This window comes from Mesorhizobium bavaricum, from assembly GCF_056781655.1.
The window spans coordinates 1,852,078-1,906,938 of sequence record NZ_CM165566.1 but is presented as its reverse complement, the minus strand read 5'-3'; the positions used below and the strand labels follow the sequence as shown (position 1 = coordinate 1,906,938).

57 protein-coding genes and 1 riboswitch (2 of these 58 cut by a window edge) are annotated in these 54,861 nt (G+C 63.2%); of the genes, 24 read left to right on the top strand and 33 right to left on the bottom strand.

The genetic code is table 11. From position 1 onward, the window contains the following. From AC1RZR_RS09335 to ugpB, 5 genes are all read right to left on the bottom strand, one after another. A protein-coding gene (locus AC1RZR_RS09335; RefSeq protein WP_477269681.1) for an inositol monophosphatase family protein crosses the window boundary here: on the bottom strand, nt 1–651 show its 5' portion. The gene continues 126 nt to the left of window position 1, outside the view; only the first 651 of its 777 coding nucleotides appear in the window; its start codon is at nt 649–651; its stop codon lies beyond the left edge, outside the window. A 199-nt stretch (nt 652–850) separates the two neighbouring features. After that, on the bottom strand, nt 851–1,909 hold the full coding sequence (locus AC1RZR_RS09330) for a sn-glycerol-3-phosphate import ATP-binding protein UgpC (RefSeq protein ID WP_481828325.1): 1,059 nt from the start codon (nt 1,907–1,909) through the stop codon (nt 851–853). Nucleotides 1,910–1,916: 7 nt separating this feature from the next. After that, nucleotides 1,917–2,765 (bottom strand): sn-glycerol-3-phosphate ABC transporter permease UgpE, encoded by an 849-nt coding sequence (gene ugpE, locus AC1RZR_RS09325; protein WP_379103374.1) that lies wholly within the window; start codon nt 2,763–2,765, stop codon nt 1,917–1,919. Between the two features lie 9 nt (nt 2,766–2,774). Continuing rightward, on the bottom strand, nt 2,775–3,659 hold the full coding sequence (gene ugpA, locus AC1RZR_RS09320) for a sn-glycerol-3-phosphate ABC transporter permease UgpA (RefSeq protein WP_481829045.1): 885 nt from the start codon (nt 3,657–3,659) through the stop codon (nt 2,775–2,777). Between the two features lie 74 nt (nt 3,660–3,733). Next, nucleotides 3,734–5,044 carry a sn-glycerol-3-phosphate ABC transporter substrate-binding protein UgpB gene (gene ugpB, locus AC1RZR_RS09315; RefSeq protein ID WP_481828324.1) on the bottom strand — a complete coding sequence of 437 codons (1,311 nt, stop codon included), beginning with the start codon at nt 5,042–5,044 and terminating at the stop codon, nt 3,734–3,736. 406 nt (nt 5,045–5,450) lie between these two features. On the opposite strand from ugpB, the gene AC1RZR_RS09310 reads away from it, so the two are divergent. Continuing rightward, entirely contained in the window at nt 5,451–7,889 is a 2,439-nt protein-coding gene (locus AC1RZR_RS09310; RefSeq protein WP_481828323.1) for a putative bifunctional diguanylate cyclase/phosphodiesterase, read from the top strand. 47 nt (nt 7,890–7,936) lie between these two features. Here AC1RZR_RS09310 and tlpA read toward each other — a convergent pair whose 3' ends face one another. Continuing rightward, nucleotides 7,937–8,626 carry a thiol:disulfide interchange protein TlpA gene (gene tlpA, locus AC1RZR_RS09305; RefSeq protein ID WP_481828322.1) on the bottom strand — a complete coding sequence of 230 codons (690 nt, stop codon included), beginning with the start codon at nt 8,624–8,626 and terminating at the stop codon, nt 7,937–7,939. Between the two features lie 35 nt (nt 8,627–8,661). Here tlpA and argH point away from each other — a divergent pair, with 35 nt between their 5' ends. From argH to lysA, 3 genes are all read left to right on the top strand, one after another. Next, nucleotides 8,662–10,062 carry an argininosuccinate lyase gene (argH, locus tag AC1RZR_RS09300; protein ID WP_481828321.1) on the top strand — a complete coding sequence of 467 codons (1,401 nt, stop codon included), beginning with the start codon at nt 8,662–8,664 and terminating at the stop codon, nt 10,060–10,062. A 70-nt stretch (nt 10,063–10,132) separates the two neighbouring features. Then, nucleotides 10,133–10,339 carry a hypothetical protein gene (locus AC1RZR_RS09295; RefSeq protein ID WP_477269671.1) on the top strand — a complete coding sequence of 69 codons (207 nt, stop codon included), beginning with the start codon at nt 10,133–10,135 and terminating at the stop codon, nt 10,337–10,339. A 70-nt stretch (nt 10,340–10,409) separates the two neighbouring features. Continuing rightward, on the top strand, nt 10,410–11,678 hold the full coding sequence (gene lysA, locus AC1RZR_RS09290; RefSeq protein ID WP_481828320.1) for a diaminopimelate decarboxylase: 1,269 nt from the start codon (nt 10,410–10,412) through the stop codon (nt 11,676–11,678). A 35-nt stretch (nt 11,679–11,713) separates the two neighbouring features. Here lysA and AC1RZR_RS09285 read toward each other — a convergent pair whose 3' ends face one another. Further along, complete coding sequence (locus AC1RZR_RS09285; protein ID WP_379023866.1) at nt 11,714–12,016, bottom strand: ArsR/SmtB family transcription factor; 303 nt, start codon at nt 12,014–12,016, stop codon at nt 11,714–11,716. Nucleotides 12,017–12,065: 49 nt separating this feature from the next. Here AC1RZR_RS09285 and AC1RZR_RS09280 point away from each other — a divergent pair, with 49 nt between their 5' ends. From AC1RZR_RS09280 to AC1RZR_RS09270, 3 genes are all read left to right on the top strand, one after another. Beyond that, a complete protein-coding gene (locus AC1RZR_RS09280) occupies nt 12,066–13,007 on the top strand; it encodes a threonine/serine dehydratase (RefSeq protein WP_481828319.1) in 942 nt (313 codons plus the stop codon). 118 nt (nt 13,008–13,125) lie between these two features. Continuing rightward, nucleotides 13,126–15,717: a TIGR02302 family protein gene (locus tag AC1RZR_RS09275; RefSeq protein WP_481828318.1), complete on the top strand. Its 2,592-nt coding sequence runs from the start codon at nt 13,126–13,128 to the stop codon at nt 15,715–15,717. A 55-nt stretch (nt 15,718–15,772) separates the two neighbouring features. Continuing rightward, nucleotides 15,773–16,144 carry a glyoxalase superfamily protein gene (locus AC1RZR_RS09270; protein ID WP_477269662.1) on the top strand — a complete coding sequence of 124 codons (372 nt, stop codon included), beginning with the start codon at nt 15,773–15,775 and terminating at the stop codon, nt 16,142–16,144. A gap of 59 nt (nt 16,145–16,203) precedes the next feature. On the opposite strand, the gene AC1RZR_RS09265 is transcribed toward AC1RZR_RS09270, so the two are convergent. Continuing rightward, nucleotides 16,204–17,067, bottom strand: coding sequence for a LysR family transcriptional regulator (locus tag AC1RZR_RS09265; protein WP_481828317.1), 864 nt, complete (start codon nt 17,065–17,067; stop codon nt 16,204–16,206). 200 nt (nt 17,068–17,267) lie between these two features. Here AC1RZR_RS09265 and AC1RZR_RS09260 point away from each other — a divergent pair, with 200 nt between their 5' ends. Next, nucleotides 17,268–18,215 (top strand): DMT family transporter, encoded by a 948-nt coding sequence (locus tag AC1RZR_RS09260; protein WP_481828316.1) that lies wholly within the window; start codon nt 17,268–17,270, stop codon nt 18,213–18,215. Here the strand turns inward: AC1RZR_RS09260 and AC1RZR_RS09255 are convergent, their stop codons facing one another. The 3 genes from AC1RZR_RS09255 to AC1RZR_RS09245 form a co-directional block, all read right to left on the bottom strand. After that, nucleotides 18,216–18,587, bottom strand: a complete 372-nt coding sequence (locus AC1RZR_RS09255) for a response regulator (protein WP_481828315.1) — start codon at nt 18,585–18,587, stop codon at nt 18,216–18,218. Nucleotides 18,588–18,770: 183 nt separating this feature from the next. Next, nucleotides 18,771–19,313, bottom strand: a complete 543-nt coding sequence (hpt, locus tag AC1RZR_RS09250; protein ID WP_379103400.1) for a hypoxanthine phosphoribosyltransferase — start codon at nt 19,311–19,313, stop codon at nt 18,771–18,773. Between the two features lie 24 nt (nt 19,314–19,337). Further along, a complete protein-coding gene (locus AC1RZR_RS09245; protein WP_477269653.1) occupies nt 19,338–19,982 on the bottom strand; it encodes a hypothetical protein in 645 nt (214 codons plus the stop codon). Between the two features lie 192 nt (nt 19,983–20,174). Between AC1RZR_RS09245 and ftsE the strand changes: the two genes are divergently transcribed. The 3 genes from ftsE (at nt 20,175) to AC1RZR_RS09230 (ending at nt 22,672) form a co-directional block, all read left to right on the top strand. Beyond that, entirely contained in the window at nt 20,175–20,834 is a 660-nt protein-coding gene (ftsE, locus tag AC1RZR_RS09240) for a cell division ATP-binding protein FtsE (protein ID WP_010911739.1), read from the top strand. After that, a complete protein-coding gene (locus tag AC1RZR_RS09235; protein ID WP_477269651.1) occupies nt 20,827–21,813 on the top strand; it encodes a cell division protein FtsX in 987 nt (328 codons plus the stop codon). The genes ftsE and AC1RZR_RS09235 overlap by 8 nt, the downstream gene beginning before the upstream one ends. 133 nt (nt 21,814–21,946) lie before the next feature. Then, nucleotides 21,947–22,672 (top strand): YdcF family protein, encoded by a 726-nt coding sequence (locus AC1RZR_RS09230; RefSeq protein WP_477269649.1) that lies wholly within the window; start codon nt 21,947–21,949, stop codon nt 22,670–22,672. A 4-nt stretch (nt 22,673–22,676) separates the two neighbouring features. Here the strand turns inward: AC1RZR_RS09230 and AC1RZR_RS09225 are convergent, their stop codons facing one another. Both AC1RZR_RS09225 and AC1RZR_RS09220 read right to left on the bottom strand, forming a co-directional pair. Further along, nucleotides 22,677–23,327 (bottom strand): pyridoxamine 5'-phosphate oxidase family protein, encoded by a 651-nt coding sequence (locus AC1RZR_RS09225; protein WP_481828314.1) that lies wholly within the window; start codon nt 23,325–23,327, stop codon nt 22,677–22,679. A 24-nt stretch (nt 23,328–23,351) separates the two neighbouring features. Next, complete coding sequence (locus AC1RZR_RS09220; RefSeq protein ID WP_111544521.1) at nt 23,352–23,822, bottom strand: nuclear transport factor 2 family protein; 471 nt, start codon at nt 23,820–23,822, stop codon at nt 23,352–23,354. Between the two features lie 119 nt (nt 23,823–23,941). On the opposite strand from AC1RZR_RS09220, the gene AC1RZR_RS09215 reads away from it, so the two are divergent. Together AC1RZR_RS09215 and AC1RZR_RS09210 are read left to right on the top strand one after the other, a co-directional pair. Continuing rightward, complete coding sequence (locus tag AC1RZR_RS09215) at nt 23,942–24,844, top strand: LysR family transcriptional regulator (RefSeq protein ID WP_481828313.1); 903 nt, start codon at nt 23,942–23,944, stop codon at nt 24,842–24,844. A 122-nt stretch (nt 24,845–24,966) separates the two neighbouring features. After that, nucleotides 24,967–25,755 (top strand): lysophospholipid acyltransferase family protein, encoded by a 789-nt coding sequence (locus AC1RZR_RS09210; protein ID WP_481828312.1) that lies wholly within the window; start codon nt 24,967–24,969, stop codon nt 25,753–25,755. Nucleotides 25,756–25,774: 19 nt separating this feature from the next. Here AC1RZR_RS09210 and AC1RZR_RS09205 read toward each other — a convergent pair whose 3' ends face one another. The 3 genes from AC1RZR_RS09205 to AC1RZR_RS09195 form a co-directional block, all read right to left on the bottom strand. Then, complete coding sequence (locus AC1RZR_RS09205) at nt 25,775–26,392, bottom strand: LysE family translocator (protein WP_481828311.1); 618 nt, start codon at nt 26,390–26,392, stop codon at nt 25,775–25,777. 92 nt (nt 26,393–26,484) lie between these two features. After that, nucleotides 26,485–27,432, bottom strand: coding sequence for an aldo/keto reductase (locus AC1RZR_RS09200; RefSeq protein ID WP_481828310.1), 948 nt, complete (start codon nt 27,430–27,432; stop codon nt 26,485–26,487). A 195-nt stretch (nt 27,433–27,627) separates the two neighbouring features. Next, on the bottom strand, nt 27,628–28,587 hold the full coding sequence (locus AC1RZR_RS09195; protein WP_481828309.1) for a GlxA family transcriptional regulator: 960 nt from the start codon (nt 28,585–28,587) through the stop codon (nt 27,628–27,630). Nucleotides 28,588–28,741: 154 nt separating this feature from the next. Between AC1RZR_RS09195 and AC1RZR_RS09190 the strand changes: the two genes are divergently transcribed. Then, complete coding sequence (locus tag AC1RZR_RS09190) at nt 28,742–29,722, top strand: quinone oxidoreductase family protein (protein ID WP_481828308.1); 981 nt, start codon at nt 28,742–28,744, stop codon at nt 29,720–29,722. Nucleotides 29,723–29,739: 17 nt separating this feature from the next. On the opposite strand, the gene AC1RZR_RS09185 is transcribed toward AC1RZR_RS09190, so the two are convergent. Beyond that, nucleotides 29,740–30,258: a gamma-glutamylcyclotransferase gene (locus tag AC1RZR_RS09185; RefSeq protein WP_481828307.1), complete on the bottom strand. Its 519-nt coding sequence runs from the start codon at nt 30,256–30,258 to the stop codon at nt 29,740–29,742. 133 nt (nt 30,259–30,391) lie between these two features. Between AC1RZR_RS09185 and AC1RZR_RS09180 the strand changes: the two genes are divergently transcribed. Continuing rightward, nucleotides 30,392–31,390, top strand: coding sequence for a DUF2125 domain-containing protein (locus AC1RZR_RS09180; protein ID WP_481828306.1), 999 nt, complete (start codon nt 30,392–30,394; stop codon nt 31,388–31,390). Between the two features lie 86 nt (nt 31,391–31,476). Continuing rightward, on the top strand, nt 31,477–32,403 hold the full coding sequence (locus AC1RZR_RS09175) for a sugar kinase (RefSeq protein WP_481828305.1): 927 nt from the start codon (nt 31,477–31,479) through the stop codon (nt 32,401–32,403). 14 nt (nt 32,404–32,417) lie between these two features. Here the strand turns inward: AC1RZR_RS09175 and AC1RZR_RS09170 are convergent, their stop codons facing one another. Together AC1RZR_RS09170 and hisC are read right to left on the bottom strand one after the other, a co-directional pair. After that, a complete protein-coding gene (locus tag AC1RZR_RS09170) occupies nt 32,418–33,353 on the bottom strand; it encodes a prephenate/arogenate dehydrogenase family protein (protein WP_481828304.1) in 936 nt (311 codons plus the stop codon). A 6-nt stretch (nt 33,354–33,359) separates the two neighbouring features. Continuing rightward, nucleotides 33,360–34,469, bottom strand: a complete 1,110-nt coding sequence (hisC, locus tag AC1RZR_RS09165) for a histidinol-phosphate transaminase (RefSeq protein ID WP_481828303.1) — start codon at nt 34,467–34,469, stop codon at nt 33,360–33,362. Nucleotides 34,470–34,604: 135 nt separating this feature from the next. After that, a riboswitch (SAM riboswitch) is annotated at nt 34,605–34,682 on the top strand. Between the two features lie 113 nt (nt 34,683–34,795). Between hisC and metX the strand changes: the two genes are divergently transcribed. Together metX and metW are read left to right on the top strand one after the other, a co-directional pair. Further along, entirely contained in the window at nt 34,796–35,965 is a 1,170-nt protein-coding gene (gene metX, locus AC1RZR_RS09160) for a homoserine O-acetyltransferase MetX (RefSeq protein ID WP_481828302.1), read from the top strand. Between the two features lie 58 nt (nt 35,966–36,023). Next, complete coding sequence (gene metW, locus AC1RZR_RS09155; RefSeq protein ID WP_379018470.1) at nt 36,024–36,638, top strand: methionine biosynthesis protein MetW; 615 nt, start codon at nt 36,024–36,026, stop codon at nt 36,636–36,638. Between the two features lie 37 nt (nt 36,639–36,675). On the opposite strand, the gene AC1RZR_RS09150 is transcribed toward metW, so the two are convergent. Then, a complete protein-coding gene (locus AC1RZR_RS09150) occupies nt 36,676–36,996 on the bottom strand; it encodes a DUF1330 domain-containing protein (protein WP_481828301.1) in 321 nt (106 codons plus the stop codon). A gap of 372 nt (nt 36,997–37,368) precedes the next feature. Here AC1RZR_RS09150 and AC1RZR_RS09145 point away from each other — a divergent pair, with 372 nt between their 5' ends. Continuing rightward, entirely contained in the window at nt 37,369–38,304 is a 936-nt protein-coding gene (locus AC1RZR_RS09145) for a glycosyltransferase family 2 protein (RefSeq protein ID WP_477269617.1), read from the top strand. A 21-nt stretch (nt 38,305–38,325) separates the two neighbouring features. Here the strand turns inward: AC1RZR_RS09145 and AC1RZR_RS09140 are convergent, their stop codons facing one another. The 3 genes from AC1RZR_RS09140 to AC1RZR_RS09130 form a co-directional block, all read right to left on the bottom strand. After that, nucleotides 38,326–39,129: a DUF1194 domain-containing protein gene (locus AC1RZR_RS09140; protein ID WP_481828300.1), complete on the bottom strand. Its 804-nt coding sequence runs from the start codon at nt 39,127–39,129 to the stop codon at nt 38,326–38,328. 86 nt (nt 39,130–39,215) lie between these two features. Continuing rightward, nucleotides 39,216–41,042 (bottom strand): ABC transporter ATP-binding protein/permease, encoded by a 1,827-nt coding sequence (locus AC1RZR_RS09135; protein ID WP_481828299.1) that lies wholly within the window; start codon nt 41,040–41,042, stop codon nt 39,216–39,218. A gap of 133 nt (nt 41,043–41,175) precedes the next feature. Beyond that, nucleotides 41,176–41,964, bottom strand: coding sequence for a class I SAM-dependent methyltransferase (locus AC1RZR_RS09130; RefSeq protein WP_481828298.1), 789 nt, complete (start codon nt 41,962–41,964; stop codon nt 41,176–41,178). A gap of 138 nt (nt 41,965–42,102) precedes the next feature. On the opposite strand from AC1RZR_RS09130, the gene gloB reads away from it, so the two are divergent. Next, entirely contained in the window at nt 42,103–42,870 is a 768-nt protein-coding gene (gene gloB / locus AC1RZR_RS09125; RefSeq protein WP_481828297.1) for a hydroxyacylglutathione hydrolase, read from the top strand. Nucleotides 42,871–42,886: 16 nt separating this feature from the next. Next, complete coding sequence (locus AC1RZR_RS09120) at nt 42,887–43,315, top strand: cupin domain-containing protein (RefSeq protein ID WP_481828296.1); 429 nt, start codon at nt 42,887–42,889, stop codon at nt 43,313–43,315. Here AC1RZR_RS09120 and AC1RZR_RS09115 read toward each other — a convergent pair. The 3 genes from AC1RZR_RS09115 to AC1RZR_RS09105 are packed head-to-tail and all read right to left on the bottom strand — an operon-like array spanning nt 43,312 to nt 45,708. Beyond that, nucleotides 43,312–43,986, bottom strand: coding sequence for a lysoplasmalogenase (locus tag AC1RZR_RS09115; RefSeq protein WP_481828295.1), 675 nt, complete (start codon nt 43,984–43,986; stop codon nt 43,312–43,314). The two genes, AC1RZR_RS09120 and AC1RZR_RS09115, sit on opposite strands and share 4 nt — an antisense overlap. After that, complete coding sequence (yddG, locus tag AC1RZR_RS09110) at nt 43,983–44,876, bottom strand: aromatic amino acid exporter YddG (RefSeq protein ID WP_481828294.1); 894 nt, start codon at nt 44,874–44,876, stop codon at nt 43,983–43,985. The genes AC1RZR_RS09115 and yddG overlap by 4 nt, the downstream gene beginning before the upstream one ends. Nucleotides 44,877–44,919: 43 nt before the next feature. Next, on the bottom strand, nt 44,920–45,708 hold the full coding sequence (locus AC1RZR_RS09105) for a DUF3108 domain-containing protein (protein WP_481828293.1): 789 nt from the start codon (nt 45,706–45,708) through the stop codon (nt 44,920–44,922). Nucleotides 45,709–45,965: 257 nt separating this feature from the next. Between AC1RZR_RS09105 and rpmB the strand changes: the two genes are divergently transcribed. From rpmB to AC1RZR_RS09090, 3 genes are all read left to right on the top strand, one after another. Continuing rightward, the gene (gene rpmB / locus AC1RZR_RS09100; RefSeq protein ID WP_477269598.1) at nt 45,966–46,262 is read left to right on the top strand and encodes a 50S ribosomal protein L28; all 297 of its coding nucleotides are present in this window, start codon (nt 45,966–45,968) and stop codon (nt 46,260–46,262) included. Nucleotides 46,263–46,401: 139 nt separating this feature from the next. Then, entirely contained in the window at nt 46,402–47,082 is a 681-nt protein-coding gene (locus tag AC1RZR_RS09095) for a queuosine precursor transporter (protein ID WP_481828292.1), read from the top strand. Nucleotides 47,083–47,123: 41 nt separating this feature from the next. Next, entirely contained in the window at nt 47,124–47,804 is a 681-nt protein-coding gene (locus tag AC1RZR_RS09090; protein ID WP_481828291.1) for a spermidine synthase family protein, read from the top strand. Nucleotides 47,805–47,827: 23 nt separating this feature from the next. Here the strand turns inward: AC1RZR_RS09090 and AC1RZR_RS09085 are convergent, their stop codons facing one another. The 7 genes from AC1RZR_RS09085 to AC1RZR_RS09055 form a co-directional block, all read right to left on the bottom strand. Continuing rightward, on the bottom strand, nt 47,828–48,313 hold the full coding sequence (locus tag AC1RZR_RS09085) for an SRPBCC family protein (RefSeq protein ID WP_481828290.1): 486 nt from the start codon (nt 48,311–48,313) through the stop codon (nt 47,828–47,830). Then, nucleotides 48,310–48,678, bottom strand: a complete 369-nt coding sequence (locus AC1RZR_RS09080; RefSeq protein ID WP_481829044.1) for an ArsR/SmtB family transcription factor — start codon at nt 48,676–48,678, stop codon at nt 48,310–48,312. The genes AC1RZR_RS09085 and AC1RZR_RS09080 overlap by 4 nt, the downstream gene beginning before the upstream one ends. Before the next feature lie 480 nt (nt 48,679–49,158). After that, a complete protein-coding gene (locus AC1RZR_RS09075) occupies nt 49,159–50,148 on the bottom strand; it encodes an adenylate/guanylate cyclase domain-containing protein (protein ID WP_481828289.1) in 990 nt (329 codons plus the stop codon). 249 nt (nt 50,149–50,397) lie between these two features. Then, the gene (locus AC1RZR_RS09070; RefSeq protein WP_481828288.1) at nt 50,398–51,426 is read right to left on the bottom strand and encodes an esterase-like activity of phytase family protein; all 1,029 of its coding nucleotides are present in this window, start codon (nt 51,424–51,426) and stop codon (nt 50,398–50,400) included. Beyond that, the gene (gene cobT, locus AC1RZR_RS09065) at nt 51,423–53,321 is read right to left on the bottom strand and encodes a cobaltochelatase subunit CobT (RefSeq protein ID WP_481828287.1); all 1,899 of its coding nucleotides are present in this window, start codon (nt 53,319–53,321) and stop codon (nt 51,423–51,425) included. Before cobT ends, AC1RZR_RS09070 begins: the two co-directional genes overlap by 4 nt. Before the next feature lie 11 nt (nt 53,322–53,332). Then, on the bottom strand, nt 53,333–54,319 hold the full coding sequence (gene cobS / locus AC1RZR_RS09060; RefSeq protein ID WP_379103471.1) for a cobaltochelatase subunit CobS: 987 nt from the start codon (nt 54,317–54,319) through the stop codon (nt 53,333–53,335). A 123-nt stretch (nt 54,320–54,442) separates the two neighbouring features. Further along, nucleotides 54,443–54,861, bottom strand: the 3' portion of a protein-coding gene (locus tag AC1RZR_RS09055) for a J domain-containing protein (protein WP_477269580.1). 211 nt of this gene lie beyond the right edge of the window; only the last 419 of its 630 coding nucleotides appear in the window; its start codon lies off the right edge, out of view; the stop codon is at nt 54,443–54,445.

The following is a 54,861-nucleotide window of genomic DNA, read 5'->3' as shown; positions in this document are numbered from 1 at the left end:
TTCTTCCACCAAGAGCATGCCGGCCAGGCAATCCCACGCGTTCATGTGCTCTTCGACATAGCCGAGCAACCTGCCGGCAGCGACATAGGCGAGCATCAGCGCACCCGAAGCGTTGCGGAAAAACACGCCGCCTTCGGCAATCAGGGAGCGGATGAGCATAACGATATTTTGCATCTCGGCGCGGTTGGAGACGCCGGTGCCGACGGACCCTTCGGTCAGGCTGGTGACGACACTTGCCCTGATTGGCTTGCCGTTGAGAAACGCACCACTGCCCTTGCGGCAATGGAAGGTCTCGCCGGTAGAGGGCTCGTGGATGACGCCGACGACGGTATCACCATCTTTGGCGCAGGCGATGACCACGCACCAGGCTGGAATGCCACGCACGAAATTCGCCGTGCCGTCGATCGGATCGATCACCCAGACATGCCCGGTCGACCCGATGACCGAGGCATGTTCCTCGCCGACAATGCCATCGTCCGGATAGGCAGCTTTCATCGCGGCGCGGATGAACAGCTCGACCTCACGGTCGGCCTGCGAAACCATGTCCTGATGGCCCTTGCTCTCGATGGTAAGGCTGTCGAGATCGCGAAAATATTTCAGGCCGATCTCGCCGGCGCGCTGCGCGAGATCGATGGCGAAATGTTCACGCACTCTGGTTTCGGGCGGCATATAGTCCCTGGCATAGATAAAGGCTAAAGATGGTCCAGGAAGAGAAGCTTAGCGGTCAAAACGAGGGTCTGCAAATGACTCGTGGGCCTGTTTGCCGGGCCACCTGTCAGGCGCCTCCCTCTCTCGCTGCGGCCGTTGCGAAGGGGGGTGCTCGTATTTTGGCCGCCGATTGTCGTCCGGGCTACAAGCGTCTTCCTGTCCCGTCGAACCAGTGAAGTTTCTCAGCCTTGGCCACGACGCGCAACTGGTCGCCGGGCTTGGCTGTTGCACGGCCGGCAACACGCACGACGATGCGGTTGCCGCCTGCCGCACAGTGAAGGAAGCTTTCGGCTCCCACCGGTTCCACCGCCTCGACCATGGCCGGCAGGATGAGCGCGCCGGACGTTGCCTCGGCACCGAAGGTGACGTCGGCATCCTCGGGGCGGAAGCCGAGCGTGACGGCGTTCGCAGGCGCAAAGTCAATCGTCTTGCCATCAGTCAGTGCCGGGCCAGCCGGCCCTTGCGAAAGGGGCAGAAGATTCATCGGCGGCGCGCCAATGAAGGAGGCGACGAAGGTCGAGGCCGGCTTCTCGTAAATGTCGAGTGGCGCGCCCGTCTGCTCGACCAATCCGCCATTCATGACGACGAGGATATCGGCCAAGGTCATCGCCTCCAGTTGGTCGTGGGTGACATAGACCGAGGTGACACCGAGCGAGCGCTGCAAATTCTTGATTTCGACCCGCATCTGGCCGCGCAATTTGGCATCGAGGTTGGAGAGCGGCTCGTCGAACAGGAAGACTTTCGGATTGCGCACGATGGCGCGGCCCATGGCGACACGCTGGCGCTGACCGCCGGAAAGCTCGCGCGGGCGCCGGTCAAGCAGCGCGGAAAGCTCCAGCACCCTGGCAGTCGAGCGAACCCTGCTGTCGATCTCGTCCTTGGGCGTACCGCGATTGCGCAGCCCGTAGGCCATGTTGTCGTAGACCTTCATATGCGGATAGAGCGCATAGTTCTGGAACACCATAGCGATGTCGCGCTCGGTCGGGCCGATCGTGTTGACGATCTTGCCGTCGATAGCGACAGTGCCGGAAGAAATGGTCTCCAACCCGGCGATTATCCTCAAAAGCGTGGACTTGCCGCAGCCGGATGGCCCAACCAGCACGCAGAGCTCCTTGTCGGGAATGCCGATGGAGACGCCCTTCACGGCCTCGACGCCGCCGGGATAGACCTTCTTCACATCCTTCAGATCAACGGTCGCCATTGGCTTCTCACTTTTCGGAATCGACCAGTCCGCGCACGAACCAGCGCTGCATCAGCACCACGACCAGGATCGGTGGCACGATGGCCAGCATCGCGGTGACCATGACCAGATGCCACTGGGTGTCGGCATCGGCGAAGGACACCATCTTCCTCAGCGCGATGACGATGGTGTTCATGTCGTTGCTGTTGGTGACGAGCAGCGGCCACAGATATTGCGTCCAGCCATAGATGAAGAGGATGACGAACAGCGCCGCGATGTTGGTGCGCGACAGCGGCAACAGGATATCGAAGAAGAACCGCCATGGCCCGGCGCCGTCGACACGCGCCGCCTCGACCAGTTCGCCCGGAATGGTCATGAAGAACTGACGGAACAACAGCGTTGCGGTGGCCGAGGCGATCAGCGGGATGATCAGGCCGGCATAGGTGTCGATCATACCGAGATCGACCATCACCTTGTAGGTCGGCAGGATGCGCACCTCAACGGGAAGCATCAGGGTGATGAAGATCAGCCAGAAGAAGACCATCCGCAGCGGAAAACGGAAGAACACAATCGCATAGGCCGACAGGATCGAGATGAAAATCTTCCCCACCGCGATGCCGAGCGCCATGATCGTGGTGTTGAGCAGCAATCGACCGACGCTGACGCCGCCGATGCGGCCGACACCGCCGAACAGTGCCTCGCTGTAATTGTTCCAGAACTGGTCGCCGGGCAAGAGCGGCAATGGCGGCTTGAGGATGGTTTGCAGCGTCTGCGTGGAGGCGACGAAGGTGTAGTAGATCGGGAAAGCGACGATCAGTATGCCGAGGATGAGCACCGCGTGGGCGATGACGGTGCGGAGCGGGGACTGGCCGATCATTGCTCGCCCTCAGCCATAGTGGACTTTGCGTTCCACATAGCGGAACTGGATGGCCGTGAGCGAGATGACGATGACCATCAGGATGACCGACTGCGCCGCCGAATCGCCCAGGATCAGATTGACGAAACCGTCATTGTAGACCTTGTAGACCAGCGTCTCGGTCGTCTTTCCCGGCCCGCCGCCGGTGACTGCATGGACGATGCCGAAGGTGTCGAACAGGGCATAGACGGTGTTTACGACCAGCAGGAAAAAGGTCGTCGGCGCAAGCAGCGGGAAGACGATGGTCCAGAAGCGCTTGGTCTCCCCGGCACCGTCCATGGCCGCCGCCTCGATCAGCGTCTTCGGCACCGCTTGCAGTCCGGCGACGAAGAACAGGAAATTGTAGCTGATCTGCTTCCAGGCAGCTGCAGACACCAGCAGGATCATGGCGTGGTTGCCGTTGAGCAACGGGTCCCAGTCGATACCAAGGCCTCTCAAGGCGTAGGCCAGCGAACCGATCGATGGGTTGAACAGGAACAGCCACAACATGCCGGCAATCGCCGGCGCCACCGCATACGGCCAGATCATCAGCGTGCGATAGAGTCCTTTGCCCCGCACCACCTTCTCGGCCATGACGGCAACCAGCAGTGCCACCCCCATGGCGACGATCGCGGTCGCCAGCGAAAACACCACCGTGACCTTGATCGAATTGAGGTAGGCCGGGTCGGCCAGCACCTTTCGGAAATTGGCAAGCCCGACGAACTTGCTCTTCAGTCCGAACGGGTCTTCTCTGAGCATCGATTGGTAGAGCGCCTGACCGGTCGGCCAGTAGAAAAAGATCAGCGTAATGGCGAGTTGCGGCGCCACCAGCAGGTAAGGCAGGGTCTTGTTGGGAAAGGCGACGCGTGGAGACAGGGTGATTTCCCTCGCTATTCAGGAAATCGTCCACGCGAGTCTGCGTGGACGAGATTTAACTGAGACAAATCGCTTCAGTTCCCGATCGCTTCCTGGATCGCCTTGTTGCCGCGTGCCACCGCGTTGTCGAGCGCCTGCTGGGCAGTCTGCTGACCGGCCAGCATCTTCTCGAACTCCTCGTTCTCGATGTCGCGCACCTGCGGCAGGTTGACAAGGCGCACGCCCTTCGAATTCTCAGTCGGCGCCTTGCCCAGCATCTGCAGGATCGGCGTCTCACGACCCGGGTTCTTGTCATAGAAGCCGGACTTCTTGGTGGCCTCATAGGCAGCGAGCGTCACCGGCAGATAACCCGACTTCTGATGCAGATATTCCTGCACTTCGGTCTTGGACAGGTAGGCGAAGAATGTTGCAACGCCCTTGTATTCCTCGTCCGATTTGTTGCCGAACACCCACAGGCTGGCGCCGCCCGGCGTGGTGTTCTGGGGTGCGCCCTTGGCGTCGCTATCATAGGGAAGCTGGCCGATGCCATAGTTCATGCCTGACTTGGCAATGTCACCAAGGCCACCCGACGATTCGGTGAAGATGCCGCATTCGCCGGCAAGAAAGATCTGCTTGGCTTCGGAGGTGCGGCCGCCATATTTGAAAGTGCCGTCCTTGGCCAGGTCGGCGATCGCTTGGAAATGGTTGACGAAGATCGGCGCATTGATCTTGAGATCGACGTCGGTGCCGGCAAGTCCGTTCTGGTTGGTGCCATAGGAAACGTCGTTCCAAGCAGCGAAGGCCTCAAGGTGGATCCAGGTCAACCAGGTCGAGGTATAGCCGCAGGAGGCTGCGCCGCTCGCCTTGATCTTCTTGGCGTCTTCCCACACCTCGTTCCACGTCTTCGGCGGGTTGTTCACATCAAGCCCCGCCTTCTGGAAGATGTCCTTATTGTAGTAGAGGATCGGCGACGAGGAGTTATACGGGAAGGACAGCATGGTGCCGTCCGGCTTCGAATAATAGCCGACGATGCCGGGCAAATACTGGCTCTTGTCGAAGGTCATGCCGGCGCTGGTCAGCACTTCGGCCACCGGCTTGATCGCGCCTTCGGCGGCCATCATGACGCCGGTACCCACATCGAACACCTGGATGATGTCGGGCGCTTGACCCGCACGAAAGGCAGCAATGCCGGCATTTAGCGTCTCGGGATAAGTACCCTTGAATACAGGAAGGATTTCATAGTCGCTCTGGCTGGCATTGAAATCCTTGGCGATCTTGTCGACCACCTCGGCATTGGCACCGGTCATGGCATGCCACCAACTGATCTGGGTGACGGCGAAAGCGGAGGTGGTGGAAAGCATGGTCAAGGTGGCGGCAACACCGGCCGCGAAGCCGAACAACTTCATGTTTCATCTCCCGTTTGTCATTGGCGAAAGGGGCACTCCCGCAAAGGCAATATGTGTCGGCCATGACAATCGGACAACGGTTTTATTGCTGTTTTGTGAACTTCATACCCGGCTAAACTAGCGTTCCCTCGGGCCGGAAAGACCACGGACAGAAAATACCAAGCCGGCTCAGCGATCAAATGAGCATGGTAGAGCTGTCGACGACCGCCGACCGCTTTGCGCTCAGCCTGATGGGCCCATTGCCGCCTCGACCAGCCGCCTGGCATAGCGTGACGAGCCGCCCTACCCTGGAAAGCACGCCAGGGTTGCAGGGTACTTAATCGATCCTTCAACGGCCAAGCGCTAATCAATCACCATCATATTATCATATTGCCTTCTTCATTTCCGATAGATCAGGTTAGAGAAGATGCTGACGGTCTACAATTGTATCGTCAACGAACACGATCTGAGACTGGTCGCGCTCGCCGCGTTGATCTGCGGGATATCGTCCTTTTCTGCCGTCAACCTGCTTCACCACGTCGGCAGATCGACAAATCGAAACCGGCTTGCCTGGTTGATGATTGCGGCGGCGTCGACCGGCTTTGGTATCTGGGCAACGCATTTCATCGCCATGCTTGCGTTCACGCCGGGAATACCCAACGCATACAACCCGGAACTCTCCGCGCTCTCGCTTGCCGCCGCCGTCGTCCTGACCGCCGGCGGCATGTGGGTCGCCACATTGCGCAACGGGCTCGACCATTATCTCGTCGGCGGCGCCATTCTTGGCGGTGGCATCGCCACCATGCACTACATCGGCATGGCGGCATTCGAGGTGCAGGGCCGGATTGAATGGAACCCTCTGCTGGTGGCGGTCTCCTTGCTGGCGGGGGTAACGCTTGCCGCCCTGGCACTCGTTGTTGTCCTGCGTCGCCCATCGCTGTCTGCGACACTGGGCGGCGCGGTGCTGTTGACGCTGGCGATCTGCACCTTGCATTTCATCGCGATGGGCGCGGTGTCGATCGTCCCGGATTCCTCGATCGAGATATCGCCATACACGATCGAGCCCACTTCGCAGGCCTTTGCCGTAGCGGCCGCCAGCCTGGTGATCCTCATTCTCTCGGGCACGGCACTTTGGATCGATCTGCGCTTCCGCCGCCAGAAGCTCGAGGCCGACCGCATGCACGGTCTGGCCAACGCCGCCGTGGAGGGGCTGATCGTCTGCGACGGCAACCGCATCATCAGCGCCAATGACAGCATGGCGAAGCTGACGGGCATGGCAACCGTGACGCTGAACGAGATGCAGCTTGACGACCTCTTCGGGTCCGATATGTCCGGCTTCGGCGAGCAGCCGCATGAGGCCGAATTGCGCGGCCACGACGGCACGGGCATTCCCGTCGAGCTGATCGCCAGGACCATTGACTACTGTGGCAAACCTCACAACGTGATTGCAGTCCGCGACATTCGCGAGCGCAAGAAGGCGGAACAGGAGATCCTGCGCCTTGCCCATTTCGATCCATTGACCGGACTTGCCAATCGCCGCAGCTTTTCCAGCCGGCTCGAAATGGAAATCGTTACGATGGGCCGGGTCAGGAAAAGCGGCCACCTGGCGCTTCTGCTGCTCGATCTCGACCGGTTCAAGGAGGTCAACGATTTGTACGGGCACGGCGCCGGCGACGCCATGCTGCAGAAGGTTGCGCATTGCGTCACCGGCATTCTTCGTCAAGGACAGATGGTTGCGCGGCTGGGCGGCGACGAATTCGCCATCATCGCCCCAAACCTGACCGACCCGTTGGAGGCCGGCCGCATCGCCAACGCCGTGCTGAACGCGATGCGCGAGGAAAACAGGCTGTCAGTCGGCGGCGGCCTCGTGTCAGCCAGTATCGGCATCGCGCTTTATCCATCGGATGCCGAAAACCAGGCCAGCCTGATAACCCACGCCGATACCGCACTCTATCGGGCCAAGACCGAAGGCAAGGACACATACCGGTATTTCGAGGCCTCGATGGGGGCCGAGGCCCGCGACAAACGCGTGATGGAGCACGAACTGCGCCAGGCCGTCGCGCGCAAGGAGTTTTATCTCGTCTACCAGCCGCAGAAGGAGATCAGCAGCGGAAAGATGGTCGGCTTCGAAGCCCTGATCCGCTGGCGGCATCCAACGCGCGGCGACGTGCCCCCGACGATATTCATTCCGGTGGCCGAAGACAGCGGAGCCATCGGCCAGATTGGCGAATGGGTGCTGACGGCGGCCTGCGAGGAAGCCGCCCGCTGGGAAAATCCACTGACGGTGGCCGTCAACGTCTCGGCGGTGCAGCTTCACAATCCGAATTTCAGCCGCAAGGTCCACGAGACACTGCTGAATTCCGGTCTTGCGCCGGGCAGGCTGGAGCTGGAGATCACCGAGACCGCGCTGGTGAAGGATATGCCGCGCGCGCTGGCGACCTTGCGGCAGGTCAAGGCGCTGGGCGTGCGCGTGGCCATGGACGATTTCGGAACCGGCTATTCCTCGCTTTCCAACCTTCGTGCCTTTCCCTTCGACAAGATCAAGATCGATGGCTCCTTCATCAAATCCGTCGACAAGAACGGTCAGGTCGCGGCAATCGTGCGCGCCGTTCTGGGGCTTGGTCGCGGCCTCGGCCTGCCGGTTCTGGCGGAGGGTGTCGAGACGCTCGGCGAACTGAAATTCCTCGATGCCGAAGCCTGCGAGATCGGCCAGGGCTACTATATCGGCAGGCCCGGCCTCATCGAGGAATTCGGCGACCTGACCGGTGTCGTCGCACCCAGGGTCGGCAATGACGCCGCCGGCGAGCGCGACAGAAGCGTCCTGGCCTTCGCACCCGCGCCTGCACTCGGTCTGAACAGGGCCTAAGGCGGTTCAGTGTTTGAAGCGCACCACCCGTTTAGACGCGCCGCGCTTTAGAGGCTTTCGGGCTTGAGCGCCGTCTCGACCAGCCGCTTGGCGTCCGGCCCCGACCATTCGGCCGGGCCATTCATATGGGCGATCAGGCAGCCCTCGCCGTCGATCAGCATGGTGACGGGAAGACCAAGCGCCAGGCCGCGCGTCTTGAGGTCGTTGAACAGCGTCATCGTCGAATCTCGGTAGTAGCCGAGCGTCTCGACGCCGGTCTCGCTGAGGAACTTCTTCGGCTTCACATCGTCGCCGGCATCGACATTGACGGCGATCACCTGAAAGGCATCGCTGCCCTTTTCCTTCTGCAGCGCATCGAGCGCCGGCATTTCGGCACGGCACGGCGCGCACCACGTCGCCCACAGATTGAGCAGCACCGTCTTGCCGGCATGATCGGCGAGCGTCATCGGCTTGCCGTCCGGACCGTTGAAGGCGAGCGCCTTCAACGATTGCGGCGGATCGGCCGGCAACAGCGCGGCAACCTCGCCAGTCGCCGAGGCCGCGATCTTCTTGGCGCGGTCGCTCTTGGCGGCACAGGCGACATCGTCCTTGCTGTCGCCGATGGCCACTTGTGCCGGTGCGTTGTTGCCAGACCGGCTCTCGCTGACATATACCGCGACCGCGCCGGCCAGCACGCCCGCCACCAAAGCGGTGAGGATCAGGCGCGGGGCCGGGAAGAATCTATTACCGTCTGCCATTTTCTCAAAACTGCTCCGAAGCACGGGTTATAGCGATGAGCGACAAGAAGACCAGCAACCAGATGTGGGGTGGACGTTTTGCCTCGGGTCCGGCCGCGATCATGGAAGCGATCAACGCGTCGATCTCGTTCGACCGCAAACTCTATGCGCAGGACATCCGAGGCTCGATCGCCCATAGCGAGATGCTGGCGCAAACGGGCATTATTTCGGCGGCCGATCAAGAAAAGATCGCTCACGGGCTGAACACGATTCTGAAAGAGATCGAAGCCGGCACGTTCGAGTTCTCGACCCGGCTGGAAGACATCCATATGAATATCGAGGCTCGCCTCGCCGACCTGATCGGACCTGCAGCGGGCCGGCTGCACACCGCCCGCTCGCGCAACGACCAGGTCGCGGTCGACCTGAGGCTGTGGGTCAAGGACGAGTGTTTTCGCGTCGCCGAGGCGTTGAAAGGGCTGATCGCGGCGCTGCTGGCGCGGGCCGAGGAGCATGCGGCGACGGTGATGCCCGGCTTTACCCATATGCAGGCGGCGCAACCGGTGACCTTCGGCCATCACTGCATGGCCTATGTCGAGATGTTTTCGCGCGACCTCTCGCGCGTCCGCGACGCGATCGAACGGATGGACGAAAGCCCGCTCGGTGCCGCGGCACTCGCCGGCACCAGCTTCCCGATCGACCGCCACCAGACGGCCAAGGCGCTCGGCTTCCGCGAGCCAATGCGCAATTCGCTGGACAGCGTTTCGGACCGCGATTTCGCGCTGGAGTTCCTCGCTCTTGCCGCGATCTGCGCCACGCATTTGTCGCGGCTCGCCGAGGAGATCATCATCTGGTCGACGCCGCAATTCGGCTTCGTCAGACTGTCGGACAGCTTTTCCACCGGCTCGTCGATCATGCCGCAGAAGAAGAACCCCGATGCCGCCGAACTGGTGCGCGGCAAGACCGGCCGCGTCACCGGCCATCTGGTCGGCCTGCTGACGGTGATGAAGGGCATGCCGCTGACCTATGGCAAGGACATGCAGGAAGACAAGGAATCGGTGTTCGATGCCGCCGAGACGCTTGACCTGATGCTGGCGGCGATGACCGGCATGGTCTCGGACATGACGATCAACGCTGCGGCGATGAAAAAGGCCGCCGGCTCCGGCCACGCGACCGCCACCGACCTTGCCGACTGGCTGGTGCGCACGCTCGGACTGCCGTTCCGTGAGGCACATCACGTCACTGGCCGGGCGGTGGCGCTGGCCGAAGAGAAGAAGGTGGGGCTGGAGAGGCTTTCGCTGGAAGACCTGCAGTCGATCAATCCCGGCATCACAGGGGATATATTTTCGGTGCTGGCGGTGCAGAACTCGGTCAAGAGCCGCACCAGTTTCGGCGGCACCGCGCCGTCGGAAGTCAGGAAGCAGATTCGCGGCTGGAAAAAGCGCATCGCAAAGGCGTGAACCCGGGGTGCAATACGCTGAGAACTCGGCTAAAAGCGGCGGCTGGAAAAAGTTTCGGACGGATGGATCGATGACCGGAAGCAGGATTTTGGTGACGCTGACGCTGCTGGTGGCGATTGCGGCCGTCTCGGCTTGCGGCAGGAGGGGCGGTCTCGACACGCCCTATGAGGCAGCCGTCCAGGCGCGCAAGGATGCCTCGAAGGCGCACCAGCCTGTGCCGCCGGAGCCGGAAAAACCGGTTCAGGACAAGAAGTTCTTCCTCGACCCACTGATCTAGCGCCGATGAGACCGCGGGGAGTCTTTCCAAACCCGGTCCCATCGTGCTCCAACTTTCCGGAACCACTCTCGTGAACCATTTCGACTACCGCGACGGCGTGCTGCATGCCGAGGACGTCGCGATCCCTGATATCGCCGCACAGGTCGGCACGCCGTTCTACTGCTATTCGACGGCCACCCTGACCAGGCACTACCGGGTGTTTGCCCAGGCCTTCGCCGGGCTCGACGCGCTGGTCTGCTACGCCATGAAGGCCAATTCCAACCAGGCAGTGCTGCGGACGCTGGCCAGGCTCGGTGCCGGTGCCGACGTGGTGTCGGAAGGCGAATTGCGCCGGGCGCTGGCCGCCGGCATCCCGGCAAGCAAGATCCTGTTTTCCGGTGTCGGCAAGACCGCGCGCGAAATGGACTTCGCCCTCGCCGCCGGCATCCTTTGCTTCAATGTCGAATCCGAACCTGAACTGGAGCTGCTGTCGGCGCGTGCCGCGGCACTTGGCAAGGTGGCGCCGATCTCGCTGCGCATCAATCCCGATGTCGACGCCAAGACCCACAAGAAGATCTCCACCGGCAAGGCCGAGAACAAGTTCGGCATCCCGTGGCAGCGGGCGCGCCAGGTCTATGCCCGGGCCGCAAAGGTTCCGGGTCTGAAGGTCACCGGCATCGACACCCATATCGGCAGCCAGATCACCGAGCTGCAGCCCTTTGACGACGCCTTCGCCCTGCTTGTCGATCTGGTCGGCGCATTGCGCGCCGATGGCCATGCCATCGAGCATGTCGATCTCGGCGGCGGCCTCGGCATCCCCTACCGCGTCGACAACAACCCGCCACCCCTGCCCGATGCCTATGCCCACATCGTCAGGAAGCATGTCACCAAGCTTGGGCTCAAGGTGATGTTCGAGCCCGGCCGGCTGATCGTCGGCAATGCCGGCATCCTCGTCTCCGAAGTGATCTTCGTGAAAGAGGGCGACGCCAAGAATTTCCTTGTCGTAGACGCCGCCATGAACGATCTGATCCGGCCAACGCTCTACGATGCCTTCCACGACATTCGGGCGGTGGTGCAGCCGCCGGCCGACACGCCGCGCATGCTGGTCGACGTCGTCGGCCCGGTCTGCGAAACCGGTGACTATATCGGCCTCGACCGTGACCTGCCCAGGCTGAAGGCCGGCGACATGATCGCCGTTTCTACCGCCGGCGCCTATGGCGCTGTGCAGGCCGGGACCTACAACACCCGCCTGCTGGTGCCCGAGGTGCTGGTCGACGGTGACCGGTTCCACATCGTGCGTCCGCGCCTGACCTATGACGATCTGATCGGGCTGGATTCGGTACCCGACTGGCTCGCATAGACGCCTGCCCGGGCCACAACGCCCGGACAGCGACCCTACAGCCGGTTCTGGATGAGCGCCCTCGTGTCGGCGATCCTGTCCTCGTCGCGGCGGTAGAACGTCCACTGCTTGATGCGCTTGGCACGCAGCAGGCCGGCCTGGGTGAGCACGCGCATGTGCTCGCTGAGCGTGGCCTGTGTGATGCCGAGCTTCTCGGCGATCAGCAGCGCGCAAACGCCATCCTCGACCAGATCGCCGTCGGCCTGGCGTGGGAAATGCGCGCGCGGATCCTTCAGCCAGTCGAGGATTTGCAACCTGCGTTCGCTCGCGATCGCCTTGAAGACATCAACCTCTTGCATTTAGCCATTTTGCCAAGTTACTAATTGCTGTCAATCCCGGGAGACGTCGATGGTCAACGGCAACACGATCACACGCGAACGCATTGCCGCGATGGAACCGCGCATTCGGCCCTATGTGCGCCACACACCGGTGTTGGGCGTCGACATGGCCGATTTCGACCGGCCGCCGCTGGCGATCGACCTGAAGCTCGAATGCCTGCAGCATTCCGGCTCGTTCAAGGCGCGCGGCGCCTTCACCAATCTTCTGGAGAGAGCGGTTCCCAAGGCCGGCGTCGTCGCTGCATCGGGTGGCAATCACGGCGCCGCAGTCGCTTATGCCGCCATGCGGCTCGGTCACAAGGCGACCATCTTCGTTCCTGAAGTGAGCCCGCCCGCCAAGCTGGAGCGGATCCGTTCCTACGGCGCCGAACTGGTTGTCGGTGGCGCCCGCTATGCCGAGGCGCTGGCCGCCAGCGAACGTTTCGCCGAGGAAACCGGCGCCTTGCAGATACATGCTTTCAACCAGGAGGAAACGCTGGTCGGCCAGGGCACGCTCGGGCTCGAGATAGAGCGCGACCTGCCGCAGATCGACACGCTGCTGGTCGCCGTCGGCGGCGGCGGCCTGATCGGCGGCGTCGCCGCCTGGTTCGCCGGCCGCATCCGCATCATCGCCGTCGAACCGGAGGGGGCACCGACGCTTTACCGCGCCTTCGAGGCCGGCCAACCCGTCGACGCGCCGGCCGAAGGGATCGCCGCCGATTCGCTGGCGCCAAAGCGCGTCGGTGAAATGATGTTCCCGATTGCCGAAGCCTTTGTCGAACGTTCGATCCTGGTCAGCGACGACGACATCATCGCTGCCCAGAAGGCGCTGTGGAACCGGGTCCGCATCATCTCCGAACCGGGTGGTGCCGCCGCTTTCGCGGCTGTGCTGTCCGGACGCTATGCGCCAGCACCGGGCGAACGCATCGCCGTGCTGGTCTGCGGCGCGAATGCAAACCCCGCGACGTTCTGACTGCAACCGTCACACGGCCGGCTTCACGTTTTTTCAAACTGCCTCGCCTTTGCCGTGTTTGCTGGTATTCTTCGAGTCGTGAGGCTTGGGCTATCCTGCCCGCCCCATGGAAGGGCCGATGACGGAACGACCCACCTTCAGCAGCGATCGCGGCCTGGCCGGGCGCCTTGCCTTGAGCCGGCTGGCGACGCGGGTCTCGATGACGGTCGAACGCGGCTGGCCGTTGCTGCTTCCGCTCGTTATCGTCGCCAGCCTGTTCCTCAGCGTCTCCTGGCTCGGCATTTTCTCTCGGTTGCCGGACGTGGCGCGCATCGGCCTGGTCGCCGCATTCGGCGTGGCGGCGCTGGCGGCACTCTATCCGCTGCGTTTCTTCCGGATACCCGGCGCGGCCGAGGTCGACCGCCGGATCGAAGCGGCCAATGAATTGTTGCACAGTCCGGTGCTGGTGCAGACCGACCGGCCAAGCGGCAGGGAAAGCAGCTTCTCGCAGGCGCTGTGGCGCGAGCACCAGAAGCGCATGGCCGGAAAGCTCGACAGCCTTGGCGCCGACCTGCCGCGCACACACGTGCCGGAGCGCGATCCCTGGGGGCTGCGCGCGGTGGCGGCACTTCTGCTCGTCACCGCCTTTGCCTTCTCCTTCGGGCCGTCGGGCGGCAGGATAGGCGACGGGTTCAGCGCCCATGGCGCGCAAGATATCGTGCCGCCGCGCGTCGACGCCTGGGTGACGCCGCCAGCCTACACCGGCAAGCCGCCGATCTTCCTGACGGCCGACGCCAACCAGACGACGCCGACCTTCACCGTTCCCGAAGGCAGCGACGTGTCGCTGCGCGTGACCGGCGGCTCGGGCGAGGAAACGCTTGCCTTTGCCGACAAGAATGGCAATTCCCGCGCCATCGATCCGGCCAGCCCGCAGGCCGCCGCCACGGCCAAGCCGGCGGCAAGCCCGGCGACGCCGTCCAAGGTGCGCCAGTTCACCGGCAAGCTGACCGGCGACGGCACGCTGACGCTGACGTCAGGCGAGAATTCGCTCGGCCGTTGGGCCTTCGCGGTCATGCCGGACAAGCCGCCGCAGATCCGCTTCGTCGGCGAGCCGAAGCGCGCCGCCAACGGCGCCTTCGAACTCAACTACCAGATCGATGACGACTATGGCGCCGCCAATGCCAAAGCGGTTTTCGCGCTCGCCGATCCACAGGCGCCCAATGCGCATCCGCTCTATGGTCCGCCTGAAATGCCGCTGTCGCTGCCGCGCCGCGGCGGCAAGTCGAACGCCGCCAGGACGTCGAAGGATCTGACCGAGCATGTCTGGGCCGGCGACAGCATCAAGCTGACGCTCGTCGCCACCGACGATGCCGGGCACACCGCGTCGAGCGAGACCAAGACGCTGCTGATGCCGCAGCGGCCATTCGCCAATCCGCTGGCGCGGGCGGTGATCGAGCAGCGCCGCCTGCTGGCGCTCGACGCCAACGCCAAGCCGCGCGTGCTCGGCCTGATGGACGCGATCACGCTGCGGCCCGAGGACACGTTCGACAACATGTCTCACTACCTCGCCATCATGAGCGCCCGCAGCCGGCTGAAGATGGCTACCACCGACGACCAGCTGCGCAGCGAAGTGTCCTATCTCTGGGAGATCGCGCTCGGCATCGAGGAGGGCAATCTCTCGGCCGCGGAAAAGCGACTGCGCCAGGCGCAGCAGGCACTGCAGGACGCCATCAAGAACGGCGCCAGCGACGCGGAAATCGAAAAGGCGATGAAGGAACTGCGCGAGGCGATGAACCAGTTCCTGCAGGAATTCGCGGAACGCGCCAAGCAGAATCCCAACGCCCCGCAGATGCAGCAGAACGGCCAGGAACTGCGCCAGAGCGATATCGACCGCATGATGGACCAGATCGAGAACCTGGCGAAGTCGGGCGATCGCGACAAGGCGCAGCAATTGCTGTCGCAACTGCAGGACATGATGAACAACCTGCAGGCCGGCCGTCAGCAGCAAGGCGGCCAGCAGGACAGCGAGATGCGCCAGCAGATGGACAAGCTCGGCGAGATCCTGCGGCGCCAGCAGGAGATGATGAACGACACATTCCGCATGGACCAGATGCAGCGCGGCGAGCGCCAGCGCGGACAGAACCGCGAAGAGCAGCTCGGCCAGGACGGTGAGCAAGGTCAATCGGGCGAAAACGGCAAGTCCGGCGAGGATGGCCAGCCGAAGCCGATGACACCTCAGGAATTCGCCGATGCGCTGAAACAGCTGCAGCAGGGCCAGGGCCAGCTGAAAAGCGACCTCGAGCAGCTGAAGAAGGGGCTCGAAGGCATGGGCATGGAGCCCAATGAGGGATTCGGCGAGGCCGGCAAGTCCATGGGCAATGCCGAACAGGCGCTCGGCGAAGGCGAAGGCGATCAGGCGGTCGGCCACCAGGGCCGGGCGCTGGAGGCGCTGCGCAAGGGCGCCAAGGACATGATGAAGCAGTTGCAGGCGATGCAGGGCGACCAGGGCGGCAGCGAGCAAGGCGGCCGCCAGCAGAACGCCGATCGTGACCCGCTCGGGCGGCCACGCGCCAGCCAGGGTCCCGACTTCGGCGATTCGGTGAAGGTGCCTGACGAGATCGACGTGCAGCGTGCCCGCCAGATTCTGGAAGCGATCCGCAAGCGGCTTGGCAATGCGCTCAGCCCCGACATCGAGCGCAGCTATCTGGAACGGCTGCTGGAGCTGAAATAGGAATCGCCGCGCCGCGTCCAACCCCATCCGAAGACACTCGAACGGTTGCAACACCATGCCGACACTTGGCACTGTCACGCCCATCCTCCGCATCTTCGATATCGCCAAGGCACGTGAATTCTATGTCGGCTTCCTCGGCTTCGAGGTCCAATGGGAGCATCGCTTCGACGACAACGCGCCGCTTTACATGGCGGCCGGCCGCGACGGGTGTGTGCTGCATCTCAGCGAGCACCACGGCGATGGCGCGCCTGGCGTTGCCGTGCGCATCAAGGTCGAGGACATCGCAGCATTTCATCGCGAACTGATCGGCAAGAACTACCGCTTCGCCAGGCCCGGCCTGGAAGAGACGCCGTGGAAATCCCGCGAGGTGTCGGTCGCCGATCCGTTCGGCAACCGGCTACATTTCTACGAGGATGCCGGAGGCTGAGTCTTTGTCTTGTGCATGTCGTTATCCCAAAACCGCGGCACACTTTTGGGCGACATGCACTAACCCAGCCTGTTGACGAACGCCTCGCGAATTGCCTCCTGCATGCCATCGATCGCCTCGCCCGAGGCATTCGGGTTGCGGTGCATCACCACATTCGAGGAATCGATGTCGCCGAACCCATCGGCGGACGTCAGTTCGCGACAGCCAGCAGGGATGTTGCTGCGTGAGATCGGCGCGATGGCCAGCCCGGAGGTGACGGCGAGCTTGAGGCCGCCGGTGGTGTCGCTCGTATAGGCGACACGATAGGCAAGGCCGCGCTGCTCCAGCGATTTGATCGCGAAGTCCTTGCACCAGCCCGCCCGGTTGTAGAGCGCGATCGGCACCGGCCGCTCCTCATGCATGTGGTGCAGGGTCGATGTCACCCACACGGTCGGATCGTGCATCAGCACTTCGCCGCCGGCAGGATCCTGCCATTCGAAAACCACGCAGAGATCGAGTTCGCCGGCGGCGAGGGCCGCCACCTGCGCCCCAGAATGCGCATAGCGCACGGTGACTTCGACCTGTGTGTGGCGCTTCGAAAAAGCGCCGAGCGCACGTGACAGGATGGCGTGGCCATATTCCTCCGGGATGCCGATGCGCACCGGCCCGCCCAGCGGCGCTGCCGCCATCGTCGCCGCCGTCTCGTCGAGCAGCGAGACGATGCGGCGGGCGTTGACGATGAGTTCGCCGCCGCGCCGCGTCAGCGCGACGCCGCGCGAACCGCGCTCGAAAAGGCTGTCGCCGATCAGGTCCTCGAGCTTCTTCATCTGCATCGATACGGCTGACTGGGTGCGGCCGGCCTGCTCCGCCGCCCTGGTGAAATTGCCGGCTTCGGCAACGGCGACGAAGGTCCGCAGGAGGTCGCTGTCGAGGTTCGGCCGCATGAAATCCGCCATAAGGGAATTTGATTGCTGATATCATTCCAATTCGTTTGCAACATGTCAAACGCCGGACGATAGTCGCCTCTCCCATTGGATATGCGGCTGCGAAATCGGCCGCGGACCAATTCGAAGAGTCCTCACTCATGCCCGCTGCCCGAAACGGTGGCGGGTTCTTTTTCGCTTGCAGGGAGCCTGGACGGCAGATGCGGAATCGGATGGTGCTTGGCATCCTGAGCCTGTGCCTTGGCGTGCTGGTTTTCTCGCTGCAGGATCCCCTCGTCAAAGCCGTATCGAGCGGCTATCCGGTGACCGAAGTGATGGCCATCCGCTCGATCGTTGCCTTGCCGATCCTGGTTGTACTCGTCCACGCCGATGTCGGCTTGCCAGCGATCCTGTCGAAGCGATTCGGCATGCTGACGATGCGCGCCTTCATCCAGTTCACCTCCTATACGGTGTATTATCTGGCCATCGCCGCCTTGCCGCTGGCCGACGCGGTGGCGCTCTATTTCATGGCGCCGCTGTTCATCATGGTGCTGGCCGGGCCGTATCTTGGCGAGCGCGTCTCCTGGCAGACGATGGCGACCGTGCTGATCGGGCTGTTCGGCGTCCTCGTGATGTTGCGCCCCGGCGCCGGGTTGTTCGACTGGGCGGCGCTGCTGTCACTGGGCTCGGCGGCGCTCTACGGCTTTTCGCAGCTGATGGCCCGCAAGATCGGCGATACCGAATCGTCGACCGTCATGGCCTTCTATCAAAATGGCGCCTACCTGGTTGGCGCGGCCGTGGTTGCCGGCGCATTTCATCTTGCCGGCATTACCCACGCCGTCCACCCGAGCCTGGAATTCCTGGTGCGGCCCTGGCTGTCGCCGACGCTGCCCGATTTTCTCAAGATGGCGGCCTGCGGTTTCGTCGCCTCCGCCGGCATGATCCTGCTGTCGCAGGCCTACCGGATGGCACCGGCCAACCGCGTTGCCACTTTCGAATACACCGGCATTCTGTGGTCGCCGCTGTGGGGTTTTCTGTTCTTCGCCGAGGTGCCCAGGTCGACCACCGTGATCGGCGCGGCCCTCATCATCGGCGCCGGCCTGCTCGCCCTCAACTCCGAACGCCGCAAGAGCGCTCCGCCCGTGCTCGCTGCCACCGATCCGGCCTGATCAGGCGAAGCAGATAAGCGCCCGTTCGACGCGTGAGCGGATTTCGGCCAGCGTAAACGGCTTCTGCACGACATCGAGGATTACGCCGTTCAACTCCTCGGCGCGCTCGCGCTGGTCGGCATAGCCGGTCATCAGCATGATCTTCATCGACGGGAAGAGTGCCGCCGCCGCAATCGCCATCTCGATGCCGTCCATCTCCGGCATACGGATGTCGGAGATGACGAGATCGTAGCGGCCAAGCGCGGCCCGGATCAGCGAAAGCCCCTGCGCGCCGTCCGCGGCGACGTCGATTGTGTGCCCGGCACGTTCAAGCGCGCGGGCGGCCAGGGTGCGGACGGACTCATCGTCCTCGACGATCAGAAGCTTTGCCATGGCCGCCATATTTGGCGGCGAAAAGTTGACTTTTCCTGAAGGCGCTAGGCCTTTTCAGAATTCGCACCGGCGAGTCAAATGGCGTGGTTTTCGAGAACCGGAGCGAAGCGACCATTCGGGTCCGTGAGCACCGGAATCACAGAAAGCCGCGTCAGGTGGCCGGTGTAGAATTATCAAAGGGCCTCACACATCACCTTTGACGACGCCGACGAACGGCAACTCACGAAAGGCATGGGCGACATCCATGCCGTAGCCGACGACGAAATAGTCGGGACAGTCGAAGCCGACATAGTCGGCGTTGAGCGCGGTCTGGCGGCGCATGCGCTTGTCGAGCAGCACTGCAATAGCGCAGCTCCTGGCGCCGCGCGACAGCATCAGGTCGCGGGTGAAGCTCAGCGTCTTGCCCGATTCGAGAATGTCGTCGATTAGCAGCACGTCGCGCCCGGCGACCTCATTGTCGATGTCGCGCAGCACCCTCACCTCGCCGCTGGTGGTGCCGGCGCCATAGCTGGAAATGAAGATGAACTCGACCTCGGGGGACAGCCCGACATCATGCATGGCGCGGATCAGGTCGGCGGCGAAGATGAACGAGCCCTTCAGCACCGAAATCACCAGCAGGTCGTGATAGTCGTGCTCGGCGATCTCCTTGGCGAGTTCGAGATTGCGCCGTGCGATCGCCGATGCCGAAAACAGGACTTCGATGTCCTTGCCGCGTACGATGGGCATTGGTGGTTGTTCCCCGGTGATCGCCTACTGCGCGAAAGTGACCGATACGGTCCTTACGCCGTTCTTAGGCACGTCGAGGCGGCTGGCAAAGCCGAATCTTTCGCCCGACGCCAGCGAACGGCCGGATGTCCCCAACGTATAGCGGGTCATGTGCCCATCATTGCCGGTCACCCGGATTTCGAGCGGCGGCAGCGGCGCCGGTTTCGCGCCGTCATTGGCCGCCTCGCCGTCGACGAACAGCACGGGATTCTGGCCCGAGGCGTCGACGCGTGACGTGACGCCGGAAATGCTCAGTGCCGACGCCTGCGCGCTGGACAGGAACGGCGCCTGGCGCACCAGCGCATGCCCGCCGGAGACCCAGAAGGCGGCCAAGGCGGCGCCAATCCCGGCAATCCAGAAAATCGGTCCGCCGCGCGAGGCCGGCGGCCGCTCCACCGGAGCCTCGGGCTTGCGCAGCATGTCCATGCCCTCGATGGACGGCGTGACGATCGCACGCGGCAGCGGCGAAACGCTTTCCGCGGCGGGGACAAGGCGTGGCATCACCACGTAGTCGGCATCGACGATATCGGCCGCCGGACCGCGCATGAACCGGTCCGCTGCGGCAATTGCCGCCGGATCGGTCATGATTTCGCCGGAAACCGGGCGCGCGGTTCGATCGTCAGCCATCATGGCACCAGCATTGCAGCACGTGTTCGCTTTTCGTTTCTTTTGCGTAAACACAAATGGTTAACGCTTCCCCACCGGAGCCCTCGTGACGAGCCGAAAGAGCCCAGAAATTAACCGCCGGTTAACCATGCCGGCCGATGGTCTTTTCCCAGAACAGGCTGGCTCACTGCAGCCGCGCATTTCAGGTCGTCGAAATTGATTCGCTTCGAAAATGTCGGCCTCCGCTATGGCATGGGTCCGGAAATCCTCCGCGACATTTCCTTGCACATCCCGGAGCGCTCCTTTCAGTTCCTGAGCGGGCCTTCGGGCGCCGGCAAGACGACATTGCTGCGCCTGCTGTTCATGTCGCTGAAGCCGACGCGCGGGCTGATCACCATCTTCGGCAAGGACCGTTCGCGCATCTCGCGCACCGAACTGCCGCATCTGAGGCGTCGCATCGGCGTGGTGTTCCAGGATTTTCGCTTGCTCGACCACATGACCACCTATGAAAACGTGGCCTTGCCGCTGCGCGTGCGCGGGCGCGAGGAGGCGAGCTACCGCACCGATGTCACCGAGCTGTTGAAATGGGTCGGGCTGGGCGAGCGCATGCATGTGCTGCCGCCGGTTCTGTCGGGCGGCGAGAAGCAGCGCGCCGCGATCGCGCGGGCGCTGATCGAGCAGCCGGAGATCCTGCTGGCCGACGAGCCGACCGGCAATGTCGATCCGCCGCTGGCGCGACGCCTGCTGCGGCTGTTCATCGAGCTCAATCGTCTCGGCACCGCCGTGGTGATCGCCACTCACGACCTTGGCCTGATGGAACAGGTCGACGCACGCCGCATGATCCTGGCCGGCGGAAGGCTGGATATCTATGACTGAGCTGTCCGCCGAACATCTTGAGGAACGGGAGCAGGACGCCGAGGCAAGACCGCGTGCCCAGCGCAGGATGGCACCGATCGTGCCGGCGCAGAACATCGCCGGCCGGGCGCTGGTGCTGGTCATCGCAATCATGACCTTCCTGTCCTGCCTGACTTTCGGCGCGGTGACGCTGGTGCGCGACACGGCCTCTGTCTGGGAGAACCAGATTTCGCGCGAGGCGACGATCCAGATCAAACCGGTCGACGGCCTCGACATGGAGGCAGCTCTTGCCCAGGCCTCGCAGATCGCCGGCGAATTCCCCGGCGTGAAGGCGACCCGGATCATCGATCGCGAGGCGACCGCGAGGCTCTTGGAGCCGTGGCTGGGCTCTGGCCTCAACATTGACGAGCTGCCGGTGCCGCGCCTGATCATCGTCACCATCGACGAGAGCAGCCCGCCTGATTTCGTCGCCATGCGCGCCGCGATCACCCCGAAATTGCCAAGTGCATCGCTCGACGATCACCGCACCTGGGTCGACCGGCTGGTGGCCATGGCCCGCACCACGGTGACCATCGGCATCGCCGTGCTGGCGCTGATGCTGTCGGCGACGGTGCTGACCGTGGTGTTCGCGACGCGCGGCGCCATGGCTGGCAATGGCCATATCATTGAGGTGCTGCATTTCGTCGGCGCCGAGGCGCGCTTCATTGCCCGCGAATTCCGCCGGCATTTCCTGGTCACCGGGATGAAGGGTGCCGCTGCCGGCGGAGCCGCCGCAGTGCTCGTGTTCATCGTCTTTTCCTGGTGGTCGTCGCGCAACATCGCGACGCCGCAGGCCGACCAGGCGACCGCCTTGTTCGGCAATTTCGCCATCGGCTCGGCCGGCTATCTCGGCGTCGTTCTCATGGTGCTGGTGATCGGCGGACTGACGGCCGCGACGTCCCATGCCACCGTTGTCGCCTATCTCAGTGATATCGACGTTCGCCAACCGGATGCCGGCTAATCCACGTCGCTCGAAAGCAGGACCAAGGTCGAAACAGTCAGATCGATACAGACAGGGTGATCACGGATGGAGAATTGGCGTAACGCAAATTGCGTCTTTCAACTACCCAAGACCGCATTTCAGGATTAACCATATGGCGATGGACGCGCGGGAACCGACCGGAACGGCTGGGCCTATGCCAGTGATGGTTGCCCGTTCGTGTGCCCACGGCGAGCTCAGCCGTCTGAAGGCTGCGTTGCGTGTGTCCGCTCTCTCCCTGCTCATCCTCGCAACATTGTTTGCCGGCGGCTTTGGCTGGTTCGCCAACAAGGTCAGCCATCTGACGACGCCCGCCAATCCGGCCAAGGCCGACGCGATCATCGTTTTGACCGGCGGCCAGTCCCGCCTCGACGCCGCGATGGATCTGCTGGCGTCCGGCAAGGGCGAGCGGCTGTTGATCAGCGGCGTGCATCCTTCCGCCAGCCGCCGCCAACTGCAGGCGGCGATCGGTGGCGACAAGCGACTGTTCTCCTGTTGCGTCGACATCGACCGAGCCGCGTTGGACACGATCGGCAATGCCGAGGAAAGCGCCAAATGGGTGGAGAGCCATGCCTACGGCACGGTGATCCTCGTTACCAACAACTATCATATGCCGCGCAGCCTGCTGGAAATGGGCCGGCTGCTGCATGGCGCCAAGCTCGAGCCCTATCCGGTGGTCAACACCAACCTCGACAATGGCAGCTGGCTGACCAAGCCGCGGGCATTGCGCGTGCTGTTCACCGAATACAACAAATATCTGCTGGCGCTGGCGCGCGGCATCGTGCCGATGAAGCCGACACCCGATGGCATCGCGCTGGCCGAAACTGCGGCCGGCGGCTGAACCATCATTCCCCGGCGGCAGCACCTGCCTCGGCGGCAGTGGCTGAAGTCCCCTTGAGGCGTGCGATCTCCTGTTCAAGGCGCTCGATACGCCTGTCCCGTTCGCTGAGCGCCGCTGCCACGTCAGCCGCCTCGAACCGCTGCGGGATGTGTTGCGCGCAATTGGCATCCCAGGCTGACACCGCGAACAGGATGACCTGCTCGGGGCGGGCCTTGTAGTCCGGTGGCATCAGCCTCGCCGTCAGTTCGGCGTCGCCTTCCACGACCCGCGCGGAGCCCCAGATCTTGATGCGCTGCCGGTGGGCATAGTCGATCAGGAACAGGAAAGCCTGCGGATTGTCGGCCAGGTTGCCCTGCGTGATGAACTGCCTGTTGCCAGAGAAATCCGCAAAGCCGATCGTATGTTGATCCAGCACTTTGAGAAAGCCGGCGGGTCCGCCGCGATGCTGGATATAGGGCTGGCCATCGCCATTGGCCGTCGACAGGAAGACGCTGGTCTGCATCTCGATGAAGGCGGCAAGATCAGGTGAGATGACGGCCTGCCAGCCGCCACGCTCCTCGACGCGAGCATAGGACTGGCGTGACCCCTTGCGAGCCTGGATCGCCTTGACGGTCGGCGTGAAGGCGACGTCGCTGGTGAAAGCGTGAGCATTCATGAAAGCCTCCTTGCCCGGACGATCTTAAAGCCCGAGCTCCGACAATGACGGATGGTCGTCCGGCCGCCGGCCGAGCGGCCAGTGATATTTGCGATCCGCCGCGCCGATCGGCAGGTCATTGATGCTGGCGATGCGCAGACGCATCAGCCCGTGTTCGTCGAATTCCCAGTTCTCGTTGCCATAGCTGCGGAACCATGAGCCACTGTCGTCGTGCCATTCATAGGCGAAGCGCACGGCGATGCGGTTGCCGTGGAAAGCCCAGACCTCCTTGATCAGCCGATAGTCGAGCTCGCGGCTCCATTTGCGCGTCAGGAAAGCCTGGATGGCATCGCGGCCTTGCAGGAACTCGGCGCGGTTGCGCCAGCGGCTATCGGTTGTGTAGGCAAGCGCCACCCGGGCCGGATCGCGCGAATTCCAGGCATCCTCGGCCATGCGCGCCTTCTGCGCGGCGGTCTCGGCTGTGAACGGCGGTAGCGGCGGCCGGCTTTCAGACATGGTAGCTCCTTGCTCGTCGAGGCCTTGCTGCAGCCAGGCCAACCCCGATATAAAGCCTTCCATCCTTCAAATGCAGATGACATATTCGCAATCCGTCCTTCCACTTTCTGGAAGAAGCTATGGATCGTCTCGAAGCCATGTCGCTTTTTGTCGCCGCAGTGGAGGCCGGCAGCCTTTCCGCCGCGGCGCGCCGTTTCGGCATTCCGCTGGCGACGGTCAGCCGCAAGGTTTCCGATCTGGAACGGCATCTGAACACACGCCTCTTGAACCGCTCGACGCGCCGGCTGACGACGACCGATGCCGGCCAGACCTATCTTGCCGCCTGCCGTCGCATTCTCGATGACGTCGGCGAGGCCGAACGCACGGCAGCCGGCGAATACAGCGCTCCGACCGGCGAACTGGCCATCACCGCCCCGGTCGTCTTTGGCCGCCTGCACGTGCTGCCGGTCGTCACCGGCTTTCTCGCGGCCTATCCCGACGTGGACATCCGCCTGACGCTGGCAGATCGCATAACCCAGCTGGTCGAGGACCATTTCGACCTCGCCATTCGCATCGGCCGGTTGCCCGACTCGAGCCTGGTTGCCATTGGCGTCGGCTCGATCCGCCGCGTCGTTTGCGCGAGCCCGGCCTATCTCGCCGAACACGGCACGCCGACGACCCCGCAGGATCTGGAAACACACAGTTGCATCACTTTCGAGGGACTTGCCTCCGCCGCCACCTGGAGCTTCACCAAGGGCAAGGTGGAAGTCCCGGTCCAGGTCCGCTCGCGGCTTCAGGTCAACACCGCCGAAGCCGCCATCGATGCGGCAATTGCCGGTGTCGGGCTGACCAAGGTGCTTTCCTACCAGATCGAGGCCGCGCTGCGGTCAGGCACGCTGCGCGTCCTGCTGCAGGAGTTCGAGCCTGAGCCATGGCCGGTAAGCCTGGTGCATGCGGGCCACGGTCTACTGCCGGTCAAACTGCGTGCTTTTCTCGATTTTGCCGCCCCGCGCCTGAGGGAGCGGCTGGCGCGACTGGTGTAGCGGAACCGGGCTGCCTGCCGATCGACGCTCGTTCTTCTTTGCCGGTCAGAGCGGCTTGCGGCCATTTCCTTTTTGCCTGCGCTTGGTGTAACCAACGCACACCTCCTCACCGGGCCTCCCGCATGCTCTATATCCGATCGCTGGCGTTCAATTTCGTCTTCTACGTCAATCTGATCGTCCAGATGATCCTCTGGACCCCCTACTATTTCCTGTCGCCCCGCCACCGCGCCTGGTTCGTGCCGAAATTCTGGTCGCGCACCTGCATGTGGCTCTATGACAAGATTGCCGGCACCAGCAACGACATCACCGGCCAGGAAAACCTGCCCGAAGGCTCCTTCATCCTGGCGCCCAAGCACCAGTCTTTCTGGGATGCCATCGCCTTCTTCCCTTTCCTGCAGGACCCGCTCTACATCCTCAAGCGCGAGCTGACCTGGATCCCGTTCTTCGGCTGGTACATCATGAAGATGCGCATGATCCCGGTCGATCGCGGCAGCCGCTCGAAGGCGCTGAAGGTGGTGGTCGCCGCCACCAAGGAGGAAATGGCGCGCAACCCACGCCAGCTGATCATCTACCCCGAGGGGACGCGCCGCGCGCCGGGCGACGAGCCGGCCTACAAATACGGCATCGTTGAAATCTATTCGCAGCTTGGGGTTCCGGTGGTGCCGGTCGCCCATGTTGCCGGTCTCTACTGGCCGCGCCGCAAATTCCTGCGCTACCCCGGCACGATCAAGGCGCGGTTCCTGCCGCCGATCCCGCCCGGCTTGAACAAGGACGAATTCATGGCCCGGCTGATCGGTGAGACGGAGGCTGCCTGTGACCAGCTTCTCATCGAGGCATCCCGCGCACCCAACCCGCCCGCCTTTCCGCCAACGGCAATGAAGCGGCTGCGGGAACTCGGCGCGAAAGCTTGAAAGGCTCGTGAGTCGACACTTAGCCGACCATGGCCAGCGCGGTGGTCAACACCAGCGTCGCGGCGAAGACCAGGTTGATGATCCGCGACGCGGCCGGCCTGCGCAGGAAGCGCGCGAACGCCGCGCCCGCGACGAGCCACAAGGCATGGATGGCAACAATCATCACGGCGAGAACAGTCAGTTTGGGCCACATGCCGATATCGCCGGCCGACGAGGCGCCGGCGAACACGGCAGCGATCGCCACATAGGCTTTTGGGTTGGCGACAGCCAAGAGAAACCCAGCCAGCCATGTTGGGCGCGAAGCCTCTCGGGCGCGCGCCGCCAATGGCGGAGCCGTGGCGATCCTGAACGCGAGATAGAGGATGTAGGCCGCGGACGCGACAGCCAGCACCGGCGCCAGCTTCGGCATCGAGGCAAGCACCGCCACCACCCCGGTTGCCACCACCAGAAGCACGGCGATCGTGCCCAGGATGATCCCGCAGGCATAGCGCAGCGAGTGGCGCAGACCGAAGGCAGCGCCAACGGCGGTGACGCTTATCGTTGCCGGCCCCGGGCTGCCCATGACGACGGTGGCGGCAAGCACCAGCCCGAGCAATTGGCGCCAAAGATCCGGCTGCGAAAGAAGCGGCTCAGTCATCTCATCCTCTTGCCTCGCCACGTGCGAAGGACGGTATGGCAAGGCAAGAGGGCGGTCTTGGACGTTCGTGCGTGCAGCGGCCGAAGGAACTTTCAGCCGCTCGCTCTGTCCAGTTCGGCCATGTCGTCGGCGGTCAACTTCAGCGACACCGCCTTGATCATGCTGTCCATCTGCTCGGGCTTTGTGGCGCTGGCGATCGGCGCGGTGACCCCTGGCCGCGCGATAACCCAGGCAAGCGCCACCTCCGCCTGCTTTGCCGAATGCCTGGCCGACACGGCATCGAGTGCTGCAAGGATGCGCGCGCCGCGCGCATTGAGGTAGTCTTTCACCCCGCCGCCGCGCGGGCTTTGACCGAGATCGGCCTCATTGCGGTACTTGCCGCTGAGGAAGCCCTTGGCCAGGCTGAAATAGGTGATGACGCCGATATCCTCACCCGCGCACAGATCGCGCAACGGCCCGTCGAAGGAGGAGCGATCGTAGAGATTGTATTCCGGCTGCAGCACCTCGTAGCGTGGCAGGCTGCGCAGGCTCGCCACATCGAGTGCCGCGCGCAACTGGCCGGCGTCGAGGTTCGAGCAGCCCGCATAGCGGATCTTGCCCTTGGCGAGCAGCTTCTCGTAGGCGCCAAGGGTTTCCTCATAGGGCGTGGCCGGATCCGGCCAGTGCGACAGATAGAGGTCGATGACGTCGGTCTGCAGCCGCTTCAGCGACGCGTCGACGGCCTTTTCGATATAGGCGGCGGACAGGTCCTTGTGGCCCTGCCCCATATCCGAGCCGACCTTGGTGACCACCACGACTTGATCGCGATTGCCGCGGTCCTTCATCCACTTGCCGATGATGGTTTCGGATTCGCCGCCCTTGTGGCCGGACACCCAGCGCGAATAGGCGTCGGCCGTATCGACGGCGTTCAGGCCGGCGCCGACGAAGCGGTCGAGCAGGTCGAATGAAGTTTTCTCGTCGGCGGTCCAGCCGAAGACGTTGCCGCCCAGAACCAGCGGCGCGATGGAAAGGTCGGTGCGACCGAGACGGCGTTTCTGCAAGGCGTATCTCCGGGGTGATTGGTGGCGGGCGAATGCTGCCCAATGGCTGAGGTTCGGACCCTAACCTAGGTCCCGCAATGTCGAGGTCAAAGGCCTGGCCGCCTTTTCCGCAGAGCCAGCACTTCACAAAGGCGCGATGCCGCTTCTTCCAGCCAGTCGCGGATTCCAAAGCCTGCGCCTCGCAGACAGGTTCGCTTACTGGTTCTGACGCCGGTATTCACCAGGCGGCAGGCCCACCGCGCGGGCGAACAGCCGGCTGAAGGAGGCAGCATCCCGATAGCCGACCTGATAGCAAACTTCGAGAACACCAAGCCTGGTGCTTTCCAGCAGGGTTTTCGCCGCTTCGATTCGCTGATCCTGAATCCAGCGCCCGGGCGTCGTATGCAATTCCTCGGAGAACCGACGGGCAAGCGTCCTTGGCGTCAGCCCCAGCTCCTTGCCAAGAAAAGCAAGGTCCAGCCGCCGCAGCTGGCTGTTAGACAGCGCTTCGATCCGGTCGCGGAACGGCGCGGGTACAGGCTGGTCCGGCAGCGGAAACTCATAAGGCGTCTGCACCTGCCGCGACGGCGGCAGCACCAGGAGCTTGCGCACAAGGCGTTCTTCCTCGGCAAAGCCGAGATCCCTGAGCAGGGCCCGGCCAAGTTCGAGGCCGGAAAAGCCGCCGCCGCAAGTGTAGATGCGCCCCTCCTGGACAAGGACGCGGGAGGCGTCCCAACGCACCTTCGGAAAGCGGCGACGCGCATCCGTCTTCAGCCACCACGAGATCGTCGCCCGCTTGCCATCGAGAAGGCCAGCCTCGGCGAGGAAGTAGCCGGCACCGCAATGCCCGGCAACGATGGCGTTCTCGCGCTGCGCCCTGGCGATTATCGGAACGGCATGGCGACCCTCTTCCTCCAGTGCGGCAGTCAGCTCCGGTATCTGCATGCCAGGCATGGCAAGCAGGATCAGCGCGTCCATCCGTCTGGATGGCTCGCGCTTCGTCTGAAAGGAAATCCCGGGCGTGGTGGCGGCATCTGGTTGCCGTGCCACGAACTCGAAGGAGATCATTCGCTCGCGGCGGATGGTGTTCACCATGTCGAACATCTCGACAAGGGTCGCGGCGACCGCCGAATAGAAGGTCGACGGCAACCAAATCACCACGTGGACAGGGCTCATCGGATCCCTTTCGACAGATTCTGCAGTACGGCAAGTTTGGCAATTTTAGCACATAGATTGTCAAATCTGCCAATTCGGATTTTTTGGCTGCCGTCCTAGCTTCCCGGCATCGTCGGCGCGGCTGTCGCGCCGGAGCTTGCCATTGGAGGCTGAAATGAAGGCAATCGTGTTCGATGGAATCGGCTCGCCGCGGGATGTGCTCTATCTCGACGACATTCCCCTCCCGCAGATCGGCGACAATGAGGTGCTGGTCAGGATGGTGTCGGCATCGATCAACCCGGGCGATTTCCTGTTCATCGAAAACCTCTACCCCGAACCGAAGAAGCCGCTCTTTCCACGCCAGGTCGCGGGAAACCATGGCGCCGGCATCGTCGAGCGGGTGGGCGCCAACGTCGCCCTGCAACCCGGCACACTGGTTGCGTTCAGCTACTACAACAGCTGGGCCGAATATGCCGCCGTACCGGCCGAATGGCTGATCCCGTTGCCGGCGGACTATCCGCTTGAACGCGCCGGACAGATGGTCAACCCGATTACGGCGTGGGACCTGCTGGAAGATTCCCGCGTTCAGCCGGGCCAGTGGCTGGCCGTTACGGCGGGCTATTCGTCGGTATCCACAATGGTCATGCAATTTGCCCAACGGCGCGGCATCAATGTTCTGTCGGTGGTGCGGCGCACCCATGACGGGCTGGACCTGAGAACGCTCGGCGCAGCCGCCGTCCTCGATCTATCGAACCTCAAGGCCGGAGTCCGGGAAACGGTTCTGGATATGACCGGAGGCGCGCGACTGAGCGGTATCGTCGACAATGTCGGCGGGCCTGTCAGCGGCGAACTGATCCGCAGCCTCGCGCTCGGCGGCCAGATGGTCATCAATGGCGGCATGAGCCCGGAACGCTACGAGCTGCACAATTTCGACGTGCTGCTCAGCGGCCTCGAAATCAGGGCCAATATCTATCGCTACTTCTTCTCGCCACCGGTCGAAGCCGACGGCCCGATCCTGCGCAAGATCATCGATGTCTTCGGCCGACCGGATTTCCATGTTCCGGTCGGCGGGCTTCATCCGCTGGCCTCGTTCAAGCTCGCCGTCGCCGACAGCCTGGACCGCGCCGATCTCGGAAAGCAGATTTTCGCTATGTAGCAGCCGCGCGTCGTTCCTCAGAGCTCGATTCGCTTAGCCACGTCCTCCAGCCAGTGGTCGCTTATCCCCAGCGCTTCAAGGTGCTCCAGCGTGCTGAGCACATAGTCCTCGTTGTTGCCGGACTGGCCGACCGCGCCGCGCACCACGGCCGCCGCGTCCGCCGCGTCAAGCGCGCCGGCATATTGCTCGTGCTGGCGGTTGACAATATAGGCCACGGCTTCGACCGTGCCGCCGCCGTCGAGGCGAACCTTGAGCGTGCGTTCGAGATAAACGTTGGTGACCAGCTCGCGCTCGCGCAGATAGGCGATCACCTCGTCGCGCAATTCGCCGGGCACGCGGAACGCCAGGCCGACGCAGGAGCCGCCACGGTCGAGGCCGAGCACCAGCCCCGGGCGTTCACGCGTGCCGCGATGCACGAAGGAATAGACGCACAGCGAGCGCCGGTAGCCGTGCAGGCGCGCGCGCTGTGTCTCGACATGCGCGAAACCCGGCCGCCAGATCAGCGATCCATAGCCAAACACCCAAAAATCGCCCATATCGCCGCGCCTGATTGCAAAGAATGGCAACACCGCACCGGAACCGGTGTTTTTTCCGTCCGCCTCTGTCTACCTATTGTTGTCGGAATCGAGAGTCCGCCTACAACATCCATGCGTTAACGAGAGCCAAAGCATGACGTCAAGTGACGAACACCAACCGAAACGCCGACGCGGCCTGTTGTGGCTTGTGGCGTTCGTCGTCGTGCTGTTCGCGATCTACAGCGGCGGCTGGTTCTACCTGGCCGGACGGGTCAAGAGCGAAGCCGACCGCGCGGTGGCCACGCTCAACAAGAATGGCGTCGAGGCCGGTTGCGCCAATCTCCAGGTCAGCGGCTATCCCCTGAGCTTTGCCATCTCCTGCGACAACCTCGCCTATGAGGACGATGCCAGGAACATCGCCGCCTCGGCCGGCAGCTTCAATGCCATCGCCCAGATCACCCAGCCTCTGTCGCCGGTTGCCGATCTGCGCGGTCCGCTGAGGACCTCCGTTCCGGGTATGGTGCCGCTGTGGATCGACTGGGACAATCTGCAGGCCAACGTCAAACTGTCATGGCCGCTGCCACGGCGGATCTCGCTGCAGGCAGACGGTCTGTCCGGCCAGACCGACCCGGCCGACGACACCGATCCGGTCCAACTGTTCAGCGCCGGCAAGGCGGACGGCCAATTGCAGCCGAACGGTGGGGATATCGACTATCTCGGCAACTTCCGCGATCTCGAGATCGATTCCGAAGCGATCGGTGGGCGCGTGCTGCCGGCGCTCGACGCCAGCGGCGACGTGACGCTGAAGAACGGCGTCGCGCTGATCGGCACGCAAGTGAAGAGCCTGCGCGGCCAGGCGATCGAGATCCGCAACCTCGACCTGTCGTCGGGGACGGCGCGCATCACTGTGTCCGGACCGCTGTCGGTCGATGCCGAAGGCCTGATCGACGCCGACCTGATGATCCGGCTGAAGGATCCGAAAGCCGTGGCGGCCATCCTCGGCGCCGCCATCCCCGAGCAGAAAAGTCAGATCGAACAAGGCTTTGGTGCCTTGGCGCTGCTCGGCAGCGAACCGTCGATGCCGCTGAAGGTGGTCAAAGGCAAGGCCTCGCTCGGCTTCATCCCGCTGGGCAAGATCAAGCCGGTTGAATAGTGCATGTCGCCCAGAGTACGCAGCGGTTTTGGCACAACGACATGCATCAGGCAGAGACTTGAAGTGCGCCGCATGAGTCCCTCGAAATGAACCACCCCGTGAGGCTCTTGAGTGTCGGCGCCCTGACGCTGGACACCATCTTGCGGGTCGAGACGCTGCCCCTCCATCAGGGCAAGTTCATCGCTTCCGACGGCGTCCAGATCGCCTCGGGCATGGCGACCAGTGCGGCCTGCGCGGCGCATCGTCTGGGGGCAAAGGTGTCGCTGTGGGCGAGCGCCGGGGACGATCCGGTCGGCGATCATCTCGTTGCCGCCATCGAAGCCGAGGGTGTCGATTGCGCCTATGTCCGCCGCGTCAATGGCGCTCGCTCGGCACTGGCCTCGATCCTGGTCGACGCGCATGGCGAGCGAATCATCGTACCTTTCTACGACAGGCTCGCCCAGGCCGATCCCGGTGCTCTGCCGGCCGCCGACCTCACCGCATTCGATGCCGTGCTGGTCGATGTCCGCTGGCCGGGTGCGGCAGCTCTTGCCCTGGAGGCGGCGCGCGCCATTGGCCGGCCGGCGATCCTCGATGCCGATACCGCGCCGAGGGATGTGCTGGAGCAACTGCTGCCGCTGGCATCCCATGTCGTCGCCTCTGAGCCGGCGGCGCGCATTCTGTGCGGGGCGGAACTGGATCCGCGCCAAGCCTGCGAGGTGCTTGCCCGGCGCAGCGATGCATTTGTCGCGGTCACCGGCGGCGCGGCAGGAACCTGGTGGTTCGATCGAATGACGGGATCGTCCCGCCATGTCGCGGCGCCGAAGATCAAGGCGGTCGACACCTTGGCGGCCGGCGATGTCTTTCACGGCGCGTTTGCCGTCGGGCTGGCGGAAGCAATGCCGGTCGAGCTGGCGCTGCGTTTTGCCAGTGCGGCCGCCGCACTCAAATGCCAGCGCTTCGGCGGCAGGTTGGGTGCGCCGAACCGCGCCGAGACGCTGGCGATGATGGCGAACCACTGGCCGGCAGGCTAGCCTGGATCGGGCAGCTAGCTCTTTGCAGGATGCTCGACCGCCTGACGGCCAAAATCGGGCACGTCGATGTCCTGGCCGGCCTCGATGATCGAGCGGCGAACCGCACGGGTGCGGGTGAACAGATCGAAGAGTTTTTCGCCGTCGCCCCAACGGATCGCGCGTTGGAGCGAGGCCAAGTCTTCCGAGAACCGCGCCAGCATTTCAAGAATCGCGTCCTTGTTGTGCAGGCACACGTCGCGCCACATGGTCGGGTCGGAGGCGGCAAGACGGGTAAAATCGCGAAAACCCGAGGCCGAATATTTGATCACTTCGGACTTGGTCACCGATTGCAGGTCGTCCGCGGTGCCGACGATGTTGTAGGCGATGATGTGCGGCAGGTGCGAGACGATGGCCAGCGTCATGTCGTGATGCTGTGGGTCCATCGTGTCGATGTTGGCGCCGCAGCGGCGCCAGAGTTCCGACAGCCGTTCCAGCGCCTCCGGGTCGGTGTCGGGCAGCGGGGTGAAGATGCACCAGCGATTGTCGAACAGATCGGCGAAACCGGCGTCGGGACCAGACTTTTCCGTGCCTGCCAGCGGATGGCCGGGTATGAAATGGACGCCATCAGGCACATAGGGCTGCATCTGGGCGATGACCGATGCCTTGGTCGAGCCGACATCGGTGAGGATGGCGCCTTTCTTCAGGGTCGGCGCGATTTCCTCGGCCACCGCGCCGGACGAGCCGACCGGCACCGAGACGATGACCAGATCGGCATCGCGGACCGCTTCTTTGGCATCGGCGGTATAGGAATCGCCGAGCCCAAGCTCCTCCGCCCGCGCCAGCGTCGCGGCACTGCGTGTCGAGATGGCGACGTGACGGGCCAGGCCCTCGCGGCGGATGACACGGGCCAGCGACGAGCCGATCAGGCCGATGCCGACAAGCGCGATCTTTTCAAACATCGGTGATGTCATGGTGTTCTAGCTTTTCAGGAATGTCGTGAGAGCGGCGACAACGCCACGATTGGCTTCTTCGGTGCCGATGGTCATCCGTAGCGCGTTGGGAAAGCCGTAGCCGGAAACGCGCCGCAGGATATAGCCACGCGCCGTCAGATAGTCGTCCGCCGCCGCCGCCGAATGTTTCTGGTCGTCGGGAAAATGGATCAGGATGAAATTGCCGACGCTTGGCGTTACCCGCAGCCCGAGCTTGCTCAATTCCTCGCTCAACCAGGTGAGCCAGGTCTCGTTATGCATCACGCTGCGTTGGACGTGATCGCGGTCACGGATTGCGGCGATGCCGGCCTCGATCGCCGTGGCATTGACGTTGAAAGGGCCACGCACGCGGTTGATGGCGTCGACGATGTGCATCGGCGCGTACATCCAGCCGATCCGCGCCCCGCCCAGGCCGATCTTGGAGAAGGTGCGGGTCATCACCACGTTCTCGGCACCGCCGACCAGTTCGATGCCGGCCTCATAATCGTTGCGGCGGACATATTCGGCGTAGGCCGCGTCGAGGACCAGAAGCACATGCCTGGGCAGGCCGGCATGCAGACGGCGCACCTCCTGGAACGGCACATAGGTGCCGGTCGGGTTGTTGGGATTGGCAAGGAAGACGATCTTCGTACGCGGTGTGACGGCGGCCAGCATCGCATCGATGTCGGCGCGCTCGTCGGTCTCCTTGACCGCGACCGGAGTGGCGCCGGCTGACTGGATGTAGATCTTGTAGACCATGAAGGCGTGTTCGGTGAAAATCGCCTCGTCGCCGGGCGCGAGATAGGTCTGCGCCAGCAGGCCGAGAATTTCGTCGGAGCCGTTGGAGCAGATGATGTTCTGCGGGTTGAGGCCATGCACCTCGGCGATCGCTTCACGCAGCCGCCTGGCGGTGCCGTCGGGATAGACGTCGAGCTTTCCAGCAATCTCTCGCGCTGCCTCGATCGCCTTCGGCGACGGACCGAGCGGATTCTCGTTCGACGACAGCTTGTAGACTTTGGCGACGCCGGCGGGCGCCGTGCTCTTGCCCGGCACATAGGCGTCGATGTCCATGATGCCCGCGCGCGGGGTTGGACGTGCCTTGTCCGGTGTCTGGCTCATGTCATAAAAATCCGTCGAGAACGCTTCCGCGGGGAAGCCGCAGCGGAAATACAAGCCATGGTCGGCAATGTCGAGAGGTGCAGTTGTGCCGGCCGCCGGCATTGACGGCGAGGCGGGCGAGTTCTAGAAGAACGCTGACAGTTCCGTGGTGATTTGGCCGGTCGGCTTGCAGCCACGTTAAACAACTTGCTAAAGGGCCGTTTGCATCCTGTAACCGGCTTTGCGACCGCAATGCCGGTTTTTTGTTGTCCGCGCCGGCCGGACGCCGCATCGGCATCGATCTTCGAAAAGCACGGTGCGTGGATTCAAAGTGTGAGATGGATGCAATGGCCGCTTTGCGCGCTGGAAAAACCAACAACGAGGCCGACCAACCGTCGAGCCCGGTCTTGCGTTTTGGACCCGACAAGCCACTCAAGCTCGATGCCGGCACCCTGCTGTCGCCGTTCCAGATCGCTTACCAGACCTACGGCACTCTGAACGACGCCCGCTCCAACGCCATCCTCGTCTGCCATGCGCTGACCGGCGACCAGCACGTCGCCAGCACCAATCCGGTGACCGGCAAGCCGGGCTGGTGGGAGGTGCTGATCGGCCCCGGCAAGATCATCGACACCAACCGCTTCTTCGTCATCTGCTCCAACGTGATCGGCGGTTGTCTGGGCTCCACCGGCCCGGCCTCGACCAACCCCGCCACCGGCAAGCCCTATGGGCTCGACCTGCCGATCATCACCATCCGCGACATGGTGCGGGCGCAGCAGATGCTGATCGACCATTTCGGCATTGAAAAACTGTTTTGCGTGCTCGGCGGCTCGATGGGCGGCATGCAGGTGCTGGAATGGGCGTCGAGCTATGCGGAGCGCGTCTTCTCGGCACTGCCGATTGCCACCGGCGCACGCCATTCCTCGCAGAACATCGCCTTCCATGAGGTCGGCCGGCAAGCCGTGATGGCCGATCCGGACTGGCACGGCGGCAAATATTTCGAGCACGGCAGACGCCCGGAAAAGGGGTTGGCAGTGGCGCGCATGGCGGCCCACATCACCTATCTGTCCGAAGCCGCCCTGCACCGGAAATTCGGCCGCAATCTGCAGGATCGCGAAGCGCTGACCTTCGGTTTCGACGCCGACTTCCAGATCGAAAGTTATCTGCGCCACCAGGGCATGACCTTCGTCGACCGTTTCGATGCCAATTCCTACCTCTACATGACGCGCTCGATGGACTATTTCGATCTCGCCGCCGACCATGGCGGCCGGCTGGCGGATGCCTTTGCCGGCACCAAAACCCGCTTCTGCCTGGTGTCCTTCACCTCGGATTGGCTGTTTCCGACCGAAGAGAGCCGCTCGATCGTGCACGCGCTCAACGCAGCCGGCGCGTCGGTATCCTTCGTCGAGATCGAGACCGACCGTGGCCACGATGCCTTCCTGCTCGACGAGCCTGAATTGTTTGCCGCCATCAATGGCTTCATCGGCTCGGCAGCACGGGCGAGAGGGCTCAGCGCATGACCCCGCAAAGTTGCAGACTTTTCGGACCAGGATCATGCACCAGTCAGGAGGTGAAATCGTGAGCGTCAACCGCGACCAGCGCGTCGACCTCGAGGTCGTCGCCAACCTCATCCCGCCGCAATCCCGCGTGCTCGATGTCGGCTCGGGCGATGGCTCGCTGCTCGAATTGCTGCAGGACACCAAGCAGGTCGACGGCCGCGGACTTGAGCTGTCGCAGCGTGGCGTTAACGAATGCGTGGCGCGCGGTCTGTCGGTCATCCAGGGTGATGCCGACAAGGATCTCGAATTCTATCCTGACAAGGGTTTTGATTTCGTCGTCCTGTCGCAGACCCTGCAGGCCACCCGCAACCCGAAGCTGGTTCTCGACGAACTGCTTAGGATCGGCAACCGCGCCATCGTGTCCTTCCCCAACTTCGGCCATTGGCGGGTGCGCATGTCGCTGTTCCTCAATGGCCGCATGCCGGTGACCAAGGACCTGCCCTATTCCTGGTACGACACGCCCAACATCCATTTCTGCACCATCCGCGACTTCGTCAACCTGTGCGACGAGCTTGGCGCGACAGTGGAGAAAGCAACCGCACTCGACGCCAATGGACAGAAGATTGGCCTGTCGATGCCGTGGTGGTTTTGGAACTTCTTCGGCCAACAGGCGGTGTTCTTGCTGAGACGGTAGTTACGAAAACGCGAAGTTGAGTTGTTCCACCAATAGACTACTTCAGGACATCGGTGGCCTTATGCGGATGTTCGACGCCCTCGGCGAACACAACATCCGATTGCGAATTGTCAGTCCGCAGCGTCAGGATCGCCTGGTAGGCGGGCGAATTGTACCAACCGCCTGCATGCTGCCTGTCGGGAAATTCTATGACAATCAGGTGGCCCGGCCAGTCGTTCTCGATCACCTCCAAATCGCCGCCATGGACCAGAAAACGGCCGCCGAAAGGTTCCAGCGTGGCATCGATCTTCTGCAGATATTCGACAATCTGCGGACCCATCCGGGCTTGGCGCATATGGGCAACGGCGTAAGCAGTCATGACTGTACTCCCTCTGCAACCGAGGCTGACCATCCGGCCTCGCAACGGCAATCTGTCCAAATACCAGCCGCGATGCGATTACGTCCGACGTAATGGAATGCATGCGATTCGCTATCGATGCGTCGTCGTTGCAGCGAGGCGATTTGCAAGCATATCGCGCCGCAATAGTGTTGCAGTTGAAGCGCTAGACTTGGAAATCGTCATTTCACGCGCATCGAGCAGCAGCACAATGGGGTGACACGGACGCCTGTTTTCTGTAGCCTCATCCTCTATACGAGGGAATATGGAAGGGAGTCCGATCCATTTGACCGTCCTGAAGATCGAAAGACCTGGCAGGAAGCGCATTTTTCGTGCTGGAACGGCTGACGCTATATGACCGGGAACACAGAGCACGCTCCTCTCATCACGGTGATCACGCCGACCCACAACAGGCGGGAAGCGGTATTACGCGCTGTCGAAAGCGTACTTTCCCAGAGCATGTCGAAGTTCGAGCATATCGTCATCGACGATGGCTCGACGGATGGAACCGCGGCAGCGCTGGCCGGCATTCGCGATCCGCGACTGATCTATGTCGGCGCGAAATGGCGAGGGGCCAATGCCGCCAGGAATGCGGGCATCGAGAGAGCGCGAGCACCGATCGTGACGTTCCTCGATTCCGACGACGTCTATCTGCCGCACAGGCTTGAACAGACCCTGACCTGGTTCGATGCCGATCCGGCTCTCGAAGTGCTGATCAGCTCCTACGTCTCCCTGAAGGGCGGACGCGCCACCAATTGCATCAATCGCGATGCATTCCTCAATCCGGGCACGCTGGAGCGGACGCTGGTCGCGGAGACGATCTTGATCGCGGGATCGGCGATAACAGCGCGCCGCGAGGCCTTGCTGGCCATCGGCGGCTACGACAGCGACATCGCCCGGATGCAGGATCGGGAGTTGCTGCTGCGCCTTGCCCGGCGCTTCGGTGCGCAGTTGTCCCAGAACATCGACTGGACGAAGCACAATTCGGAGAATTCGATTTCGCGACGTCGCCGCGGCTATGTCGAAGCCTATGCGAACCTGATGCGCAAACACCCGAATATTGCCCGCTCCTACCCACATATTCCGCCCTACATGATCACGCGGCAGATCATTTCCGATATTCTGAAGTGTCGGATCCCGGAAGCCTTCTCGGGCTACATGGCCAACCGTTCGTCGAAAGATCTTGGCTATTCGCTGCCCGAACTGATCAACGGCTATGTCTATGGCCGGCGTTGGCGCCGCGACCTCCACGATGAGATTCGGCAGAAGTTCGGCGCCCGGCCGGCCTGAGGCCCGTCGTCGCAGCAGAGCTCATCGGTCGAGCTCGGGAAAATACGGATCGGATAAGAACCGCCTGTCCCGCTCGCCTTGCAGGCAATCGACAGGCGCGGCAGCATCGACGGGGATGGTCCTGGTCTTCTCCTGAATGCCGCTGACCTCCAGGATCAGCTTGCGGCGGATGGCTGTCGAAAACTCGGCGGCCGCATAGATCGGCAGCACGAAGGAACCAGGCCCACCAGTCACGCACTGCGCATAATACTGGTCGAGATGGCTGAAGGTCGGCGACGGGTTGATCAGGATCGGCAGGCCGTTGACGACGATGCCTTTGGGGATTGCCGCATCACGCGTCGTGGTGACCGGCGGCCCGATATTGTTGGGGCCATCGCCGGAAATATCGATGACGCTGCGTTCGCCCTCGAAAGAAGTGCGGTCGAACAGCTCGGTCCCGAAAGCCAGCGCACCGGAAATCGAGGTACCGCGGAAGCTGCGGAACGGACGCGCCGCGACCTTTTCGGCAAAGCTGTTGGCGGTCTCTGCGCTGTCGATGATCTGCCAGTCGATGATCGCGTCATCACGCACCGTGCCGGCCCATTCGAAATAGGCAAGCGCAATGCGGCCGGTATTGCCGGCGCGGACAGCCTGGATGAAATCGGGATGCCGCAACGCCTCGACATAGCCGGCGCGCTGCAGGGCGAACTCCTTTTCGTCCATCGACAGCGAAATATCGACCGCCAGCACCAGCTCGACGTCGACCGCCAGGCCATCCGGCGGCGAGGCGATGGGAGCGGCCTGGGCGCAGGCAAGGCAGGCAAGCAAGCGCAGAGCATCAAGCATGGCCGACGCCAGGGTTGTTTCTCCGGGGAAGCTTCCCTCGCGATCACGGCAAAATAAAGCTGGAGCCGGTAGCCCGGGAAAACAGCCTACTTCTTGCGGCGGGCGCCAGCCGGCGGCGGGTCGATGGCGCCGGCCCTGACCCGGACAGGTTTCAGGGCCGGTGCGTCGGCATCCTTGACGATCGTCAACGCGCGCGGAAAGAAATGATTGTTGTGCTGGCCGCGTCCGATGTTGAGGAAAGCGGTCCCGGGCAAACGCTTCTCCAGCATCGACAGCACGCGTCGCAACGAGGGTCCGTCGAACGCGTCCATGGCTTCGTCGATGATCACCCATTTCGGCTGCCGCAAGGCGAGCCTGGCAAAGGCCAGCGAACGCTGTTCGTCATCGGCCAGCTCATGCTCCCAGCGCGCGCTACGATCGAGTGAGGATGACAGCCGTCCAAGCCCGACCTCGGCAAGCACCGCCGAAATGTCGGCGTCATTCGCCGGCGCAGTTCCGTTCGGGTGATCGAGAACCTCGCGCAACGTACCGGCCGGGAAATACGGGACGCGCGGCACGAATATGGGGGTCTCTCCCGCCGGCAGGCCGATCCGTCCGCTCCCCCATGGCCACAGGCCGGCAATGGCGCGGAAGAACAACGTCTTGCCGGCGCCCGGATCGCCGGTGATCATGACGCGCTCGCCGGGGCGGATTTCGACATGCTGGTCGGCGAGCCTGGTGCAGCCGTCCCGCGAGGCCACTTCGAGCTTCTCGAAAGTCAGGCTGCCATTGGCGTTTTCGCCGAAGGCAATGCGCCTTTCCTTGTCGTGCAGCACATCGGTTTCATCGAGCGCGATGCGGAAGTCGGCGACGCGCATCAGCGTGGCGCGCCAGTCGGCAATGCCGCCGATATTGTTGATGAACCAGCGCAGGGAAGAGTGGACCTGGTTGAAGGCACCGACCGCCATCATCAGCCCGCCAAAGCTGATATCGCCCGAGAAATAGACCGGCGAAGCGACCAGGATGGGTGCCACGACGGTGATCCAGCCATAGGTGTCGGTCACCCAGGACAGGTTGATCTGGGCGCTGTAGATGCGCCGCATGGCGCCCAGCACCGTATCAAGGTCGAATCCGAGCCGTCGCCTGGCGTCGGCCTCGCCATGGTACAGCGCAATGGCATCGACATTCTCGTTGACGCGCACCATCGACGAGCGCAGCTCCGCTTCCCGCGTGTAGCGGTCGCTGTTGAGGCGGATGAGCGGCCGTCCGACCAGCCAGCTCAGCCATGAGGCGGTGCCGGCATAAAGGATGGCGGCCCAGACCATGTAGCCCGGGATGGCCAGCGAGGTGCCGCCGATATGGAACACGAAGCCTGAAGACAACTGCCACAACACGCCGACGAAGGACACCAGCAGGATGCATGACTGCAGCAACCCGACGCCGAGATCGGTCGACAGGTCCGACAGATGGGCGGCATCCTGCTGCATGCGCTGGTCGGGATTGACACCGATGGCGCCGGCATTGGCCAGCCGGAAGGCGCGCGCCGGCCGCATCCATTGGTCGATCAGATCCACCGTCAACGCCTCGCGCAGCTTCAGCCTGATCATCTGGTTGAGCCAGGTCTGGCCGATATTGAGCACCAGAAGCCCGCCGGCGATTGCCGCAAAGACGAGAAGCTGGTGCAGGAAGGCGGCCATGTCACGGCGCGCAAGCGCATCGTAGAAAGGCTGATTCCAGCGGTTGAGCAGGACCTGGCCGATCGACGTTGCGATGATGACGGCCATGATGCCGACCGACATCCAGAGCAGTGTCTTGCGAACCGGCGATCCTCTCAGCGCCTGCCTGATCGTCGCCACCTGATCGTGCAGGCTGCTGGCTTCGACCGCCACGGCAACCGGCTGAACGGTGACGGCATTGTACGGTTGATCAGCCATACCCGAGGTCCTTGCGTTCAATGACAGTGCTGACACCGGATGGAGAGACTTGAAGGCATCCGTCGTTCAAATGGGACGCGAGCCCACTTGCGACAGATAGGTAGGGAAAAGACCCCGGACGTTCTTGCCGCGATCACGAAGCCGTCACCTGTGCAGCCGATGGCCTGGCATCCCCGGCCTCAGTGAGACGGCCGAGCCGGGTGGCGCCATGTGGCGACAGCACCGGCACGAAGACGCGGCGCGAGCCGCGCTGGGCGGCTGGCACGCCTTGATAGAGCCGCTTCTGCGCCTCGACGACGATGACGCCGGAAAAGATCGGCCACAGCCGCCGGCCGACGCGTTCCAGCACATTGTGGAAGCGCATCATGAAGCGCCGCCGCGACGGCGGAAAGAACAGCGCGTCGGACCAGGACGCAGGCGTGAAATTCGTCTCGCGCAGCAGTTCCGTGAGCTGGCCGCGCGAGAAAGGCCGGCCATTGCCGAACGGCGTATGTTCGAAGCGCGCCCAGACGCCGCGCCGGTTGGGCACGACGATGACCACGCGTCCCGCCGGCGACAGCACCCGCCAGATCTCGTTCAGCGTTTCGCGCGGATTTTCGACATGTTCGAGCGAATGGACGAGCAGCATGCGGTCGATGCAGGAATCGACCAGCGGCAGCTCCTCGTCGAAGACCAATGCCGTCGCCGTCGGCCCCGTCGCCGGCCACACCACGGCACCTTGTGTTGCCGGCATGAAGGCGAAGACCCGCTCGGCATCGGTGCCGAAGCGCTCCAGCCACGGCAAGGTGTAGCCGAGGCCAACTAGCCGCTCGTTGGGTACGGCAGCCCAGATCGATGACAACGCCATGGCGATCGAGCGCTCGGCGAACCGGCCGAGCGTTGTCGAATAGAAGGAGCGAAGATCGACGATGTCGGAATGCATGCGAGGGATGTAGCCGTGATATCGGCGGGTTTCAACAAAAGGCCTCGATGAGCCCGACGTTACGGGATGTCATTCGACATTCCGGGATGACATCGGCGTGCCCTCGCCCTATGTCTGCGGCGACAACGGAGAGATGCGATGCCGGTCGAAATCGAACAATTCATGTGCCGCAGCGACAATTTCGGCGTGCTGGTGCATGACCCCAAAAGCGGCCAGACCGCGATCATCGACGCGCCCGAGGAAGCGCCGATCCTGGCCGCACTCAAGCGCACCGGCTGGACCCCGACGATGATCCTGACCACGCATCACCACGTCGATCACGTCGAGGCCAATCTGGCGCTGAAGGAGCGCTTCAAGCTGCGCATCGTCGGACCGGAAGCGGAAAAGGCGAAGATCCCCGGCATCGACGAAACCGTCGAAGAGGGTTCCGTCATTCACCTCGGCGATGAGCGGATCGAGGTGATCGCCACACCCGGCCACACCGCCGGCCACGTCTCCTACTACTTGCCGGCATCGAAGGTGGCGTTCACCGCCGACACGCTGTTTGCGCTGGGTTGCGGGCGACTGTTCGAATGCAAGCCGCCGGTGATGTACGAGTCGCTGAAGAAGCTCGCAGCACTTCCCGCCGCCACCACAATCCATTGCGGCCACGAATACACGCTCTCCAACGCCCGTTTCGCGCTGACCGTCGACCCGACCAATTCGGCGTTGAAGGAACGAGCCGCCAGGATCGAGGCGCTGCGGGCCGACAACAAGCCGACCCTGCCGACGACGATCGGTGAGGAACTGTCGACCAATCCGTTTCTGCGCTGGCACGATCCGGCAATCCGCAAACATCTTGGGCTGGAGAAAGCCTCGGACGCCGAGGTGTTTGCCGAAATCCGCAAGCGCAAGGACAATTTCTAAGCGAGGCCGGGAACCCATGACCAGCGCAGCCGAAATCATAGCGGTCCTCGGTCTGAAGCCGCATCCGGAAGGTGGCTGGTATGCGGAGACGTTTCGCGATGGCGCCGGCGGTGCGCGCGGCCACTCAACCGCGATCTATTTCCTGCTCGAGCAGCACCAGGTATCGGCTTGGCACCGGGTCAAGGACGCCACCGAGGTCTGGCATTTCCATGCCGGTGCCCCGCTGGCCTTGTCGATGAGTGAGGAAGATGGCGCCGTGTTCGAGCAGGTCCTCGGCATCGAGCTGGCGGCGGGCGAGCGGCCGCAGCTCGTCGTGCCGGCAGGCTGGTGGCAATCGGCGCGCAGCCTGGGCGAATGGACGCTGGTCGGCTGCACCGTCGCACCTGGCTTTGAATTTGCAACCTTCGAACTGGCCGAGCCGGGCTGGCAGCCGAAACAATCCTAAGTCAGCAAGAACCCAAGGGTAATCGCGAGCTGGGCGGCGTAGTAGAGCACCCAGACCGAAAACCGCATCCAGACGCGGTGCGGCGAGATGGCGGCCACCAGGAATTTTTCTGCGGCGAGCAACCCGTCCGATGCCATGAACAGCAGGGCACCGCCGACAATCGAGACGCTGCTTGTCGTCAGCGCCGAAACGCCCATGGCCAGAATGGCCGCGATATAGGCGACGATAGGAACGCGCAGGCCGGGACCAACACGCCGCCAGAGCGCCACCAGCATGACGAGCGCGAACACGGCCATGGCCAGCGCAATCGCCTCGCGCCACGATTCGGCGCCAAGCAGTTCCAGGCCGCCACCGCTGCGCAGGAACAGTGCGACATAGACGATGTGGGCGACGAGAAAACTGGCGAGCCCGCCGAGAAAGGCCTTTTCGCCATCGCGCGACAGGAAGGCGTCGCCAACGGCACTGAGCGTGAGTGCGGCGACCAGCAGCAGCGGGCCGCCTTGCAGCGCCGCCAGCACGGCAAGCATTGCCACGGCAAGCGTCTTTGCCGCTGAACGGGCGAGCGTCGGCGGCATGCCAAGCGTGAAAGCGTAAATCACCGCCGCCACCAGCGAAAAGATCAGCGTCGCATTGGCGTTGGCGTCGATGCCGCCTGGAAACGGCATCGTCATGCCTTGGCTCCGCTTTCGGTAGCGACCGGCTTGCGCAGGAATAGCGACTTTGCCGCCAGTGCCGCCCCGCCGGTGATGAGCACGCAGGCGGCGAGGATGCGCAGCGACGGCTCGGCAACGCCCGCCGCGATCAGCACCAGCGTCGACAAAAGCGGCGCGGCATAGCTTGCCGCGCCAAGCACCTGGATGTTGCCGCGCTTGACGCCGATGTCCCAGGCGTAGAAAGCCGCCCCGACCGGCATCAAGCCAAGCCCGAGCACGGCCAGCCATTGGCTGATACCCTCAGGCAGCACCGTTTGTTCCAGCGCCAGGTGGCAGCCGAGCGACAGCAACGCGGTGGCGGCGCAGAACCAGGTGACGATGCTGGTCGGCACCGACGGGAAGCGCCGCGACAGAAGCGAATAGGACGACCACAGCACCGCGCAGACGGCGGCCATGGCATAGCCGAAGGCGTAACGGGCGTCGAAGGCGAGGCCGCCGCCCTTGGTGACGATCAGCACGGTGCCGGCAAGGCCGAGCAGCGCGCCGACGACATGGTTCCAGGCCAGGCGCTCGCCCGGCATCAGCGCCGAACCAAGCACGATCAGCAGCGGCCACAGATAGGCGATCAGGCTCGCCTCCACCGCCGGCGCATTGCGCAGCGCGGTGAAATAGAAGAAGTGGTAGCCGAACAGGCCGGCAATGCCGATAAGCCAGACCTGCGGCGGTATCTTCTGGCTCTTGTCGGCGGCCGGCATGAACAGCCGCGCGACAAGCCCAACCCCGGTGCCGATCGAGAAGGTGATCGCCGACAGCAGGAACGGCGGCACTTTTCCAGATGCATCCGTGAGCAGCGCCAGCAGCGCCCACATGGCGACCGCCGAAAAGCCGATGAGTGTTGCGCGCCCCATTCTGTCTCCAGTGGCGCGTCCCATTCTGTCCCCAGTGACGCGCCTATTGTATCGCTTCGAAACGCCCGGCGCTGATGGTCAAGGTGCCGATCTGCGTTCCGACCGTGGCGTGGATCGGCGCATATACGCCGGTTTGGCCGAGCGGCGCAAACGTCACCATCATGCGGCTGCGGTTCTTCAGATAGTTGAGCGCCTTGCGGCCCTTGCGGTAGCCGGCCACCGGCTCGAAACCCATCCGGCAGGTGATCGTATCGCCCTTGTAGCCCGGCACCGAGATCGTGCCTTTCGAAGCGTAGGTCAGCGTCAGATCGGCGCGCATCTCACCGTCGTAAAACTTCACCGTGCGGCCGCAGACCTGGTCGAGGCTGTCGGCATGGATCACGGTGGCCGCCATTGGATCGAGCACCGATGCCAGGTCGCTGGCGCCGAGCGGCACCCAGCTCTTGGGATCGCGCTTGCCCGGTGCCGGGATGACCTGCGTCGAGGTGACAGCGCCATTGGCAAAGCGGATATCGACCACCGAGGCCTTCTTGCCGGAGGTGTAGTCGGCACGGAACGCCTGTGGCACCATCTTCTTGCCCGAAATCGTGCCCTTGGACGAGACCGTGCCCTGGGTGTCGTCGAACAGCTTGGCGAGACCAGCAGCGCGTACGCTGCCGTCGATCGCGTAGGCGCCGTTCTCATAGTGGCTGGAAAACGTTGATTTCGCTATGGAAAGACCAAGGAACGACACCGTGTACTCGCCCTTGAACGACTGCGGCGAGGCCGCCGTGGCGGCGGACGGCAAGGCAATGGCAAGCACGGCGGCAAGGGCGTGAGACGAACGAAGCATGGCGCCATCGGGTCCTTGATTTTTGGCCGGAGGCGGGCAACTCCGGGCTGGCATGTCCCTATGAGACCGCTTATAGGATGAATTCCGGCCTTAATATGAAATGCCGGGCGCATCCGTGGGCATGCCGGAGCTTGACGCACCGGCGAAATGCAACTATGGAACGCCAACTTTTTCCATAAGGCCGCCTGACCAGAACCGCGCGCCACCCGGCGTGGGCACAAAGGTTTGGCAGACCCCGAGAACTGAAGGTTAGAACAATGTCCCGCACCTGCGAACTCACTGCCAAGGCAGTCATGTCCGGCAACAATGTGAGCCACGCCAACAACAAGACCAAGCGTCGCTTCCTGCCGAACCTCGTCAAAGTGACGCTGATTTCAGAAGCGCTGAACCAGAACGTGCGCCTGCGCATTTCCGCCAACGCGCTGCGTTCGGTCGAACATCGCGGCGGTCTGGATGCCTTCCTGGCCAAGGCCGACGTCACGGAACTGTCGCAGCGCGCGCGTCTGCTCAAGAAGCAGATCGCCAAGAAGCTCGCCGACCAGCCGGCTGCTTGACATCGTTCAAAGGCGGGGGACGACCGCCTTGGGCATCGGATCGAATCCACAAGGTTCGGCAATCCGATGCTCAAATACGAAGCGAGCATCGCCCGAACAGGCATGATGCTCCGCTGGTTCCATTACCCAGGATAAAAAAATGAATTCCTTCTCGCGATACCTGCCCTTCGTGGCCGCCATGGCGCTTGTCGTCGTGGCGTCGAACATTCTCGTGCAGTTCCCGATGCAGGGACAGATCGGCGGCCTGTCGCTGGCCGACCTGCTGACCTGGGGCGCCTTCACCTATCCCTTCTCGTTCCTGGTCACCGATCTCGCCAACCGCCGCTACGGGCCTGCCGTGGCGCGCAGGATCGTCTTTGTCGGCTTCATGACGGCGGTGGTCTGCTCGATCCTCATCCCGCCCTTCCTGTTCCGCCACGGCCTGATCGAATTCGAGACCGCGGCCGACCGCCTGGTGCGCATCGCGGCGGCGTCAGGCGCGGCGTTCCTCTGCGCGCAGTTGCTTGACGTGACCGTGTTCAACCGGCTGCGCCGGCAAAGCTGGTGGCGGGCGCCGATCGTCGGCACGCTGGTCGGGTCGGTGTTCGACACCGCCGCGTTCTTTACTGTCGCTTTCTCTGCCGCTTTCGCTTTCGCGGGTCCCAACGACAGTTTCGCGCTCGAAAGCGCACCGCTGATGGGCGTGTTCCATGTTGACACCATGCGCTGGATCTCCTGGGCACTTGGCGACCTCAGCGTGAAGCTGATCATCGCCGTAGTGGCGCTCATCCCCTATCGGCTGCTTGCCGCCCGCTGGAGTCAGCCAGCGGTTGCGGTCTAGGCCGTGATCCCGAAAAGTGGAATGCGGCAGAGAGTAAGCCCGTGATCCCTTGGATCCAGCTAGACTCTGCGAAGACACCGGACGGTCAGCAGGAACTGCGCCTCAAGCGGCGCGGTTCTGAATTCTCGATCATGCTCGGCGGCAACGAGCTGATGAACAGCCGCCTCAGCGGCTCCGAGGAAGCGCTGGCAAAACTATCTTGCCAAAGGATTGCCGGCCATCGGCAACCGAGGATCCTGATCGGCGGACTCGGCATGGGTTTTACCTTGCGCGCCGCTCTCGGCGAGTTGGGCGACGATGGCGAAATTGTTGTCGCGGAGCTGGTGCCGGCGGTCGTCGCCTGGGCACGCGGCCCGATGGCCGAGCTGTTTGGCGGCTGCCTCGACGATCCGCGCATCACCGTTGAGGAGACCGACGTCGGCCGGCCGATACGGTCGGAGCCCGCGGCCTGGGACGCCATCCTGCTCGATGTCGACAACGGCCCGGAAGGCATTGTCCACAAGTCCAACGATGCGCTTTACAGCCTGCAGGGCCTCGGAGCCGCACGCACCGCCCTCAGGCCGGGCGGCGTGCTGGCGGTGTGGTCGCAAGGCCCCGACAGCGGCTTCACGCGGCGGCTGAAGCAGGCAGGCTTCGTGGTCGAGGAGGTAAACACGCGCGCCAACGGCAAACGTGGCGCGCGCCATGTCATCTGGATCGCCACCAACGGCTCGCGACCCTGATTGGAGCCGGACAGCGGACCGGCTTACGTCGACTTCTGGAGTTCCGCCGCAAGGGCTTCCAGCAGCCCGCGGGTTCCTTCTTCACGTCCCTTGGCGGAATCGACACCGTCGAAAAAGGCGCCTTGCTCGGTATAGGTCAGCTGCGTGCCATTGCCCGACGGCGTCAGCTCGACGGTGGTCAGAGATGCCGACATTGGCTGCGGCCCGATCGCCATCCGGTAGGAAAACACGATACGCTGGTCGGCAACGATGTCCTGGAACTGCGCGTCCAGGCGGACTTCCGGTCCGCCGGCATAGCTGAACCGCGACACCTCGCCACCGCCGACACGGAAATCGAAGCTGAATTCGGCGATGGCAAAACCATCGCCTTCGACCCGCCAGCGCCGCACCGTCGCCTTGTCGGCGAAGGCATGGAAGACGCGGGGCGGCGATTGCGGATAGGTTCGTTCGATGGTGAATGTGGAGTGGATGACGGAATGCTCGTCCTTCACGGGGGCGATCTGGTTCATGTCTGTTCGTCCTTTTCCTGATCTTGAACTTTCGGGGACAATTGGTCTGTCTCGGCCAGGATCTGGCCAAGACGGTCGAGGTGACGTTCCGCCGGTATGCGGCGTTCCGTGATCCAGTCGGCGAGCGGGGCAAGCCCGCCCGGTTCGATCCGGCAGGTGCGCACCCGCCCGATCTTTTCGCTGCGGATCAGCCTGCAGGCTTCCAGCGTCTGCAGATGTTGCAGCACGGCGGCGAACGTCATGCCGAACGGTTCCGCCAGCTGGCTGACTGTGGCCGGTCCGCGACTCAACCTTTCCAGGATCTGGCGGCGGGTGGGCTCGACCAGAGCCCGCAAGATGCTGTCGATCTCGGAATAGTTAAGCATGGGCTTGAGTATTCCTTCCCCAGCATCAATTGTCAAGTCTTGACTAAAGTGTTCGACAGAGCGTGGCGGCCCACGTCCGGAAGCGGGAAGACGGCAGAGACACGAATGAGGAATGGCGCGACAGCGGCCGCAGGTCGATGCTGGCTCCAACGGCCGGGGGCGGGAAGGTTGTATCCGTATCACTTAAGCGTCAGGGAGAAGCCACCAGCGCCGAATGAGTCGAAATAGGTCTTGAGGGCAAACTCTCAGTACCATCCCGAGATTCCCGGAACGGCTTGCCTTTGCCAGGCTTAGCTCTGGCTCAGCGTGAAAACATGTTGCTCATGTTCGATATCCCGTAAGCGGTATTTGCCCAGATCGACCAATGGTATGTCGACCTCCCGCGCAATGGTATCCGAAATGAGCACGAGGCGGTCGAGGCTCTTTGCAAGCTCCAACAGGCGACTGGCGCGGTTAACCGCAGGACCGATGACTGTAAAGTCAAGCCGGCGGGAGGCGCCGACATTGCCGTACGCGACCTCGCCCATATGCAGGGCGAGACCATGGGTGACAGGCGCTTCGCCACGTTCCCGGCGCTTGGCATTGGCTGTGTCGGTCCTTCGGCCAAGTTCTTGGGCCGCCGCCAGCGCCATGCGGCAAATGCACAGCCGTGGTGGGGAAGATGGCCAGCACCGCATCGCCCATGAATTTGAGGATCTCTCCGCCATGGGCTTCCACGACTTCGCCGATGGTCTCGAACCATGAGTTCAGGTACCGCAAGACATCCGGGATATCGGTTTGCTCCGACAGAACGGTAAAGCCGCGAAGATCGGCGAACCAAATGGCTGCCTCGATTAATTCCAGACCTCCCCGATCCACCCGGCCCTCGATGATGCGCTGTCCTGCGCGAGGACCGACATAGGTATCGAGCAGGTCGGTTGCGATACGGCGCAAAACGTGGCGCTCGACATAGGGGCTCAGGATCTTGGACGCCAATTCCAGTCGCTCAAGATGGGTGTCGTCAAACCCTCCAGTATTGTCGGTGGCAAAGGAGATCACAGCAGTTCGCGATCGATCCAGGAACGGGAGCGGATACATCACGTAATCCGTAGCTCCCTCTGACCACAGTTCTTCCAGCAACGGCATGTCCTGAAGGGGCTCGTTGAGCCTTCGGCGAAATGGTTGCGCAGTTTCATCGACGATGCGCGTCGGACTATTCAGATAGGCGTGAGATGTTGCGGCGTTCGCCCTGTCACTCTTGCGCAAGGACTGGCTTTCATGGGTCCAGATATGCTGCCATCCACTGACCTCGGGGTGCAGGACCTCCAGCGCAAGAGAGCAGCGCGAAAGCGGAACTCCCGATTGGACAATCATGGGGCAGAAAGCGGCAAACAGGGTCTTTACGCTGTCCTGCAACGGACGTTCCGCCAGCCATCGTGCGACGTCTTCCATAAACTCTTTCTTTCTCCGCAACCGCAGCGACCCAAGCATCAACCGCAGTCTGGTACGTCGAACACCGCCTATCTTACCATGGTGCCCAGCTTCGTTCCGACAGCCATTGAAAAGTTGCTTTTCTAACCACAAGCAGGTCATAGCGGCTAATCAATACTCGCGATGGCGAGGACAGGGATCATTGATCCGGAACCAACTGCGAGGGTCCAGGAAGGCACCGCCAGAGTGAAACCCAGGATTGCAGCGCCGCTTGCGTGCGGCCGCCAGCAGATATCCTCGGCGTCACGCTCAATCCTGGTGCAGGATGAATTCCAGATAAAGGTTGCGCTGCAGGATCGAGTGGTTGTCGTCGGAGATCAGCGACACCATCAGCGCGCCGTCGTCGCGGGTCCAGACGTCGAGCCCTTCCATATTGTCGATCTGGTAGCCCATGTCGGCTTCCAGAAGCACCGGCCCGTCGGCGACGGCGCCCTTTTCGACGCTCTCGCCATAGATGCGCCGCAGCCGCATCTTGACGCCCCTCGCCATCGAGAAGCTGCGCTCCAGCAACAGCAGGTCGCCATCCGGCAGGAAGGCGCCGTCGGTGATGTCGAAATCGCCGTTGCGCTTGACGGTGAAGACGCCCTTGTGCGGCCCTTCGATGATAGCGGCATAGATGTTGCCGGCGTTGTCGAGGCTCTTTTCCGAGACCACGACCAGCCCGCCCTCGTGCTGGCCGTTGACATTGGCATGGGTAACGGTCTCGAAGCCGCGGTTCTGGCGCAGTTCCCGAGCCGGCACCAGGAAGTCCAGCTGTTTGAACGGCGCCTTCATGTCAGCCGGATCGATCTTGAACTGGGCAACGCGTTGGTTGCGCTCGAAGCCGACGGTGGCGATGCCATCCTTGACCGCGAGACCTTCCGCGTCGACCTCCCATTTCTTGTCGATCGCCTGGCCCGTTTCGTCGACCATCTGCTGCATGCGGAAATTCTGGATGCCGGACGGCCGCTTGTCGGCGTCGCGGATCACTGTTCCGAAGAACCAGAAGCCGGTGTCGGCAACGCCGATGAAGTCGCTGCCAGCTTTGAGAAAACGGAAGGCCGACAGCGCACCGAAATCGCGCGTCGGCGAGGTCATCTCCAGCCCGCCGACGAATTCGAATGGGCCGAACTGTTTGTCGGCGCGGCCAATCTGGAATTCGGTAATCGGACGGGCCGAGATTTCGACCGGTTCCACCGAGGTCGACCCGGCCGACCCGGCTTGTGCCGAAGCCACGCCGGCAAGCAGGGCGATGGCGGCGAAGAGCGTCTGCCGGAAGCCGCCGCGCGAAAAAATCATCCGGCGCGCCGCATGCCGCCGCGCCGCGAGTCGCGCGCGCTTTCCTCGGCGAACAGCGAAGCCAGTTGCTCAGTCATGGCCCCGGCCAGTTCCTCGGCATCGACGATGGTGACGGCGCGCCTGTAATAGCGGGTGACGTCGTGGCCGATGCCGATGGCCAGCAGTTCCACCGGCGAGCGCGTCTCGATCAGTTCGATGACGGCGCGCAGATGGCGCTCGAGATAATTGCCCGGATTGACCGACAGCGTCGAATCGTCAACCGGCGCGCCGTCCGAGATCATCATCAGGATCTTGCGCTGTTCCGGCCGGGCGATCAGCCGGTTGTGCGCCCACAGCAGCGCCTCGCCGTCGATGTTTTCCTTGAGCAGGCCCTCGCGCATCATCAGGCCGAGATTGCGCCGCGCCCGCCGCCACGGATGATCGGCGGATTTATAGATGATATGGCGCAAATCGTTGAGCCGGCCCGGGTTCGGCGGCTTGCCGTCCTTCAGCCACTTCTCGCGCGCCTGCCCGCCCTTCCAGGCCCGCGTGGTGAAGCCGAGGATCTCGACCGACACGCCACAACGTTCCAGCGTCCGCGCCAGGATGTCGGCGCAGGTGGCGGCGACCGTGATCGGCCGGCCGCGCATCGAGCCGGAATTGTCGAGCACCAGCGTCACCACCGTGTCGCGGAATTTGGTGTCGCGTTCCTGCTTGAAGGACAGCGGCTGCATCGGGTCGATGACGACGCGCACCAGCCGCGCCGGGTCGAGGTAACCCTCTTCCAGGTCGAAATCCCACGACCGGTTCTGCTGCGCCATCAGCCGCCGCTGCAGCCGGTTGGCCAGTCTCCCGACGACGCCGGACAGATTGGCAAGCTGCTTGTCGAGGAAGGTACGCAGCCGGTCGAGCTCTTCCTCTTCGCAAAGCTCCTCGGCCCCGACCGTCTCGTCGAAAGCGGTGGTGAAGACCTTGTAGTCGATTTCCTTCGGCAGATTGGTGAAGGGATTGTCGTTGCGGCGCGCCTCGCCGGGCGTTTCGGCATCCGCATCGTCATCGTCGGACAGATCGTCGGCGGTGGCGTCGGACGCTTCCGTCTCGGCCGACTGTTCGTCGTCGGCGGAAGCCTCGGCATCCTCGGACTGCGACTGTTCGGAGCCGGAATCCTCTTCGCCGCCCTCCTCGCTCTGCTCCTCGCCCTGCGGCTGGTTGTCGTCATTGTCCTCGGAGTCTTCCGTCTCCTGGTCGTCGCCGAGTTCCTCGGCCATTTCCATGGAGGCGAGCATCTCGCGCACGACGCGGGCGAAGGCCTGCTGGTCGTCGAGCTTGGCCGAAAGTCCGTCGAGATCGGCGCTCGCCTTTTCCTCGACCCAAGGCCGCCAGAGCTCGACCAGCCGCTCGCCGCTCTTCGGGATCGGCCGGCCGGTCAACTTCTCGCGCACCATCAGCGCCAGCGCCTCCTCGATCGGCGCGTCCGCCTTGTCCTTCACGTCGACGAGATTGGCCTTGGCGTATTTGTCCTCCAGCATCGAGCCGATATTGTCGGCCACGCCTTGCATGGCTCTGCTGCCGATCGCCTCGACGCGGGCCTGCTCGACCGCGTCATAGACGGCGCGGGCCTGCTTGCCTTCCGGCGCGAGCTTGGTGTGGATGCGCGCATCGTGACAGGCGCGCTTCAGCGCCATGGAATCGCCGAGGCCGCGGGTGATGGCGATGTCGGTCTTCGACGCCTTCTTCGGCAGTTCGGGCAGCCGCGCCCGGCTGCCGGCAAGTGCGGGTCTGTCCTTGGCGAAGCCGACCTCAAGTTCCTTGTCACCGGCGATGGCGCGCATGCAGACGGTGACGGCGCGCTTGAAGCTGTCGGCTTCAGACCCCGTCTTCGACTTGTTGCGCGTGTTGTCGCCCGGACCCGCCATCGAGACTCTGCTTAGCCCAGCACCACATTCGCAGCTGATTCCGGCAGATCCTCGCCAAAGGCGCGCTGGTAGAACTCGGCAACCACCGAGCGCTCGAGTTCGTCGCACTTGTTGAGGAAGGTCAGCCGGAACGCCATGCCGATATTGCCGAAGATCTCGGCATTCTCGGCCCAGGTGATGACCGTACGCGGGCTCATCACGGTCGACAGATCGCCATTGATGAACGCCGAGCGCGTCATGTCGGCGACGCGCACCATCTTGTTGACGATGTCCTTGCCCTTGGCGTCGCGATAGTGCTTGGCCTTGGCCAGCACGATGTTCACCTCGTTGTCGTGCGGCAGGTAGTTCAGCGTGGTGACGATCGACCAGCGGTCCATCTGCGCCTGGTTGATCTGCTGGGTGCCGTGATAAAGGCCGGTGGTGTCGCCGAGGCCCACCGTGTTGGCGGTCGAGAAGAGCCGGAAGGCCGGATGCGGACGGATGACGCGGCTCTGGTCGAGCAGCGTCAGCCGGCCCGACGATTCCAGCACGCGCTGGATGACGAACATCACGTCCGGACGGCCGGCATCATACTCGTCGAAGCACAGCGCGACATTGTGCTGGTAGGCCCAGGGCAGAATGCCGTCGCGGAATTCGGTGATCTGCAGGCCGTCCTTGACGACGATCGCGTCCTTGCCGACGAGATCGATACGGCTGACATGGCTGTCGAGGTTGACGCGCACGCAAGGCCAGTTGAGGCGGGCGGCGACCTGTTCGATATGGGTCGACTTGCCGGTGCCGTGATAGCCCGACACCATGACGCGGCGGTTGTAGGCAAAGCCGGCGAGGATCGCCATCGTCGTGTTCTTGTCGAACAGATAGTCCGGATCGATGTCGGGCACATGCTCGCTGGTCACCGAATAGGCCGGCACCACCATCTTGGACTCGAACCCGAATTTTTCCTTCACCGACACCGTCGTGTCGGGCAGGTTGGCGATGTCGCGATCGACCTTGTTCATATCTCTCAACGTCTCCACGGGCGAAAAGCCTGATTTCGCCGGCAATCGATTTTGTCCGGGGGCGGTCTTAGAGCCTTTTCCAACCTTATGAAAGTTGGAAAACGACACCGACCGTATGGTCGCTCAGCACAAGCCCGCCTGTTTGAGCACGCGATAGGCCTGCAGCACATCGCGGAACCGGTCTTCCGAACCTCTGTCGCCACCATTCGCATCCGGATGGTGACGCTTCACCAGTTCCTTATAGCGCGCCTTGATCTCCTTGCCAGTCGCCTTTGTATCAAGGCCAAGCGTTTCCAGCGCCTTGGCCTCAAGCGGCTTGGCCTTGCGCTCGCGCGCCTCGCGCGGATCCTTTGGCCCCTTGAACAGGTCGAACGGGTCCCGCATGCGGTTGTAGTAGCCGGCGCGGCCGGAGCGCATCTGCGCCATTTCGGGCGACGAACGCGTCGAGGCGCCGTTGACGCCCATCTTCCAGGTCGGCCGGTGGCCGGTCATTGCTTCCTTCTGAAAGCGCGCGACCTCTGTGTCCGGCACGCCGGAAAAAT

What these genes read in the sequence shown, in the direction of transcription:
- AC1RZR_RS09330 (WP_481828325.1), bottom strand. Translation starts at nt 1,909, where the DNA reads ATGGCGACCGTTGATCTGAAGGATGTGAAGAAGGTCTATCCCGGCGGC.
- ugpE (WP_379103374.1), bottom strand. Translation starts at nt 2,765, where the DNA reads ATGATCGGCCAGTCCCCGCTCCGCACCGTCATCGCCCACGCGGTGCTC.
- ugpB (WP_481828324.1), bottom strand. Translation starts at nt 5,044, where the DNA reads ATGAAGTTGTTCGGCTTCGCGGCCGGTGTTGCCGCCACCTTGACCATG.
- AC1RZR_RS09310 (WP_481828323.1), top strand. Translation starts at nt 5,451, where the DNA reads ATGCTGACGGTCTACAATTGTATCGTCAACGAACACGATCTGAGACTG.
- tlpA (WP_481828322.1), bottom strand. Translation starts at nt 8,626, where the DNA reads ATGGCAGACGGTAATAGATTCTTCCCGGCCCCGCGCCTGATCCTCACC.
- argH (WP_481828321.1), top strand. Translation starts at nt 8,662, where the DNA reads ATGAGCGACAAGAAGACCAGCAACCAGATGTGGGGTGGACGTTTTGCC.
- AC1RZR_RS09295 (WP_477269671.1), top strand. Translation starts at nt 10,133, where the DNA reads ATGACCGGAAGCAGGATTTTGGTGACGCTGACGCTGCTGGTGGCGATT.
- AC1RZR_RS09285 (WP_379023866.1), bottom strand. Translation starts at nt 12,016, where the DNA reads ATGCAAGAGGTTGATGTCTTCAAGGCGATCGCGAGCGAACGCAGGTTG.
- AC1RZR_RS09280 (WP_481828319.1), top strand. Translation starts at nt 12,066, where the DNA reads ATGGTCAACGGCAACACGATCACACGCGAACGCATTGCCGCGATGGAA.
- AC1RZR_RS09275 (WP_481828318.1), top strand. Translation starts at nt 13,126, where the DNA reads ATGACGGAACGACCCACCTTCAGCAGCGATCGCGGCCTGGCCGGGCGC.
- AC1RZR_RS09270 (WP_477269662.1), top strand. Translation starts at nt 15,773, where the DNA reads ATGCCGACACTTGGCACTGTCACGCCCATCCTCCGCATCTTCGATATC.
- AC1RZR_RS09265 (WP_481828317.1), bottom strand. Translation starts at nt 17,067, where the DNA reads ATGCGGCCGAACCTCGACAGCGACCTCCTGCGGACCTTCGTCGCCGTT.
- AC1RZR_RS09260 (WP_481828316.1), top strand. Translation starts at nt 17,268, where the DNA reads ATGCGGAATCGGATGGTGCTTGGCATCCTGAGCCTGTGCCTTGGCGTG.
- AC1RZR_RS09255 (WP_481828315.1), bottom strand. Translation starts at nt 18,587, where the DNA reads ATGGCAAAGCTTCTGATCGTCGAGGACGATGAGTCCGTCCGCACCCTG.
- hpt (WP_379103400.1), bottom strand. Translation starts at nt 19,313, where the DNA reads ATGCCCATCGTACGCGGCAAGGACATCGAAGTCCTGTTTTCGGCATCG.
- AC1RZR_RS09245 (WP_477269653.1), bottom strand. Translation starts at nt 19,982, where the DNA reads ATGATGGCTGACGATCGAACCGCGCGCCCGGTTTCCGGCGAAATCATG.
- AC1RZR_RS09235 (WP_477269651.1), top strand. Translation starts at nt 20,827, where the DNA reads ATGACTGAGCTGTCCGCCGAACATCTTGAGGAACGGGAGCAGGACGCC.
- AC1RZR_RS09230 (WP_477269649.1), top strand. Translation starts at nt 21,947, where the DNA reads ATGGCGATGGACGCGCGGGAACCGACCGGAACGGCTGGGCCTATGCCA.
- AC1RZR_RS09225 (WP_481828314.1), bottom strand. Translation starts at nt 23,327, where the DNA reads ATGAATGCTCACGCTTTCACCAGCGACGTCGCCTTCACGCCGACCGTC.
- AC1RZR_RS09220 (WP_111544521.1), bottom strand. Translation starts at nt 23,822, where the DNA reads ATGTCTGAAAGCCGGCCGCCGCTACCGCCGTTCACAGCCGAGACCGCC.
- AC1RZR_RS09215 (WP_481828313.1), top strand. Translation starts at nt 23,942, where the DNA reads ATGGATCGTCTCGAAGCCATGTCGCTTTTTGTCGCCGCAGTGGAGGCC.
- AC1RZR_RS09210 (WP_481828312.1), top strand. Translation starts at nt 24,967, where the DNA reads ATGCTCTATATCCGATCGCTGGCGTTCAATTTCGTCTTCTACGTCAAT.
- AC1RZR_RS09205 (WP_481828311.1), bottom strand. Translation starts at nt 26,392, where the DNA reads ATGACTGAGCCGCTTCTTTCGCAGCCGGATCTTTGGCGCCAATTGCTC.
- AC1RZR_RS09195 (WP_481828309.1), bottom strand. Translation starts at nt 28,587, where the DNA reads ATGAGCCCTGTCCACGTGGTGATTTGGTTGCCGTCGACCTTCTATTCG.
- AC1RZR_RS09190 (WP_481828308.1), top strand. Translation starts at nt 28,742, where the DNA reads ATGAAGGCAATCGTGTTCGATGGAATCGGCTCGCCGCGGGATGTGCTC.
- AC1RZR_RS09185 (WP_481828307.1), bottom strand. Translation starts at nt 30,258, where the DNA reads ATGGGCGATTTTTGGGTGTTTGGCTATGGATCGCTGATCTGGCGGCCG.
- AC1RZR_RS09180 (WP_481828306.1), top strand. Translation starts at nt 30,392, where the DNA reads ATGACGTCAAGTGACGAACACCAACCGAAACGCCGACGCGGCCTGTTG.
- AC1RZR_RS09175 (WP_481828305.1), top strand. Translation starts at nt 31,477, where the DNA reads ATGAACCACCCCGTGAGGCTCTTGAGTGTCGGCGCCCTGACGCTGGAC.
- AC1RZR_RS09170 (WP_481828304.1), bottom strand. Translation starts at nt 33,353, where the DNA reads ATGACATCACCGATGTTTGAAAAGATCGCGCTTGTCGGCATCGGCCTG.
- hisC (WP_481828303.1), bottom strand. Translation starts at nt 34,469, where the DNA reads ATGAGCCAGACACCGGACAAGGCACGTCCAACCCCGCGCGCGGGCATC.
- metX (WP_481828302.1), top strand. Translation starts at nt 34,796, where the DNA reads ATGGCCGCTTTGCGCGCTGGAAAAACCAACAACGAGGCCGACCAACCG.
- AC1RZR_RS09150 (WP_481828301.1), bottom strand. Translation starts at nt 36,996, where the DNA reads ATGACTGCTTACGCCGTTGCCCATATGCGCCAAGCCCGGATGGGTCCG.
- AC1RZR_RS09145 (WP_477269617.1), top strand. Translation starts at nt 37,369, where the DNA reads ATGACCGGGAACACAGAGCACGCTCCTCTCATCACGGTGATCACGCCG.
- AC1RZR_RS09140 (WP_481828300.1), bottom strand. Translation starts at nt 39,129, where the DNA reads ATGCTTGATGCTCTGCGCTTGCTTGCCTGCCTTGCCTGCGCCCAGGCC.
- AC1RZR_RS09135 (WP_481828299.1), bottom strand. Translation starts at nt 41,042, where the DNA reads ATGGCTGATCAACCGTACAATGCCGTCACCGTTCAGCCGGTTGCCGTG.
- AC1RZR_RS09130 (WP_481828298.1), bottom strand. Translation starts at nt 41,964, where the DNA reads ATGCATTCCGACATCGTCGATCTTCGCTCCTTCTATTCGACAACGCTC.
- gloB (WP_481828297.1), top strand. Translation starts at nt 42,103, where the DNA reads ATGCCGGTCGAAATCGAACAATTCATGTGCCGCAGCGACAATTTCGGC.
- AC1RZR_RS09120 (WP_481828296.1), top strand. Translation starts at nt 42,887, where the DNA reads ATGACCAGCGCAGCCGAAATCATAGCGGTCCTCGGTCTGAAGCCGCAT.
- AC1RZR_RS09115 (WP_481828295.1), bottom strand. Translation starts at nt 43,986, where the DNA reads ATGACGATGCCGTTTCCAGGCGGCATCGACGCCAACGCCAATGCGACG.
- yddG (WP_481828294.1), bottom strand. Translation starts at nt 44,876, where the DNA reads ATGGGGCGCGCAACACTCATCGGCTTTTCGGCGGTCGCCATGTGGGCG.
- AC1RZR_RS09105 (WP_481828293.1), bottom strand. Translation starts at nt 45,708, where the DNA reads ATGCTTCGTTCGTCTCACGCCCTTGCCGCCGTGCTTGCCATTGCCTTG.
- rpmB (WP_477269598.1), top strand. Translation starts at nt 45,966, where the DNA reads ATGTCCCGCACCTGCGAACTCACTGCCAAGGCAGTCATGTCCGGCAAC.
- AC1RZR_RS09095 (WP_481828292.1), top strand. Translation starts at nt 46,402, where the DNA reads ATGAATTCCTTCTCGCGATACCTGCCCTTCGTGGCCGCCATGGCGCTT.
- AC1RZR_RS09085 (WP_481828290.1), bottom strand. Translation starts at nt 48,313, where the DNA reads ATGAACCAGATCGCCCCCGTGAAGGACGAGCATTCCGTCATCCACTCC.
- AC1RZR_RS09080 (WP_481829044.1), bottom strand. Translation starts at nt 48,678, where the DNA reads ATGCTTAACTATTCCGAGATCGACAGCATCTTGCGGGCTCTGGTCGAG.
- AC1RZR_RS09075 (WP_481828289.1), bottom strand. Translation starts at nt 50,148, where the DNA reads ATGCTTGGGTCGCTGCGGTTGCGGAGAAAGAAAGAGTTTATGGAAGAC.
- AC1RZR_RS09070 (WP_481828288.1), bottom strand. Translation starts at nt 51,426, where the DNA reads ATGATTTTTTCGCGCGGCGGCTTCCGGCAGACGCTCTTCGCCGCCATC.
- cobT (WP_481828287.1), bottom strand. Translation starts at nt 53,321, where the DNA reads ATGGCGGGTCCGGGCGACAACACGCGCAACAAGTCGAAGACGGGGTCT.
- cobS (WP_379103471.1), bottom strand. Translation starts at nt 54,319, where the DNA reads ATGAACAAGGTCGATCGCGACATCGCCAACCTGCCCGACACGACGGTG.